Annotated in this window: 46 protein-coding genes and 3 pseudogenes; 29 read left to right on the top strand and 20 right to left on the bottom strand. The window is 68.8% G+C overall.

From position 1 onward, the window contains the following. Positions 1 to 194: 194 nt before the first annotated feature. Entirely contained in the window at positions 195 to 1586 is a 1392-nt protein-coding gene (locus tag ACTHL4_RS17585; protein WP_440284060.1) for a purine-cytosine permease family protein, read from the bottom strand. A gap of 218 nt (positions 1587 to 1804) precedes the next feature. Between ACTHL4_RS17585 and ACTHL4_RS17580 the strand changes: the two genes are divergently transcribed. The 4 genes from ACTHL4_RS17580 to ACTHL4_RS17565 all read left to right on the top strand — a co-directional run bounded on the left by ACTHL4_RS17580 (position 1805) and on the right by ACTHL4_RS17565 (position 8427). Further along, positions 1805 to 4687 carry a GAF domain-containing protein gene (locus ACTHL4_RS17580; protein WP_440284059.1) on the top strand — a complete coding sequence of 961 codons (2883 nt, stop codon included), beginning with the start codon at positions 1805 to 1807 and terminating at the stop codon, positions 4685 to 4687. A gap of 113 nt (positions 4688 to 4800) precedes the next feature. Further along, positions 4801 to 5820 (top strand): hypothetical protein, encoded by a 1020-nt coding sequence (locus tag ACTHL4_RS17575; RefSeq protein WP_440284058.1) that lies wholly within the window; start codon positions 4801 to 4803, stop codon positions 5818 to 5820. A gap of 1 nt (position 5821) precedes the next feature. Next, positions 5822 to 7423 carry an MFS transporter gene (locus tag ACTHL4_RS17570; protein WP_440284057.1) on the top strand — a complete coding sequence of 534 codons (1602 nt, stop codon included), beginning with the start codon at positions 5822 to 5824 and terminating at the stop codon, positions 7421 to 7423. Between the two features lie 11 nt (positions 7424 to 7434). Then, positions 7435 to 8427, top strand: coding sequence for a zinc-dependent alcohol dehydrogenase family protein (locus ACTHL4_RS17565; protein WP_440284065.1), 993 nt, complete (start codon positions 7435 to 7437; stop codon positions 8425 to 8427). 20 nt (positions 8428 to 8447) lie between these two features. Here the strand turns inward: ACTHL4_RS17565 and ACTHL4_RS17560 are convergent, their stop codons facing one another. Continuing rightward, positions 8448 to 9137, bottom strand: a complete 690-nt coding sequence (locus ACTHL4_RS17560; protein WP_440284056.1) for a L,D-transpeptidase family protein — start codon at positions 9135 to 9137, stop codon at positions 8448 to 8450. Positions 9138 to 9310: 173 nt separating this feature from the next. Here ACTHL4_RS17560 and ACTHL4_RS17555 point away from each other — a divergent pair, with 173 nt between their 5' ends. The 4 genes and pseudogenes from ACTHL4_RS17555 (at position 9311) to ACTHL4_RS17540 (ending at position 12789) form a co-directional block, all read left to right on the top strand. Continuing rightward, complete coding sequence (locus tag ACTHL4_RS17555; protein ID WP_440284055.1) at positions 9311 to 9748, top strand: hypothetical protein; 438 nt, start codon at positions 9311 to 9313, stop codon at positions 9746 to 9748. Continuing rightward, positions 9729 to 11066: pseudogene (locus ACTHL4_RS17550) on the top strand (magnesium transporter MgtE N-terminal domain-containing protein). The gene ACTHL4_RS17555 and the pseudogene ACTHL4_RS17550 overlap by 20 nt, the downstream one beginning before the upstream one ends. After that, on the top strand, positions 11066 to 11629 hold the full coding sequence (locus ACTHL4_RS17545; RefSeq protein WP_440284054.1) for a DUF1003 domain-containing protein: 564 nt from the start codon (positions 11066 to 11068) through the stop codon (positions 11627 to 11629). The pseudogene ACTHL4_RS17550 and the gene ACTHL4_RS17545 overlap by 1 nt, the downstream one beginning before the upstream one ends. A gap of 26 nt (positions 11630 to 11655) precedes the next feature. Further along, the gene (locus tag ACTHL4_RS17540; RefSeq protein WP_440284053.1) at positions 11656 to 12789 is read left to right on the top strand and encodes an Mrp/NBP35 family ATP-binding protein; all 1134 of its coding nucleotides are present in this window, start codon (positions 11656 to 11658) and stop codon (positions 12787 to 12789) included. A gap of 61 nt (positions 12790 to 12850) precedes the next feature. On the opposite strand, the gene ACTHL4_RS17535 is transcribed toward ACTHL4_RS17540, so the two are convergent. From ACTHL4_RS17535 to sigE, 3 genes are all read right to left on the bottom strand, one after another. Beyond that, entirely contained in the window at positions 12851 to 13225 is a 375-nt protein-coding gene (locus tag ACTHL4_RS17535; RefSeq protein ID WP_440284052.1) for a preprotein translocase subunit TatA, read from the bottom strand. Between the two features lie 126 nt (positions 13226 to 13351). Then, a complete protein-coding gene (locus ACTHL4_RS17530; RefSeq protein WP_440284064.1) occupies positions 13352 to 13981 on the bottom strand; it encodes a zf-HC2 domain-containing protein in 630 nt (209 codons plus the stop codon). Further along, positions 13981 to 14616 carry an RNA polymerase sigma factor SigE gene (gene sigE / locus ACTHL4_RS17525; RefSeq protein ID WP_440284051.1) on the bottom strand — a complete coding sequence of 212 codons (636 nt, stop codon included), beginning with the start codon at positions 14614 to 14616 and terminating at the stop codon, positions 13981 to 13983. The genes ACTHL4_RS17530 and sigE overlap by 1 nt, the downstream gene beginning before the upstream one ends. A 246-nt stretch (positions 14617 to 14862) precedes the next feature. Between sigE and ACTHL4_RS17520 the strand changes: the two genes are divergently transcribed. Further along, positions 14863 to 15495: an O-methyltransferase gene (locus ACTHL4_RS17520; RefSeq protein WP_440284050.1), complete on the top strand. Its 633-nt coding sequence runs from the start codon at positions 14863 to 14865 to the stop codon at positions 15493 to 15495. Positions 15496 to 15570: 75 nt separating this feature from the next. Here ACTHL4_RS17520 and ACTHL4_RS17515 read toward each other — a convergent pair whose 3' ends face one another. Continuing rightward, a complete protein-coding gene (locus ACTHL4_RS17515) occupies positions 15571 to 15738 on the bottom strand; it encodes a DUF3117 domain-containing protein (RefSeq protein ID WP_440284063.1) in 168 nt (55 codons plus the stop codon). 160 nt (positions 15739 to 15898) lie between these two features. On the opposite strand from ACTHL4_RS17515, the gene ACTHL4_RS17510 reads away from it, so the two are divergent. The 3 genes from ACTHL4_RS17510 (at position 15899) to ACTHL4_RS17500 (ending at position 18984) form a co-directional block, all read left to right on the top strand. After that, positions 15899 to 16762: an enoyl-CoA hydratase/isomerase family protein gene (locus ACTHL4_RS17510; protein ID WP_440284049.1), complete on the top strand. Its 864-nt coding sequence runs from the start codon at positions 15899 to 15901 to the stop codon at positions 16760 to 16762. A 429-nt stretch (positions 16763 to 17191) separates the two neighbouring features. Then, positions 17192 to 17623 carry an NfeD family protein gene (locus ACTHL4_RS17505; protein ID WP_440284048.1) on the top strand — a complete coding sequence of 144 codons (432 nt, stop codon included), beginning with the start codon at positions 17192 to 17194 and terminating at the stop codon, positions 17621 to 17623. Beyond that, positions 17623 to 18984: an SPFH domain-containing protein gene (locus ACTHL4_RS17500; protein WP_440284047.1), complete on the top strand. Its 1362-nt coding sequence runs from the start codon at positions 17623 to 17625 to the stop codon at positions 18982 to 18984. The genes ACTHL4_RS17505 and ACTHL4_RS17500 overlap by 1 nt, the downstream gene beginning before the upstream one ends. A gap of 96 nt (positions 18985 to 19080) precedes the next feature. On the opposite strand, the gene ACTHL4_RS17495 is transcribed toward ACTHL4_RS17500, so the two are convergent. The 6 genes from ACTHL4_RS17495 to dapE form a co-directional block, all read right to left on the bottom strand. Next, positions 19081 to 20352: a hypothetical protein gene (locus ACTHL4_RS17495; RefSeq protein WP_440284046.1), complete on the bottom strand. Its 1272-nt coding sequence runs from the start codon at positions 20350 to 20352 to the stop codon at positions 19081 to 19083. After that, on the bottom strand, positions 20349 to 20936 hold the full coding sequence (locus ACTHL4_RS17490) for a DNA-3-methyladenine glycosylase I (RefSeq protein WP_440284045.1): 588 nt from the start codon (positions 20934 to 20936) through the stop codon (positions 20349 to 20351). Before ACTHL4_RS17490 ends, ACTHL4_RS17495 begins: the two co-directional genes overlap by 4 nt. Beyond that, on the bottom strand, positions 20929 to 21384 hold the full coding sequence (locus tag ACTHL4_RS17485; RefSeq protein ID WP_440284044.1) for an SRPBCC family protein: 456 nt from the start codon (positions 21382 to 21384) through the stop codon (positions 20929 to 20931). Before ACTHL4_RS17485 ends, ACTHL4_RS17490 begins: the two co-directional genes overlap by 8 nt. A 9-nt stretch (positions 21385 to 21393) precedes the next feature. Then, entirely contained in the window at positions 21394 to 21687 is a 294-nt protein-coding gene (locus ACTHL4_RS17480) for a DivIVA domain-containing protein (protein WP_440284043.1), read from the bottom strand. A gap of 100 nt (positions 21688 to 21787) precedes the next feature. Then, a complete protein-coding gene (locus ACTHL4_RS17475) occupies positions 21788 to 22543 on the bottom strand; it encodes a TIGR00730 family Rossman fold protein (protein ID WP_440284042.1) in 756 nt (251 codons plus the stop codon). Between the two features lie 87 nt (positions 22544 to 22630). Next, the gene (gene dapE, locus ACTHL4_RS17470) at positions 22631 to 23695 is read right to left on the bottom strand and encodes a succinyl-diaminopimelate desuccinylase (RefSeq protein ID WP_440284062.1); all 1065 of its coding nucleotides are present in this window, start codon (positions 23693 to 23695) and stop codon (positions 22631 to 22633) included. 93 nt (positions 23696 to 23788) lie between these two features. Between dapE and dapD the strand changes: the two genes are divergently transcribed. From dapD to ACTHL4_RS17455, 3 genes are all read left to right on the top strand, one after another. Beyond that, entirely contained in the window at positions 23789 to 24727 is a 939-nt protein-coding gene (gene dapD, locus ACTHL4_RS17465; RefSeq protein WP_440284041.1) for a 2,3,4,5-tetrahydropyridine-2,6-dicarboxylate N-succinyltransferase, read from the top strand. A 36-nt stretch (positions 24728 to 24763) separates the two neighbouring features. Next, a complete protein-coding gene (locus ACTHL4_RS17460) occupies positions 24764 to 25867 on the top strand; it encodes a hypothetical protein (protein WP_440284040.1) in 1104 nt (367 codons plus the stop codon). A 75-nt stretch (positions 25868 to 25942) separates the two neighbouring features. Next, the gene (locus ACTHL4_RS17455) at positions 25943 to 26872 is read left to right on the top strand and encodes an esterase/lipase family protein (RefSeq protein WP_440284039.1); all 930 of its coding nucleotides are present in this window, start codon (positions 25943 to 25945) and stop codon (positions 26870 to 26872) included. Positions 26873 to 26965: 93 nt separating this feature from the next. Here the strand turns inward: ACTHL4_RS17455 and ACTHL4_RS17450 are convergent, their stop codons facing one another. The 3 genes from ACTHL4_RS17450 to fdxA all read right to left on the bottom strand — a co-directional run bounded on the left by ACTHL4_RS17450 (position 26966) and on the right by fdxA (position 29820). Then, the gene (locus ACTHL4_RS17450) at positions 26966 to 28255 is read right to left on the bottom strand and encodes a citrate synthase (protein WP_440284038.1); all 1290 of its coding nucleotides are present in this window, start codon (positions 28253 to 28255) and stop codon (positions 26966 to 26968) included. A 101-nt stretch (positions 28256 to 28356) separates the two neighbouring features. Continuing rightward, the gene (dapC, locus tag ACTHL4_RS17445) at positions 28357 to 29463 is read right to left on the bottom strand and encodes a succinyldiaminopimelate transaminase (protein WP_440284037.1); all 1107 of its coding nucleotides are present in this window, start codon (positions 29461 to 29463) and stop codon (positions 28357 to 28359) included. Positions 29464 to 29484: 21 nt separating this feature from the next. Then, entirely contained in the window at positions 29485 to 29820 is a 336-nt protein-coding gene (gene fdxA / locus ACTHL4_RS17440) for a ferredoxin (RefSeq protein WP_440284036.1), read from the bottom strand. An 82-nt stretch (positions 29821 to 29902) separates the two neighbouring features. Between fdxA and ACTHL4_RS17435 the strand changes: the two genes are divergently transcribed. From ACTHL4_RS17435 to ACTHL4_RS17425, 3 genes are all read left to right on the top strand, one after another. Further along, positions 29903 to 30931: a GNAT family N-acetyltransferase gene (locus ACTHL4_RS17435; protein ID WP_440284035.1), complete on the top strand. Its 1029-nt coding sequence runs from the start codon at positions 29903 to 29905 to the stop codon at positions 30929 to 30931. Positions 30932 to 31050: 119 nt separating this feature from the next. Continuing rightward, positions 31051 to 31566: a hypothetical protein gene (locus tag ACTHL4_RS17430; RefSeq protein WP_440284034.1), complete on the top strand. Its 516-nt coding sequence runs from the start codon at positions 31051 to 31053 to the stop codon at positions 31564 to 31566. Then, positions 31532 to 31828: a hypothetical protein gene (locus tag ACTHL4_RS17425; protein ID WP_440284033.1), complete on the top strand. Its 297-nt coding sequence runs from the start codon at positions 31532 to 31534 to the stop codon at positions 31826 to 31828. The genes ACTHL4_RS17430 and ACTHL4_RS17425 overlap by 35 nt, the downstream gene beginning before the upstream one ends. A gap of 9 nt (positions 31829 to 31837) precedes the next feature. On the opposite strand, the gene ACTHL4_RS17420 is transcribed toward ACTHL4_RS17425, so the two are convergent. From ACTHL4_RS17420 to typA, 4 genes and pseudogenes are all read right to left on the bottom strand, one after another. Further along, positions 31838 to 33565 carry a VanW family protein gene (locus tag ACTHL4_RS17420; RefSeq protein ID WP_440284032.1) on the bottom strand — a complete coding sequence of 576 codons (1728 nt, stop codon included), beginning with the start codon at positions 33563 to 33565 and terminating at the stop codon, positions 31838 to 31840. Beyond that, positions 33562 to 34083, bottom strand: a complete 522-nt coding sequence (locus tag ACTHL4_RS17415; protein ID WP_440284031.1) for a flavin reductase family protein — start codon at positions 34081 to 34083, stop codon at positions 33562 to 33564. Before ACTHL4_RS17415 ends, ACTHL4_RS17420 begins: the two co-directional genes overlap by 4 nt. After that, a pseudogene (locus tag ACTHL4_RS17410) lies at positions 34080 to 34946 on the bottom strand (PIG-L family deacetylase). Before ACTHL4_RS17410 ends, ACTHL4_RS17415 begins: the two are co-directional and overlap by 4 nt. Before the next feature lie 52 nt (positions 34947 to 34998). Then, a complete protein-coding gene (gene typA, locus ACTHL4_RS17405) occupies positions 34999 to 36900 on the bottom strand; it encodes a translational GTPase TypA (RefSeq protein ID WP_440284061.1) in 1902 nt (633 codons plus the stop codon). 225 nt (positions 36901 to 37125) lie between these two features. On the opposite strand from typA, the gene soxR reads away from it, so the two are divergent. The 6 genes and pseudogenes from soxR (at position 37126) to ACTHL4_RS17375 (ending at position 43634) form a co-directional block, all read left to right on the top strand. Further along, positions 37126 to 37599, top strand: a complete 474-nt coding sequence (soxR, locus tag ACTHL4_RS17400; RefSeq protein WP_440284030.1) for a redox-sensitive transcriptional activator SoxR — start codon at positions 37126 to 37128, stop codon at positions 37597 to 37599. 16 nt (positions 37600 to 37615) lie between these two features. Then, a pseudogene (locus tag ACTHL4_RS17395) lies at positions 37616 to 39376 on the top strand (ABC transporter substrate-binding protein). Between the two features lie 85 nt (positions 39377 to 39461). Next, entirely contained in the window at positions 39462 to 40472 is a 1011-nt protein-coding gene (locus ACTHL4_RS17390; protein ID WP_440284029.1) for an ABC transporter permease, read from the top strand. Positions 40473 to 40477: 5 nt separating this feature from the next. Then, positions 40478 to 41443, top strand: coding sequence for an ABC transporter permease (locus ACTHL4_RS17385; RefSeq protein WP_440284028.1), 966 nt, complete (start codon positions 40478 to 40480; stop codon positions 41441 to 41443). A 5-nt stretch (positions 41444 to 41448) separates the two neighbouring features. Then, the gene (locus ACTHL4_RS17380) at positions 41449 to 42468 is read left to right on the top strand and encodes an ABC transporter ATP-binding protein (RefSeq protein WP_440284027.1); all 1020 of its coding nucleotides are present in this window, start codon (positions 41449 to 41451) and stop codon (positions 42466 to 42468) included. Beyond that, positions 42465 to 43634 (top strand): ABC transporter ATP-binding protein, encoded by a 1170-nt coding sequence (locus ACTHL4_RS17375; RefSeq protein ID WP_440284026.1) that lies wholly within the window; start codon positions 42465 to 42467, stop codon positions 43632 to 43634. The genes ACTHL4_RS17380 and ACTHL4_RS17375 overlap by 4 nt, the downstream gene beginning before the upstream one ends. A gap of 81 nt (positions 43635 to 43715) precedes the next feature. Here the strand turns inward: ACTHL4_RS17375 and ACTHL4_RS17370 are convergent, their stop codons facing one another. Further along, a complete protein-coding gene (locus tag ACTHL4_RS17370) occupies positions 43716 to 45851 on the bottom strand; it encodes an MMPL family transporter (RefSeq protein ID WP_440284025.1) in 2136 nt (711 codons plus the stop codon). A 223-nt stretch (positions 45852 to 46074) separates the two neighbouring features. Here ACTHL4_RS17370 and ACTHL4_RS17365 point away from each other — a divergent pair, with 223 nt between their 5' ends. From ACTHL4_RS17365 to ACTHL4_RS17345, 5 genes are all read left to right on the top strand, one after another. Continuing rightward, the gene (locus tag ACTHL4_RS17365) at positions 46075 to 47310 is read left to right on the top strand and encodes a sensor domain-containing protein (RefSeq protein ID WP_440284024.1); all 1236 of its coding nucleotides are present in this window, start codon (positions 46075 to 46077) and stop codon (positions 47308 to 47310) included. Then, positions 47298 to 47942: a response regulator transcription factor gene (locus ACTHL4_RS17360; protein WP_440284023.1), complete on the top strand. Its 645-nt coding sequence runs from the start codon at positions 47298 to 47300 to the stop codon at positions 47940 to 47942. The genes ACTHL4_RS17365 and ACTHL4_RS17360 overlap by 13 nt, the downstream gene beginning before the upstream one ends. Before the next feature lie 85 nt (positions 47943 to 48027). After that, a complete protein-coding gene (locus tag ACTHL4_RS17355; RefSeq protein WP_440284022.1) occupies positions 48028 to 48336 on the top strand; it encodes a 4a-hydroxytetrahydrobiopterin dehydratase in 309 nt (102 codons plus the stop codon). After that, positions 48333 to 49049: a VIT1/CCC1 transporter family protein gene (locus ACTHL4_RS17350; RefSeq protein ID WP_440284021.1), complete on the top strand. Its 717-nt coding sequence runs from the start codon at positions 48333 to 48335 to the stop codon at positions 49047 to 49049. Before ACTHL4_RS17355 ends, ACTHL4_RS17350 begins: the two co-directional genes overlap by 4 nt. 280 nt (positions 49050 to 49329) lie before the next feature. Next, on the top strand, positions 49330 to 49771 hold a 442-nt coding region (locus ACTHL4_RS17345; protein WP_440284020.1), incomplete at its 3' end, for a hypothetical protein.

Below are 49771 nucleotides of genomic sequence, written 5' to 3'. Positions count from 1 at the left end.
GCGGCCCTACCGTCTGCGCCACGCGCGCAGCCGCGACGGGCTGGGGCCGCCCCTCCGGGTTGGGGCCGCCACCAGCCGTTTCGACCCCCGATGCTCCGGCGCCGATGGCCGGAGGCGAGTCCCCCGTGCTGACACCCGTATGACGGCGCAGCTGCCGATGTCGTTGCGTCGTAGGGCGATACGTGTCCGTTTCGTTATCCGGTCGCCGCGGCTCGGCGTCCGGTCACCCGCAGCGCCGTCACGTAGAACACCACTCCGGCGACTCCCCCGACGATCCAGGACACGTCGACGTGGCCGAGCGCACCGACCAGCGGGCCGGTGAAATACGTCTGGTCGATGAACGGCAGTTGCACCGCCACTGCGAGCAGGTAGGCCACGAGTCCGGGCCAGACGAACCCGGGATAGCTGCGGTGCGGGGTGAAGAACGACTGCACGTCATACCGGCCGTGCCGGATCAGGTAGTAGTCGGTGAGGTTGATGGCACTCCACGGGATGAAGACGTAGAGCAGCACGTTGAGGAAGTTGGACAGGTTGGCGACGAACTCCCGGTAGCCCAGCAGCGCGCACAGCGTGCCGGCCGCCACGAGCAGCACCGACCCCAGGACCCGCAACGCGATCGACCTGCGGACCGTGCGGAAGCAGCTGACGATGCTGACCACGGCGAGCATGCCGGTGTAGGCATTGGCGACGTCGGAGCCGATCAGGCTGAGCGCCATGACCACCAGCATCCACCGGCCGCCGACGTCCGCGATCGCCGCGATCGTCGAATCGGCGCGCGGCAACAGGCTGGTCAGGTAGGCGCCCAGCAGTGCGCAGCCGATCTGTGGGACCGCCGCGCCGGCGAAGACCGCCCAGAAGGTCCTGCTGCGCGAGACCGTCTCCGGCAGATACCGCGAGTAGTCCGAGACGTATGGCGCCCAGCTGACCACGCTGATCACGAACATGCTGGTGCCGGCCATGAAGACGGCCAGGGGCGGCAACCCGGTCGAGGCGGCGGCGCCGGTCGGCGCACCGCGAAGGAGCGCACGCACCCAGAGGATCGCGAACGTCAGCGCGAGCACCACGCTCATCCACCGTTGCCAGCGGTGCAGCCAGTCATGGCCGAAGATCGTGATGACGAGAACGGGTATGGCGATCAGGGCGATCCACACCGGGATGCTGATCGAGCCGATCAGCAGGTTGAGTGCTTCGGCCTGGATGACCAGTTGTGCTGCCAGGAAACCGAAGTCGAGCACGATCGAGGCGGCGAAGACGAGCACGGCGCCGTAGAAGCCGAACTGTGCGCGACTCTGGATCATCTGCGGCACGCCCAGCCGTGGACCCTGGATGGCGTGGAAGCCGACCAGGAGCAGCCCGAGCACCACCCCGACGACGATCGCGATCGCCGCCCAGAGCAGCGACAGGCCCATCACGACGAGGATGCCGCCGAGCACGACCACGAAGATGTTGGCGTTCAGCCCGAACCACATCGTGAACTGGTCGCGGACCCGCCCGTGGCGCTCGTCCGCCGGGATCGGGTCGATCGACAGCACTTCGGGGCCGCCCGCCCGGGCCTCCGTGAGCCGGTCTGCCTCAGCAGCTCTCATGATGTCCTTCTCCGGCGACGATCGAAGTTGTTCAGCAACGACGATCGCCGGGTCGCCGGTCCACGGCCACCCTGCTGGCCGCAGGCCAAAGGTAGTGCCAGCAGGAGGGTGCGTGCCGCCGGGTCCGGGACCGCGCGCTCGTCGCCGCAAAGCCGTTCCGGCGGGCTCGCCGCGCGAGTAATGTATGACGACGCCGGAGAAGCGGAATCGTGGTGCACGTGTCGGCTGAAATGACCCACCGGATGACGTCGGCGCCGCTCCATGTGGAGGCCGCACTGCGGCGTGTCGCCACGCTGGCCGCGCGCGGCGTGAATCCGGCTGCCATCTTCGATGCGATCGACGGTGAAGTCGGCGCGGTGTTCGGCCTCGTCGCACTCACCCTGTCGAGCGTCGATCTGCGCAACCGCACGCTCGCCGGAACACTCGGCACTCACGAGCCTGGCTACTTGCGCGGTACCTGGCAGGAGGAACTCTCCTTCGACCGGCTCTCGTTCCTCCGGGCGCTCATCGATGGCGGTCATCCGCTGCGCGAGGACGGTCGTGACCACACGCTCGCGGGCGGCACCCGCTGTTGCGATGTCGCGAACACGACGTTCGTCGGGTGTCCGGTCTTCACCGATGGCGTGGTATCGGCCGTGCTCCTCGGCCACGGGCGTGGCAACGACCGGCTCGAGCCGGGATGCGAACTGCGACTGGCGCAGTTCGGTGAACTGCTCGGAACTTCGATCATCAATAGTGCACAGCGTGATCGGCTACGCGACTTCGCGGATACGCAGGCGGCGTTGCGCCGGGTGGCCACATTGGTGGCGGCCGGTGTGGAACCGGATGAGGTGTTTCGATCGGTGGCCGCTGAAGCGGCCGGCATTCTGGGTGTCGGAGCGGTCAGCCTGATCCGTTTCGATTACAGGACCCGACTGTTCACCAAGATCTTCGGCACCCACGGCGATCGAGCGGCTGTCCCGGACGGTGGGTCGTGGCCGATCGCCGAGTGCCCCGAAGGTGAGCTGATCCTGCGCACCGGCGGATCGGTGCGGTTGGACGACTGGAGCTCCTTTCCTGGCAAGGTCGCGGCCAAACACCGCGCGGACGGCTTCGGCCAGGCAGTGGCCGCTCCCGTCATACTCGACGGCAAGATCTGGGGGCACCTCGCAGCGTTCGGCGAAGCGGGTGACGTGCTGCCGCCCGCGAGCGAGCGGAAGCTCGCCGACTTCACGTCGCTGATGGCGACCGCGATCGCGAACGCCGAGACCCGGGCCGAGTTGCGTGGACTGGCATCGGCCCAGGGTGCCGCGTTGCGCCGGGTGGCGAGTCTGGTTGCCACTCAAGCCAGTCCGGCCAAGATCTTCCAGGCCGTTGCCAGTGAGGCCGCGAGCGCGCTCCAAGTCGATCACGTCGTCGTAGCACAGCGCCATACCGACGCCACGGTGTCATTGCTCGGATCGGCGTCGCCGCCGGAGGGCGATCACGGCTTTCCATTGCCGGCCCGTCATGTCGCCGAACTCGTCGCGCGTACCGGCCAATCGGTCCGCGTCGACGACTGGACCACTGCCCCCACCGAAGTCGCGACGGCGGCCGGACACGCCTCCCTCGTCTCGGTCATCGGTGCACCGATCGTCGTCGACGAGGATCCGTGGGGTGTGATCGTCGTGCTCGCCACGGATCCGCTGCCGGCCGATGCCACCACGAGGCTGACCGACTTCACGCATCTGGTGGCCAGCTCGATCGCGACTGTGCGAACACGCAACGAACTCATCGCCTCGAGGGCGCGGATCGTTTCGGCGAGTGATGAGGCGCGTCGCCGCATCGAGCGAGACCTGCACGACGGCATACAGCAGCGGGTCGTCTCCCTCAGCCTGGACCTGCAATCGGCGCGCCGCCGGCTGACGATGTCCTCGGACACCGCCGCGCAGCTCGATGCGGTCGGGCACGGCCTCGATCAACTCATCACCGAGATCCAAGCCTTCTCCCAGGGCCTGCACCCCGGCCTGCTGACCCGCTCCGGGCTGCCCGCCGCACTGCACGCCATGGCGAGACGATCACCTTTGCCGGTCGATCTCGAGGTGACCGTCGGGCGCTTGCCCACACCGGTGGAGACGGCCATCTACTACGCGGTGTGCGAGGGGCTCGCGAACACCACCAAGCATGCCGGACCGGCGTCGATCTCGATCGGCGTCAGCTGCGACGGAGATGTCCTGCACGCGACCATCGCCGACGACGGTTGCGGCGGGGCGACGTTGGGCGGCGGCAGCGGACTCATCGGCCTGGTCGACCGGATCGAGGCGCTCGGTGGCCGCCTCACCGTGCTCAGTCCTCCGGGGGTCGGGACACGCATCGACATCGCTCTCGGGCTGGAGCCGGTTGCCGCCACCGAACTCGCGGTGCAACCGGAGACGAACAAGAGCATCAGGTCACCCCAACCAACCACGGATGCTGCTCGAGGCTGCTCGGTGGTGGTTGCCGACGATGACGTCCTGCTGCGCGAAGGGATTTCGCACGTGCTCGCCGACGCGGGTTTCGCCGTCCTCGGGCAGGCAGGGGACGCTCGCACCCTGCTGGAGCTGATCCGGAGCGCGCGCCCCGACCTTGCTGTCGTCGACGTCCGGATGCCCCCGACCAACACCCGCGAGGGCATCGAAGCAGCACGGATGATCCGGGCGGAGTTCCCGGATGTCGGGATTCTCCTGCTGTCGGCGCACATTGAGCTCGAGACAGCAATCGGCCTGCTCAGCGACGGCCATCGCTTCGGTTACCTGCTGAAGAGCCGGGTCGCGCACATCAGCGACCTGCTTGACGCGCTCGAGCGCATCACTGCCGGAGACACTGTCATCGACCCTGCGCTGGTCGGGGAACTGTTCGGCCGGCAGGCCCGACGCGACCCGCTGGCTCCGCTGACGGCCCGCGAACGCGAAGTGCTCACCCTGATCGCGGAGGGCCGATCCAACGCCGGCATCGCGCACCGGATGTGGATCACCGAAGGAGCTGTGGAGAAGCACGTGCGGAGCATCCTCGCCAAGCTCGATCTGCCGTCCGGCTCGGAGGACCACCGTCGCGTCCTCGCGGTGCTCACGTTCCTCGACAACAACGAGGGCCGGTACCGCTAGCACTACCTCCGACTCACCCGGCACCCCTACCGGACTCGGGCGGTCAGCGGCAGAGACACCAGTCGCATGACAGACGAATGCTGTTTCTCGTCATATCGATTCGAGGAGCCAGCATGTCATCACTCAGGGAGCGCACCGTCGACATTCCTGCGGCAACGCCGCACGAGCCGACCGACCCACCGGCCGTGCGGATCTCGCCGAACCTCTTCGGTGTCTCGTTCGGGGTCGCCGGCCTCGCCGAGGCGTGGTCTGCCGCGGCCGACCTGGCCGACACACCCGCCTTCGTTGCCGACCTCTTGTGGGCGGTCGTGGCCGTCACCTGGGCGGCCACGGCGGTGCGGTACGCCGCCTACGTCATACGTGGTCGGCGCGTCGTGGCCGAGCTGGTAGATCCGGTGACCGCGCCATTCATCGCGCTGGCGCTGATCGTTCCGATGCTGCTGGGCGCAGCTCTGGCCGATCACAACCGACCCGCCGGAGTGACCATCTGGGCGGTGGCGCTATCGCTGACCATCGTCTTCGGCGGTTGGATCAGCGGCCAGTGGATCATCTCCGACCTCCGCCTGGCGCAATGGCATCCGGGCTACTTCCTGCCCACCGTCGCCGGCGGCCTGCTCGCGGCAGCGACGAGCGCCCAACTGCACTACACCGGATTCGCGAAGGTGATGTTCGGCTACGGCGTGATCTGCTGGATCGTTCTCGGCTCCATCCTGCTGCAGCGGTTGTTCACCGGGCCCATGCTGGCGGTGCCGCTGCGACCGACGATGGCCATCGAGGTGGCGCCACCCGTGGTCGCGGGCATCGCCTGGTTCGGCATCGACGGCCAGCGGATCGACCTGCTCTCCTACGGTCTCGCCGGGTACGCAGCCCTCATGGTGCTGGTCCAGGTGCGCCTCATCCCGGTCTACCGCACGGTGCCGTTCGGGCCCGGGTGGTGGGCGTTCTCGTTCTCCTACGCTGCGGTGTTCGTCGACGGCATCCGGTGGCTGGCCGCGGAGCACGTCCCCCACCGACTCGGCTGGACCTACGTGCTGCTCGCCATCATCTCGGCAGCCATGGCGGCGCTGGCAGCCCGGACGGCGTACGCCCTGGGCAAGCGCACGTTCCTGCCCACTCCCACGGCGGTGCGCTGACATGGCCGGCTTCGCCACGACGCGGTTGCCCCGCACCACCGTCGACCGATCCGCAGCCCAAACCAGCTGGCGCAACACGGCTCTCCCGCTCGTCGCAATGCTGCTCGCCGTTTCGATGACGTTCATCGATCAGACGATCGTCGCCATCGCGGCACCGACCATCGCATCGGAGCTGTCTCTCGGCAGAGCCGGAACCCAATGGGTCATCAACGCCTACCTGCTCGCGCTCGCGGCTGCGTTCGCCTTCGGCGGCCGGCTCGCGGACGTCATCGGATCCCGTCGCATGGTGCTGATCGGGATCGTCGGTTTCGCAGGTTCGTCGGCGCTGTGTGGCGCCACGCCGACGGGACGATTCGCCGAAGGATGGATAGTGGCCTTCCGGGCGCTGCAAGGGGTGTTCGGCGCGATCATGATCCCGGCCGCGCTCGCAGTCGTCGTCGCGGCGTTCCCCCTCCACCGCCGCGGCCGGGCACTGGCCGTCTTCTTCGCGGTGAGTGGCGGCATGACGTCGATCGGCCCCATCGCAGGCGGCTACCTCACGAGTTGGACGTGGCGAGCGATCTTCTGGATCAATGTGCCGGTCGCGGTGCTCGCGCTCATCGCGACGACGTTCGCCCACATACCTCGGGTATGTCGCAAGGAGGCCATCGACTTCCGGGGCGCCGCGCTCGTAGCGCTCGGGATGTTGCTGTCGATTCTCGGTTTCCAGCAGGCTCAGGCATGGGGCTGGCGCAGCGTCGCGACTTGGGCGTGCCTTGTCGGCGGGTTGGTCGTCCTCGCGTCGTTCGTGATGATCGAGGCACACACGCGCAGCCCGCTGGTGCGGGTGGACATCTTCCGCGAACTCGCGTTCTTCGTGGACAACGGGGTGCTCTTCTGCTCGATGGTCGCATTCGTTCCCGTCTTCTTCTTCGCCAGCGTCTATTCACAGTTGTCGCTCGGCTATGACGCAGGCCGAGCGGGCCTCTATCTGCTGGTCTTCTTCGTAGGTTTCGCCCCTGCCGCGCAGGTCGGCGGCCGGCTCCTCGACCGGACCGGCGCACGCCGGCCAATGGTGCTCGGAAGCGCCATGGCCGCAACCGGATTCGCCCTATGGGCTGGTCGTCTGCACCACCTGGGCCTCGGCGCGCAGTGGCCCTTCATCGTGCTCACCGGTGCGGGGTTCGGCCTGCTGCTCGGGCCGGCCAGCACCGACGCGGTCAATCGGGCGCGCGCGGCGTCATACGGTGAGGTCACCGGTGTCACCCAGACGGTGCGGAACTACGCGTCTTCGCTCGGGCTGGCGATCTTCGGAACGGTGTTCACGACGGTGCTGGCGATGCGAGTGAAGGACTCGCTGATCGCTTCCGGCGTGCCGGGTCACACGGCGCAAGCGATCGCCGGAAAGGTGTCGCACGGTGGGCCGGACTCCGGCACCGTCCCGGGCGCCCGACTGCATGCGATGGTCGCCGCCGACGTCGCCGACGCGACGACCTGGGTGTTCTTCGGCATGGCGATCGCTCTTGGCGCCTGCTTCCTCGTCGCACTGCGTTATCCCCGACACGTGGACCCGGCCGAAGCGCGCACCGATGGTCCTCACCCGCCCAGTGGGAAGGCGAGTTGATCGTGTCCACCATGAAGGCGCTGGTCCTGGAGTCGTTCGGCGGTGACCTGGTCCTGCGACAGGTGCCCACACCCGTACCCGGCCCGGGCCAGGTGCTGGTCCGGGTCGCCGCGAGCGGAGTGAATCCGCTGGACACCAAGATCCGCGTGGGTGCTGCCGCGCACGCTCGGGTCAGCACACCCGCCGTGCTGGGCATCGACTTGGCCGGTGAGGTCGTCGAGGTCGGGCCGGGCTCGGACGCCGGCTTCCGCCGCGGTGACGAGGTCTACGGGATGACCGGAGGCATCGGCGGGCATCAGGGGTCGCTCGCGGAGTTCGTCGCCGTCGACGCCGACCTCGTGGCCGTCAAGCCGGCGAAGCTGACGATGCGTCAGGCGGCCGCCCTGCCGCTGTCGATCATCACCGCCTGGGAGGGACTGGTGGACCGTGCCGGCGTCGGCCCCGGTCAACGGGTGCTGGTCCACGGAGGAGCCGGCGGCGTCGGACACGTCGCCGTCCAGTTGGCACTGGCGCGCGGAGCGTCGGTCTGGGCCACCGACCCCGGGCGAGGGCTGGCGTTCATCGGTCAGCTGGGCGCCGAACCCATCGACATCCGCACGTCCACGCCGACGGCCTACGTCAATGCGGCCACCGGTGGCGAGGGCTTCGACGTCATCTTCGACACCATCGGCGGCAAGACTCTCGACGAATCCTTCACGGCCGTCCGGCTCTACACCGGTCACGTGGTGAGCACGCTCGGCTGGGGTAGCCATTCCCTGGCACCGCTGAGCTTCCGCGGTGCGACATACTCCGGCATCTTCACCTTGCTGCCGTTGCTGACCGGTGTCGGACGGGCACGCCATGGCCGGATCCTGCGTGCGGCCGCGGAGCTCGTCGACGCCGGCCGGTTGTCCCCTCTCGTGGCGCCCGAGACCTACGACTGGCGTTCGGTGATGGCGGCGCATCGCGCCGTCGAGACCGGCGCATCGTCCGGCAAGGTCGTTGTCACGTTGAGCGAGGTCTGAACCGGTGCCGACACAAGAAGTCAATAGACGTAGATCTGACGGCCGTTGACGAGGATGCCGGAGCGGATGAGCATGTCCTGGGCGGCGATCGAGAGCCGGCAGCATCCGTGCGAGGCGTTGTAGGCGGGCACGCTGGTCGAGCCGTGGATGGCGATCCCGCCGTTGAAGTAGTAGGGCTTGTACATCGAGCCGAGGGCGCCGGTCTGCCAGCCGTTGACGTGGCTGCGGACGGTGAACTTCCCGCTCGGCGTGCGGCCGTCATACCAACGACCCCATGCGTAGAACCGCCGGTTGGCGCCGGTGCTGGTGTTCAGCGTGTAGCGCACGGTCGAGCCCCAGACGACGAGCGCCAGCTGCCGCGACTTGTCGATCTCGACGCGGTATCCCGCGCCGTACCGGGCAGGCCGGCGCGTGTTGGAACCCACTCTGGCCCAGGTGGCGGGCCCGACGACGCCGTCACGAGCCAGCCCCCAGGCCTTCTGCAGGGCGAGGACCGCCTGCTGCGTCTGGGCCCCGAAGGCGCCGTCCGCGGTGCCGCACCAGTAGCCGACGGCGTCGAGCCGCTGCTGCAGGTAGGTCACACTCGACCCCCTGCTGCCGTACTTGACCGTCGGTCGGGTCGCGGCGTCGGCCGAGCCGGCGGCCGCCAGTCCGATCATGCCTAGCGTGCCGGTCGCCAGCGCCGCACCGAGTGCCTGGCGTCGAGCCATTGCGTGATTCATCTGTGCCCCCAAAATCCCCCGAGTCACTCGGTCGAGCGACTCTGCGAACCCCCTTGACGCAGATTGTCGTCCGGGTTCATCAGGTATGACGCTTTAATGCCCCGTCCGGTTGGCCACCTGTCCAGTCCGGTTGCGGCCGGCGCTGCGGCTACGCTCCGGGTGTGTCGGAAGTGACTACTGCGCTCGCGAAGTCGAAGGTCGGGTGGCTCCTGCTGCCACCCGACGTCACCGTCCCCTGCTGGTATGCCGCCTCGGGCGAGACGGCATACGTGGTCGGCGGCGACGGCGAGCAGTCCATCCCTCCGCTGCCGGACGAACTGCGAATCATCTTGCGGGAGAAGGAGACCCGGCGAGCCATCGGACCGGTGCCGGTGCGCGCGCGAAGGGTGGACCCGGACTCCGGGGAATGGGAACCGGTCACGTCGGCGCTGTTGGGTGCCCGGCAGAACAACCCGCCCGAAGGTCTGCGCGAGCACTGGGCCGCGCACTGCACCGTCTGGGCGCTGGACACCGCGCCGGCCGGCCCGGCGGACGCCGGGCCGGACCCGGTTGCCGGCCACGCCGAACCGCCGCAGCCGGATGCCGGCACGGCTGACTAACCTTTCGGTGGTGAGCAGCCGTGTCTTCGTAGCCCGGATCGCCGGACTCACCGTGCTGGACCCCCTGGGGGACCGCGTGGGGAGGGTCCGCGATGTCGTCATGACCTTCGGCGGCTCCGAGCCGCGGGCCATCGGCCTGGTCATCGAGGTGCCCGGCAAGCGGCGGGTCTTCGTGCCGATGACCAGGGTGACCAGCGTGGACGCCGGCGCCGTCATCACCACGGGCCTGGTGAACATGCGCCGGTTCGAGCAACGAGCGGGCGAAACCCTCGTGCTGGCAGAGCTTTTCGATCGGCGGGTGCAGGTGCGCCACGACGGGGAGACCGTCGTCGGGCTCGTCGAGGACATCGCGATCTAGCAGAACCTGCGTCGTGACTGGGTGCTGGTGAAGGTGTTCGTCCGGCAGGTCGACGGCATCTCGTCGGCGTCCAAGGCGATGTCACGTCTCACCCGGCGCCGCAGCGGCCGCACCATGCTCGTCGACACCCGTGACGTCACCGGTCTGCACCAGCAGGCCAGCGCACAGAGCGCCGAACGCCTGCTGGAGGAATACGAAGACCTGCGGGTGGCCGATCTCGCGGAGGTCATCCACGACCTCAATCCCAAACGGCGTGCCGAGGTCGCTGCCGCCATGGACGACCACAAACTGGCCGACGTCCTGGAGGAGCTGCCGGAGGACGACCAGATCGAGATCATCGCCGGCCTCGATACCGAACGTGCCGCCGACGTGCTGGAGGCCATGGAGCCCGACGACGCCGCGGACCTGCTGTCCGACCTGCCGTCGGACCAGGCCGAGCAGTTGCTGCAGCTGATGGAGCCCGACGACGCGGCACCGCTGCGCCGGTTGCTGTCGTATGACGAGAACACCGCCGGCGGCCTGATGACCACCGAACCGGTCGTGCTCGGTCCGGAAGCCACGATCGCCGAAGCCCTCGCCGTGGTGCGCCGGGAGGAGCTCGCCCCCGCGCTCGCATCGGCGGTCTTCGTCAGCCGTCCGCCGCTGGAGACCCCGACCGGCCGGTTCATCGGGTTGGTGCACACCCAGAAGCTGCTGCGCGAGCCGCCGCAGACCGCGCTCGGGACGATCGTGGACAAGACGATCGAGCCGGTCGGCGTCGAGGCACCGCTGGGTGAGGTGACGCGGCAACTCGCGACATACAACCTGGTGAGTATGCCGGTGGTGGACGAGGCCGGCCGGCTGCTCGGCGCGGTCACCGTGGACGATGTGCTGGACCACATCCTGCCCGAGGACTGGCGCGAGGCCCGCCACGATCCGCGGCCGTCCGATGCCCCGGCAACCGACGAGGAGGTCATCTGATGGCGGACCGCGACGACGAGCGCCGCAGGGGCCGCCGCCGGCGGGAATCCGCCCGACTGGACCAGCCACGCGAGGCCGAGCGCCGGTGGCTGCCGCGGGCCCCGTTGGACTCCGACACATTCGGGCGCTTCGCCGAGGACTTCGCGCGCTACATGGGCACCGCGCAGTTCCTGGTCTGGATGACGGCGTTCGTGATCGTGTGGATTCTGCTCAACCTGATCGGGTTGTTCGGGCTGAAGTGGGACCCCTACCCCTTCATTTTGCTCAACCTGTTCTTCTCCACCCAGGCGTCGTATGCGGCGCCGCTGATCCTGCTGGCGCAGAACCGGCAGGATGACCGGGACCGGGTCGCCCTCGAGGCCGACCGCGCGCGCGACGAACGCAACCTGGCCGACACCGAGTTCCTCACCCGCGAGGTCGCGTCGCTGCGCCTGGCGATGCGTGACACCGCGACCCGCGACTTCGTCCGCTCGGAGTTGCGGTCGCTGCTGGAGGAGATGGAGGAACGCGGCTACCTGCGCTCGCCCGCCACCGCCGAGGGCGACGAGGCGACACCGGAGTGACCTGAGCCACGACCTACCATGGGGGTATGCCCACCCCTTCGCTGGACGCCATTCGCGCTGCACTGGCCGATGTGCAGGATCCCGAGATCCATCGGCCCATCACCGAGCTCAACATGGTCGAGTCGGTCGACGTCGCCGACGACGGCAAGGTGACCGTCACCGTGCTGCTCACCATCGCCGGCTGTCCGATGAAGACGCGCCTGCAGACCGACGTCACCGACGCAGTCGGCAAGGTCGAGGGCGTCACCGCCGTCGACGTGCGCCTGGGTGTCATGTCCGACGAGCAGCGGGCGGCCCTGAAGGACCAGTTGCGCGGCGGCCAGGCGGAGCGGGAGATCCCCTTCGCCAAGCCTGGTTCGCTGACCCGCGTCTATGCGGTCGCGTCCGGCAAGGGCGGTGTCGGCAAGTCGTCCGTCACCGTCAATCTCGCTGCCGCGCTCGCGGATTCGGGCCTGCGGGTCGGCGTCGTCGACGCCGACATCTACGGCTTCTCGGTGCCGCGCATGCTCGGTGTCGAGAACCGCCCGACCCAGGTCGACGACATGATCCTGCCGCCGGAGAGCCAGGGCGTGAAGGTCATCTCCATCGGCATGTTCGTGCCCGGCAACCAGCCGGTCGTATGGCGCGGCCCGATGCTGCACCGCGCGCTGCAGCAGTTCCTGGCGGACGTGTTCTGGGGCGACCTGGACGTGCTGCTGCTGGACCTGCCGCCCGGCACCGGAGACATCGCGATCTCCGTTGCGCAGCTGATCCCGAACGCCGAGGTGCTGGTCGTGACGACGCCGCAACAGGCCGCCGCGGAGGTCGCCGAGCGTGCCGGTGCGATCGCGCTGCAGACCAAGCAGCGGGTTGCCGGCGTCATCGAGAACATGTCCTGGATGGAGCTGCCGGACGGCACTCGCCAGGAGGTCTTCGGCAGCGGCGGCGGCCGGCAGGTCGCCGAATCGTTGACCAAGTCGATCGGCGCACCGGTGGAGTTGCTGGGTCAGATCCCGCTGGACGTCACATTGCGCGAGGGCGCCGACGCGGGCACGCCCGTGGTGCTCGGCACGCCCGACTCCCCCGCCGCCGTCGCGCTGCGCGGCATCGCCAAGGGTCTGGCCACCCGGTCCCGGGGGCTGGCCGGCCGGTCGCTGGGCCTCACCCCCGCCGGCCGCTGACGGCCGCGAAGTAGCGACAGTCGCCGGTCAGGAACGCGACGGCTGCGGGGACGGCGGCTGCTTACGTCGCGTCGAAGTCGAAGGGCGTAGCGCGGTCCGGGTCGAACCGGTGCGGGTCGTATGACGGGCCGGCGGCCAGTTGCGGCACCTCGTCGCCGTCCTGGGCGTCGTCCGGTGCGGGGTCCGGTTCGAAGAGGGCGTCCCGGACGATCTTGCGCGGGTCGTACTGCCGCGGGTCGTAGGCGCGCCAGTTGATGTCCTCGAACTCCGGCCCCATCTGGTCCTTCAGCTGCGACTTGGCACCTTCGGCCATGTCGCGCACCTGCTTGATGTAGCCGCGCAGTTTGCCGACATACTCCGGCAGCCGGTCGGGACCGATGAGGGCAGCGGCGAGCGCGATGAGGATCAGGAACTCCCACCCGCTGATGCCAAACATGTCGCGTCGATACCTTCCCGCTGAAGTGCCGCCGAGGTCACGCCGAAGCCTCGGCCGCCTGATTGTCGCACCCGACGCGCGGCCCGGTGGCGGCGACCGGCCGTCCCAGTGCCGGGAACGTTGCGCTCAGGGGGTTCGGGTGGCGGCCACCTGCGCGAACATCGGCATCTCGTGGGTCAGCGTGCCGCTGACCTTGCTGCGTCGTGCGGTGACCTCGGCGACCTGAGGAGTCTGCACATTGCGCACCAGCGCTGCCCGGCCGGGCAGCTCGTGCTGCGGATGCTCCGGGCTCTGCGCGACGCCCGTCGCGGTCGACGCGACGAGCGCCACGCCGACACAGCCGGCGACGGCGAACAGCGCGCAGGCCATCGACTTGCGCGCCGACTGGTACTGCGGGGGCGCGCTGCAGGTCACCACGGCAGGCGCCGGTCGCGGCGCCGCGAGCGGTTTGTGCGCCGCGGGAGTCGGCCCTCCCAGCGGGCCGTCCGGTTCGGTGGCCGCGAGCGACAGGAGCCCGGCCATCATCCGCTGATGGCCACCGGAGTCGAAGCGGACGGAGCGCAACTGCTCCAGGATGGAGCGCTCCTGCTGGACCGCGAAGCGGCAGTGCTCGCACACGGTCAGATGCAGATCGGCGCGGTATTGGTCCTCGGCGGACAGCATGTCGTCGACGTAGTCGGCGACCCGGTCGCCCAAGTGGCCCTGCACCCCGCGAGGTTTCTCCCCGGTGGTGAACTGGTCGCGCGAGAAGAGCATCACCGCGTTGCTCCGGCGGGCGACAACGTCGGCAGTCCGACCCGGGTGCGCGCGGCGGGGCGGTTCTCGGGTGCACGGTGGGCCAGCGCCTCACGCAGCTGGGCACGACCGCGGTGGATCCGCGAGCGCACCGTGCCCAGCTTGATGCCGAGCGTGGCGGCGATCTCCTCGTAGGACAGACCCTCGATGTCGCACAGCACGACGGCCGCGCGGAAGTCCGGTGCCAGCGCGTCGAGCGCCCGCTGGATGTCGTCGTCGAAGTGCGCATCGGCATACAGCTGCTCGGGGCTGCCCTCCCGACTGGGCAGCCGGGCGGCGGCCTCATCGGCCAGCGCATCGAAACGGATGCGCTGCTTGCGCCGCATCTTGTCCAGGAAGACGTTGGTGGTGATCCGGTGCAGCCACCCCTCGAACGTGCCCGGGCGGTAGGAATGCAGCGAGCGGAAGACGCGCACGAAGACGTCGTGGGTCAGGTCCTCGGCGTCGTGGACGTTGCCGGTCAGCCGGTAGGCCAGTCGGTAGACGCGCGCCGAGTGCTCGGTGACGATCTCCTCCCAGGTCGGTGGCTCCCACCCCGGTGGCGCCACATCGGGCACCTCGGTCTTGACTGCACCCCGCAGCAGTTGGTCGGTCATCGCTTCCAGCATCCATCTCGTGTCGTCGACCTTGCTTCTGAGCCCCGATTCTTGCGCATCAACCTGTGGCACTGCTGTGGCATTTCTGTCACGCCATACACCTGACCGGAAGATCGGATCGGCTCTCGAGGTGCTCAACGCACGACGTGCGGCAATCGTTACCGCGGTCGGCGCATGTGCTGGATGTGCCGGACATCTCCGGCTCCCGGTTCGGCGCGGGGACCGCGCAAGCATTAGGTTCGGGGCATGTCATCACAGCGCGCCGCCAGCTGGGGGTATGCCGAGGAGTTCGTGCCCGAACCCGAGGTCGTCGAACGCGCCCGGGTGCGCGGCGAACAACTCGGCTGCACCCCCGTCGGCGCCGGCACCGGGCCGGCGCTGCGGCTGCTCACGGCGGCGACCCGCGCCAAAGCGGTCGTGGAGATCGGCACCGGCGCCGGGTCCTCCGGACTGTGGTTGCTGGCCGGTATGCCGTCCGACGGCGTACTCACCACCATCGACATCAAGGCCGAGCACCAGAGCGCGGCCCGGCAGGCCTATGCCGACGCCGGCATCCCGCCGGCGCGGACCCGCATCATCACCGGCAACGCGCTGCAGGTCACCGGTCGCCTGGCGGACAACGGTTACGACGTGGTGTTCGTCGACGCGCACAAGCCCGACTACCCGGCGTATGTCGAAGCGGCGGCGCGGCTGCTGCGTCCCGGCGGCCTGCTGCTGATCGACAACATGCTGTGGCACGACCGGGTCGCCGACCCGGCGGTGCGCGACGAGACCACGGTGCTGCTGCGCAACCTGGGCAAGCAGCTGCGCGACGACCCGGCCTGGACGACTGCGATGCTGCCGGTCGGCGATGGCCTGTTCACCGCCGTGAAGCGGTGAGTCCCTCGCGTCATACACAGGAAACGGCCGCCCACCACAAGACGTGGGCGGCCGTTCGCGTGCAGTGAGTCGGCGTCAGCCGATGCAGCCCTGAATGGCCTCGCCGAGTGCTTCGGCCTCCTCGGCGTTCATCTCGACGACCAAGCGGCCACCGCCTTCGAGCGGCATACGCAGGAGAATGCTGCGGCCTTCCTTGGTGACCTCGAGAGGACCGTCTCCGGTCCTCGGCTTCATTGCCGCCATCGGCTTTCCCCTTCCGTCCGCGTGGCTCAAATCCTCGGCCGCACCAATGCCACGCGGTGCTTTCGACGCCGGGTGTCCGGCGGGTGCGACCAACAGTCGCGCTCATTATTTCAGTTTCCGCCGCGCAGAGGGAAATCCTCGCCCCGGATAGCCTGTGCTCATGAGCTCCTCCGACGCCGGCCCTGCCGATGCCACACCAGCCGCAACTTCCGACGCCGGCCCTGCGGACACCGCCGCCGGCGCCCCGGTCGTCGTGGAGCGGACGGCGGGCGTCGCCACGGTCCGGCTGAACCGCCCGGAGGCGATGAACTCCCTCGACATCGCGACCAAGGAGGCGCTGCTCGCGGCGCTGCAGGACGTCGCCGACGACGAGACGGTCCGCTGCGTCGTGCTCACCGGCACCGGCCGCGCGTTCTGCGTCGGGCAGGACCTCAAGGAGCACGTGGGCCTGCTGGCCGACGGCTCCGACGCGCTCTTCACGACCGTGCCCGAGCACTACAACCCGATCGTCACCCTGTTGTCGACGATGGACAAGCCGGTCGTGGCGGCGGTCAACGGCGTCGCGGCCGGGGCCGGTGCGGCCTTCGCGTTCGCCGCCGACCTGCGCATCCTGTCCGACGCGGCCGGTTTCAACCTGGCGTTCACCGGGATCGCGCTGTCCAGCGACTCCGGCTCGTCCTTCTGGTTGCCGCGCCTGGTCGGGGTGGCCAAGGCCAAGGAGCTGCTGCTGATGCCGCGCACGGTCCGCGCCGACGAGGCGCTGCAGCTGGGCCTGGCCACTCAGGTGGTGCCGGCCGACGACTTCGCCGCGACGGTGCAAGAGTTGGCCGCCCGCCTGGCCGCCGGCCCCACCAAGGCGTATGGCGCCATACGACGGGCCGTGGAGTTCTCCGCGACGCACACACTGGCCGATTCGCTGGCACACGAGGCCGAGCTGATGTCGCTGACCGGTTCGACCGCGGACCACAAGGCCGCCGTCGACGCGTTCCTCGCCAAGGAGAAGCCGGCCTTCGAGGGCCGCTGACCGGGTCGCCGCTGTTCGATCGGACCGCACACAATTAGCAACAGTCGCCGGTTCCTCACCGGAAACCGGCCGACACCCGTGCACAACCGGCAACGGTCGCCGATTCCTCACCGGAAACCGGCCGACACCCGTGCACAACCGGCAACGGTCGCCGGTTCCTCACCGGAAACCGGCCCAGCCTGCACACAACCGGCAACAGTCGCCGGTTCCTCACCGGAAACCGGCCCAGCCTGCACACAACCAGCAACAGTCGCCGGTTCCTCACCGGAAACCGGCCCAGCCTGCACACAACCAGCAACGGTCGCCGGTTCCTCACCGGAAACCGGCCCAGCCTGCACACAACCAGCAACAGTCGCCGGTTCGATCACAACCCGGCATCCTTGTGACGGCGCTCACGTCGGCCCACGGCATACATGACACAATCCGGGCATGGCGGCGTTGATCTGGTTCGCGGGCGGGGTGTTGCTGGCCGCCGCCGAGGCGCTCAGCGGCGACTTCGTGCTGCTGATGATCGGCGGCGGAGCGATCGCCGCGGCAGTCGCCTCCTTCCTCGGCGCACCCTTGTGGCTGGCGACCATCGTCTTCGCGGTCGTCTCGATCGGGCTGGTCTTCGGCCTGCGGCCGGTGCTCAAGCGCCACTTGCTGAGCTCACCGACGGTCCCGACCGGGATCGACGCCCTGCGCGGTCAGGAGGCGACGGTGCTCAAGGCCTTCGGCAACGACGGCGGTCAGGTGCGCATCGGCGGCGACGTCTGGACCGCGCGGCCGGCCGACGACAACGACACGTTCCGCACCGGCGAGAGCGTGGTCGTCCAAGACATCGACGGCGCAACGGCCGTGGTGAGAAGGGGAGATGACTGATGGCAGTCCTGATAGTTGTCGCGGTGATCGTGATCCTGGTGATCGCGGTCGTCGCGAAGTCCGTGGCATTGATCCCGCAGGCGGAGGCTGCGGTGATCGAGCGACTCGGCCGTTACACCAAGACCGTGTCCGGTCAGCTGACGCTGCTGATGCCGTTCATCGACCGGGTGCGCGCGCGGGTCGACCTGCGTGAGCGGGTGGTTTCCTTCCCGCCGCAGCCGGTCATCACCGAGGACAACCTGACGGTCAACATCGACACCGTCGTCTACTTCCAGGTGACCGACCCGCGGTCTGCGGTCTACGAGATCAACGACTACATCGTCGGCGTCGAGCAGCTGACGACCACCACTCTGCGCAACGTCGTCGGCGGTATGACGCTCGAGGAGACGCTGACGTCGCGCGAGACCATCAACGCCCAGCTGCGCGGTGTGCTGGACGAGGCGACCGGCCGCTGGGGGCTGCGGGTCGCCCGGGTGGAGCTGAAGTCGATCTTCCCGCCGCCGTCGATCCAGGAGTCGATGGAGAAGCAGATGAAGGCCGACCGCGAGAAGCGCGCGACCATCCTGGCGGCCGAGGGCCACCGGGAGGCGGCGATCAAGTCGGCCGAGGGTGACAAGCAGGGCCAGATCCTGGCGGCCGAGGGTGCCAAACAGGCCGCGATCCTCGCCGCCGAGGCCGACCGCAAGTCGCAGGTGTTGCGTGCCGAGGGTGAACGCGCCGCCCGCTACCTGCACGCGCAGGGTGAGGCCAAAGCCATCGAGAAGACCTTCAACGCGATCCGGTCCAGCAACCCGACCCCCGAGCTGCTCGCCTACGAATATCTGCGGATGATCCCCGAGATGGCCAAGGGCGAGGCCAGCAAGGTCTGGGTGGTGCCCAGCGACTTCGGTTCGGCGTTGCAGGGTTTCGCCAAGTCGTTCGGCGCGCAGGGCGACGACGGCACCTTCCGATACGAGATGCCGCCGGCCGAGGAACGCGCACCCGTCGAGGACGAGGACGTCGCCGACTGGTTCACGCTCGAGCGTGACCCGGCAGTCGCGGAGGCGGTCGCCGCCGCCGAGGCCGTCGCCCGGCAGACCACCGACCTGGACGACGTGCGGCCGCCGCGGCCCGGCCGGTCCAACCACCCGTCCGCCCCCGCGACGCCGCCGGCACCGTCCACGTCGGCGGACCCGGCGGAGGACGACGCGCAGTCGGCGGAGCAGACACAGGCCCACGCACAGCTGCCGGGTCAGGGCGAGCACCAGCAGATCTCCGGGCCGCCGCCCGGTTACCCGCCGCAGGGTGTGCAGTTGCCGGCACACCAGCCGCAGCCTCCGCAGCAGGGGCAGCAGCCGGGTCCGAACGGTCCGCAGCAGTAGCGCCGGGCGGTATGGCGAGAGGGCGTGGATCCACCGGATCCGCGCCCTCTTCCCGTTGCCCGCGCGTCGCGCCGGGCGTCATACGGCCCACCGGCGTCAGATGGGGTCGCCGCTGACGTGCCGCAGCACCAGCAGCGTCCAGCACCACCACACCTGCCAGCCCAGCCCGAGGCCGACCCAGATGACGGTGCGCCAGCCGACCAGCAGCCGTTGCGCCCTGTCCTTCCATCCGGCGCCGACGAAGACGATCAGGATCGGGAACATGAACAGCAGGTAGCGGTAGGTGCTGGTCCACGCGTCCAGCACTGCGAGCAGGTAGAACGCATAGGCGAACAGCCAGGTGCGCATGATCGGTCCCATGGCGTCCGCCCAGGGGCCGATCGTGATCAGCACGAAGCCCAGCACCAGCACCGCGAGCAACAGCACGGCGGCGAAACCGTTGCCGAGGATCTGGTCGAAGTTGGCCACCCACGGCTGGAAGTAGACGATCGTGTGGTCGCTCCGCCAGGCCGCCATGGTGTCGGTGTATGCCGACGGGACGCCGGTGCGCCACCAGGCGATCGCCGGCCAGATCGCACCGGCGATGCCGCAGCCCACCAGCGTGGAGGCCATCGCGGCCCACTCCCGCCGGGCGATCGGGCGTTCCTCGCGATCGCGCCAGCGCAACCACAGCGCCACCAGCGCCACCACCGCGAGCGGCACCGCGACCGGCCGGGCCAGCCCGGTCGCCAGCGCGGCGGCGCCGGCCCACCACCACTTCTGGCGTTGCAGCGCGAGCAGGGCACCGATGAGCAACACCAGCGCGAGCGACTCGGTGTAGGTCATCTGCAGCACCGGCGACGGCGGTGAGGCGGCGAAGACGCACACCACGCAGAACGCCGCCACCGGCCCGACCTTGTCGCGGACCAGCACCGCCATCATGCCGACGGCGACCGCGCCCAGCACCAGCGACAGCAGCGATCCGACGACGGCGAACGACCCACCGGTGAGCGTCATGAGCGCTCGCACCAGCTCCGGGTACATCGGGTAGAAGGCCCACTGGTTCTGCTGCACGACGCCACCGTCCGTCGGCAGCTGCGCGGGATAGCCCTGCTCGACGATCGTCTGGTACCACCGACCGTCCCAGACGTGGGTCATCAGCCAGTAGTCCTGCTGACCGTGGGAGAAGAAGATGAAACCCGGGTCCTGCTGGGCGGCCACCAGTTGCATGACGACCGCCGAGAACACCCGCAGCAGCAGGTATGCCGCCACGACGCACACCAGCAGCCGGCGGTGCAGCAGGTCGACGGCGCGCCCGCGCCATACCTGCAGCCGGGACGGGACGCCGACGTCGGCGCGGTCCCGGGCGCGTGCCGTGGTCGTCGTCACGGGGCCGTCCCGCGGAAGCAACCGGCCACGTGGTCGTCGACCAGACCGCACGCCTGCATGGCGGCATACATGGTGGTCGGGCCGACGTGCGCGAAACCGGCCTTCTTCAAGGCCTTTGCCAGTGCTACGGATTCGGGTGTCTGCGCCGGGGTCTCGCTGAGATCTGCGGGCCGGCGGTGCGTGGCCGGCACATGCGACCAGATCAGCGCGTCGAGACCACCGGCGTCCCGCAGCCGCAGCACCGCATGCGCGTTGGTGACAGCGGCATCGATCTTGCGGCGGTTGCGCACGATGCCGGTGTCCTGCATCAGGCGCGCGACATCGGCGGGGCCGTATGCCGCCACGACCTCCGCGTCGAAGTCGGCGAAGGCGGCCCGGAACGCCGGGCGTTTGCGCAGGATGGTGATCCAGGCCAACCCGGACTGGAACGCCTCGAGGGTGATGCGCTCGTAGAGGGCTCGCTCGCCGCGCACCGGCACACCCCACTCGGCGTCGTGGTAGGCGCGGTAGTCGTCGCTGCCGTCGGCCCACCCGCAGCGCGTCATACCGTCCGGGCCGATGACCAGGGAGGGGCGCTCAGCCATCTTCGGCCTCCCGCACCATGCCCCGCACCACGTGCCGATAAAGGGGTATGGCGGTCAGTCGCGCCACGGGCGCGACCAGCCGGCGCAGCCGCTCCGGCGCCGGGCCGACGTCCGTGGTCCAGCGCAGCCGCGAGCCGGTCTCGGTGGGTTCGACCGCCAGGATGGTGCGGCCGCCCAGCAACCGGCCGACCTTGCGCAACTCGCAGCGGCCGCTCTCCCCCGGCGGATCCCAGCGGGTCACGACCATCGGGTCGTGAAGCTGTAACGGCCCGACGCGGGTCGTCGCGTCCAGGCGCAAGCCGACGCCGTTCGTCCCGGTGTGCTCGCCGGGTGCGACCCGCACCGTCGTCAACGGGAAGAACCGGCCGTGACCGGGCCAGTCGGTCACCACCTGCCAGAGTCGGCTCACCGGCGCGGAGCAGTCCCGCGTCACCACGACATCAGCCATCCGCGTTGCTCAGTCGCGCACCGGCCGGGCGGTGCCGCGCAGCATCGCGATCTCGTCGTCGCGGGCCTGCAGCTCCGCACGCAGCCGGTCGAGCACCTCGTCGACCTGGCCCATGCGGTAGCCGCGCAGCGTCTGGTCGAAGCGCACCTGATCGATGTCCTCGGCGGTGACCACGCCGCGTGGCAGCGACTCGAACGGCGAGGTGCCGGTGGGATCCTCCAGCTGCGCCCCGAAGTGCCCGAGGACCGCGAAGACGACCAGGCCGATGACGACGACCAGGAGCGCGATGAGGAAGACGATCACTGGCCCAGAGTAACTGTCAGAGCCGACACCGGACCGGCACAACCAGCGACCGCTGCCGGTTCTGCACGCTCCCGGCCGGCTCGCCGCCCGGACCCGACCGTCATTCCGGCCGGGTCGCGCCGTTGGTGTCGCCGTCGGTGGTGATGATGCGCACCGCCTCGGCGGGGTCGTCGACCACCTGCAACCGGTCGATGTCCTTCTCCCCGACCATGCCCTCGGCATACAACGTGTCCCGGATGAAGTCGATCATCGGTGTCCAGAACCTCGTGCCGAGGAGCACGATCGGGAAGCTGGTCACCTTCTGCGTCTGCGCCAGGGTGACCGCTTCGAAGAGTTCGTCCAGGGTGCCGAACCCGCCGGGGAGCACGACATACCCCTGCGCGTACTTCACGAACATCGTCTTGCGCGCGAAGAAGTAGCGGAAGTTGACGCCGAGGTCGACATACGGGTTGAGGCCGGACTCGAAGGGCAGCTCGATGCCCAGGCCGACGCTGGTGCCGCCGGCCTCGAAGGCTCCCTTGTTGGCGGCCTCCATCGCGCCCGGCCCGCCGCCGGTGATGACCGCGTAACCCGCCTCGGCGAGGAGGCGGCCCAGCTCCACACCCTTGGCGTAGTAGTCACTGTCCGGTTTGATCCGCGCCGATCCGAACACGCTGACCGCCGGGCCGACCTCGGCGAGGGTGCCGAACCCTTCGACGAACTCCGCCTGGATGCGCATCACGCGCCAGGGGTCGGTGTGCACCCAGTTGGTGTCCTGCGACTGGTCGAGCAGCCGCTGGTCGGTCGTGGTCGCGGGGACGTGGCGGCCGCGCAACGTGGTCGCGCCCTTCCGGTATGCCTCGGTTTCCTTGGTCACGGCCCCAATCTCTCACGCGGATCGCGCGAGACGACGACCAGTTCGGCGGGCAAGAGTCGCCACCCGGGCTGCGAGGAGTCGAGCAATTCAACCCAACCAGCGGCACAAGGCGTCATACGCGTCGGTGATCTGCTGCTCCGGGCACCGCTCGTCGTCGGTGTGCGCGAGGTTGGGGTCGCCGGGTCCGAAGTTGACCGCCGGGACACCCAGTGCGGAGAAGCGCGCGACGTCGGTCCAGCCCTCCTTGGCGGTGACCGGCAGGCCGCGGGTGGTGACGAACGACCGGGCCGCGGGCGTGTCGAGACCGGGCCGCGCACCGGCAGCACAATCCCCGACCTCGACGTCATACCCGGCGAAAACGGTGCGCACGTGCGCCACGGCCTCCTCGGCCGACTTGTCGGGCGCGAAACGGTAGTTGACGGTCACCGTGCACCGGTCGGGTATGACGTTGCCGGCGATGCCGCCGCTGATGCCGACCGCGTTGAGCGCCTCGTGGTAGTCCAGGCCGTCGACGGTCACGGTCGCCGGTTCGTATGCCGCCAGCCGCGCCAGCACCTCGCCGGCGTCGTGGATCGCGTTGTGGCCGTTCCACGGCCGCGCGGAGTGGGCGCTGATCCCCTTGGTGGTGACGTCGACCCGCAGCGTGCCCTTGCAACCGCCCTCGATGCCGCCGTCGGTCGGCTCCAGCAGCACCGCGAAGTCGGCAGCGAGCCAGTCGGGGTGCTGGGCGGCGACGCGGCGCAACCCGTTGAACTCCTCCTCGATCTCCTCGCAGTCGTAGAAGACGAAGGTCACGTCGCGGGTGGGCTCGGTCACCGCCCGGGCGATGGCCAGCTGGACGGCGACGCCCCCCTTCATGTCCGTGGTGCCGCGGCCCACCAGCAGGCCGTCGACCCGGCGGCTCGGCAGGTTCGGCGGGTCGGTGAGCGGCACGGTGTCCAGGTGCCCGGCCAGCACGACGCGTTCGGCCCGGCCGAGGCCGGTCCGGGCGACGATGGTGTTGCCGTCCCGGTCCACCCGCAGGTGCGGCAGCGCGCGCAGTGCCTGCTCGACGGCGTCGGCGATCTGCTGCTCGTCACGGCTCACCGACGGGATGTCGACCAGGTCGGCTGTGAGATCGACGACGTCGCGGGTCAGGTCCAATTGCGCCATACCGGCAATCCTGGCGTATGGCGCGCGCCCGATGCGACGCACGTCCACCACCAGGTCACAGGTTCATCACATCCCGTCGCCTACCCTTGCCCCATGACCGACTCCCCGCGCGCCGCCTGGGGCTACGGCCTCGCCACCGAGACGTATTCGGGGGACCTGCTGGACACCTGGTTCCCGTACCCGCAGCTGGGCGAGGCCCCCGCCGCCGACCCGTACGCCGAGCCGGCCGACCTGGCGGCCCTGGTGCGTGACCACCCGCGCCGGCAGGTGCGCACCCGGTTGGTGCGGGTGGCGATCGACCTGGACGCCGCGCCCGTCGACGTCCCGGACGCCTATCTGCGGTTGCACCTGCTCAGCCATCGACTGGTGCTGCCCAACACGGTCGACCTGGACGGCCTGTTCGGGGTGCTCACCAATGTCGTGTGGACCAACTACGGCCCGTGTGCGGTGGACGACTTCGAGCAGACCCGGCTGCGGCTGCGCCTGGACGGCCCGGTGCAGGTCTTCGGCATCGACAAGTTCCCGCGGATGACCGACTACGTCGTGCCGTCCGGGGTGCGCATCGCCGACGCCGATCGCGTGCGCCTGGGCGCCCATCTGGCCGAGGGCACCACCGTGATGCACGAGGGCTTCTGCAACTACAACGCCGGCACGCTGGGCACCTCGATGGTCGAGGGCCGCATCGTCCAGGGCGTCGTCGTCGGCGACGGCTCGGACATCGGTGGCGGGGCGTCGATCATGGGCACGCTGTCCGGGGGCGGCACCGACCGCGTGTCGATCGGCAAGCGCTGCCTGGTCGGCGCCGAGGCCGGCATCGGCATCTCGCTCGGCGACGACTGCGTGGTCGAGGCCGGCCTCTACGTCACCGCCGGCACCAAGGTGACCCTGCCCGACGGCGCGGTCGTCAAGGCCCGTGCACTCTCCGGCCGCGACGGACTGCTCTTCCTGCGCAACTCCACCACCGGCGTGGTCGAATGCCGTCCGCGCCAGGGCCACGGCATCGCCCTCAACGACGCGCTGCACGCCAACTGAGCCCCGCCCCCGAGAGAAGCTGCGATCCCCACACCGATGCCCTTCCGCCGCAATCGCGACAACAATCCCGGTGACCGCGAGGTCCATCGGCTGTATGACGCAGGCACCGACCACGACGCGCAACCGGCGCGTTACGTTCAGCACGGGGAGCGTTACGCGCACGACCCGGAGGAGTACGAAGACGGCCCGGTCGACGGCTTCGACCGCGACCCGGAGGACACCCCGTGGTCGGCGTTCGGCCATGACGGGTTGGACGACGACTTCTTCGAGGAGGAGCACCGGCCGCGTGGGCCGATCCGCCGCACCCTCGGCTGCTTGATCCCGGTCGCCCTGGTCGCCGGCATCGCCGGCGGCGGGTACCTGGCCTACCAGCACCTGATGGACAACTGGGGTTCACCGTCGTGCAAGTTCGTGGCCAAAGGCTATGAATACCAGTGGGATCCGGACCAGGCACAGTCGGCGTCGACGATCGTCGACGTCGGCGTCTTCAAGAAGGGCGTGCCGACGCGGGCCGCGACGGTGGCGGCCACGACCGCCATACAGGAGTCCAAGCTGCGCAACCTGGCCTACGGCGACCTGGACTCGCTCGGGCTCTTCCAGCAGCGCAAGAGCCAGGGCTGGGGCACCGCCGAGCAGATCCAGGACCCGGTCTTCTCCAGCGGCTCGTTCTACAACGCGCTGCTGAAGGTGCCCGGCTGGGAGACCATGCCGATCGGCCAAGCGGCCCAGGAGGTGCAGAAGAGCGGCTTTCCGGACGCGTATGCCCAACACGAGTCGCAGGGCGAGGTCATCACCGCGGTCATGACCGGCGGCGCGCACGAGGGCATCGGCTGCCGGCTCGACCCGACGACCAAGAACGGCTCCCCCGCCCAGGTCGTCCAGCAATTGAGCAACGAGAGCGGGCTGACCGCGACCGCCGGGCACAGCGCTGTGGACTACCGCGCCAGGTCGGCCGACGGCGCCTACGCGGTCGCGGCATGGGCGATCGCGCACGCCGACGCCGACAACATCACGGCAGTGACCGTCGGCGACCGGGCGTGGGTGCGGCACCGCGGCCGTGACGGCTGGACCTGGCACGCCGCGCCGCAACCGACGAGCGGGCCGACCCAGGTGCGCATCGACGTGGAGACCAGCAAATAGACGGGCGCGAGACACCCTTACCTACCGAAACGTAGGTAGCGTTGAGTGACCCAGTTCACTCCGATGGAGGTCCTCATGCGTCTCACCCGGTCGACGTCCCTGTCCCTCGCCTGCGCCGGCACCGCAGCGGTCCTGTTCGCCACCGCCGCCGCACCCGCGGCACGAGCGGACACGCGTCTGCCCGTCGGCGGCCTGCCGCAGGCGGCAGCGGGTTATGCCTTCCACCCCGGCTCGGTCGCCGGCGCCAACGACTGGAATTGCCGGCCGAGCGCTGCGCATCCGGATCCGGTCGTCCTGCTGCCGGGCACCTTCGCCAATATCGGGGCCAACTTCGTCGCCCTGTCGCCGATGCTCAAGAACGCCGGCTACTGCGTCTTCGCCACCAACTTCGGCATGACCTGGCTGTCGGCCGGCCGTGTCGGCGGACTGGACACCGAGACCGACTCGGGCAATCAGGTCGCGGCGTTCATCGACCGGGTGCTGGCGGCCACCGGCGCCGACAAGGTCGACATCGTGGGACACAGCCAGGGCGGCTCGATGGGGATCAACTACGTCAAGCTGCACGACGGCGGCAACAAGGTCGGGACGTATGTCGGCTGGGGGCAGAGCTCGAACGGGACCACGCTGTCCGGCATCACGACCGCCGCTACGGCGCTCGGTGTGCTGGGCATCGCCAACGTGGGCCTCGCAGCGTGGGGGGCGCCGGGGCTGCGCGACCAGCAGGTCGGTTCGGGATACAACCAACGCACGGGCGCCATACCGCTGCCGAACGGGCCGAAGTACGTCACGATCCAGACGAAGTATGACGCAGTCGTCACGCCCTACACGACCCAGTCGTTGCCCGGTGCGGAGAACCTCGTGGTGCAGGATCTGTGTCCGACCGACACGGTCGGTCACGTCGGGTTCTTCCTGGACGGCCCGACGCTGCAGCTGACGATGAACGCGCTCGGCGGCGGCCCGGCCGACTTCGAGCCGTCCTGCACGGATTTCGGCCCGGCGCTGTAACTCCGGCTTCGACTCCTCGCAATACAAGGGCCGGGCTACACGAACGAGTTCGTGCAGCCCGGCCTGTGCCGTGCGAGGAGTCGAGCAGAAAGTTCAGCCCTTGGCCGGGTAGTCGCGAGCGCCCTCGCCGACGTAGATCTGCCGCGGACGGCCGATCTTGGTGGCCGGGTCCTCCATCATCTCGCGCCACTGGGCGATCCAGCCCGGCAGGCGGCCGATGGCGAAGAGCACGGTGAACATCTCGGTCGGGAAGCCCATGGCCTTGTAGATGAGGCCGGTGTAGAAGTCGACGTTCGGGTAGAGCTTGCGCGAGACGAAGTAGTCGTCCTGGAGCGCGATGTCCTCCAGCCGCATCGCCATCTCCAGCTGCGGGTCGTCGACACCCATCTTCGTGAGGATCTCGTCGGCGGACTTCTTGACGATGGCCGCGCGCGGGTCGTAGTTCTTGTAGACGCGGTGCCCGAAGCCCATGAGCTTCACACCGGTCTCCTTGTTCTTGACCTTCTCGACGAACTTGTCGACGTCGCCGCCGAATTCGCTCTCGATGCTGTCCAGCATCTCCAGCACGGCCGCGTTGGCGCCGCCGTGCAGCGGGCCGGACAGGGCGTGGATGCCGGCCGAGATCGAACCGAAGAGGTTGGCGTGGCCGGAGCCGACGAGGCGCACCGTCGAGGTCGAGCAGTTCTGCTCGTGGTCGGCGTGCAGGATGAACAGCTGGTCCAAAGCCTTGGCGACGACCGGGTCGACGTCGTAGTCCTCGGACGGGAAGCCGAAGGTCATCCGCAGGAAGTTCTCGACCAGGCTCAGCTTGTTGTCCGGGTAGAGCGTCGGCTGGCCCTGGCTCTTCTTGTGGGCGTATGCCGCGATCGTCGGCAGCTTGGCCATCAGCCGGACGGTCGACAGCTCGATCTGGTCGCGGTCGGTGATGGACAGCGAGTCCTGGTAGAAGGTGCCCAGTGCGGAGACCGCGGCAGACAGCACCGACATGGGGTGGGCGTCGCGCGGGAACGCGGCGAGCAGGTCCTTGAGGTCCTCGTGCAGCATCGTGTGACGCCGAATGCGCTCGGTGAACTCCTCCAGCTGGGCCGTGGTCGGCAGCTCACCGTAGATCAGCAGGTAGGAGACCTCGAGGAAGGTCGACTTCTCCGCGAGCTGCTCGATCGGGTAGCCGCGGTAGCGCAGGATGCCGGCGCCGCCGTCGATGTAGGTGATCGCCGACTTGCAGGAGGCGGTGTTGACGAAGCCGACGTCGAGAGTGACGTTGCCGGTCTCGCCGAGCAGCTTCGAGATGTCGTAACCGTCGTTACCCTCGGTCGCGGGAACGATCCCGAACTCGAGCGTCTTGTCCCCTGCCTGGAATGTGGCAGGTGCCTGGTCAGTCATATTCGCTTTCCGTCCTTATACGTCAACCGGCGACATTGCCGGGGAAGTCAGCGAAATCGACGGTACCTCAGGGTCTTGACAGGACAGCGTGCGACCCCATGTCAAGAAACCAATCTCTTCGCCGCAGCGGAAATTCGCTCGTCGGTCGCGGTGAGCGCGATGCGCACGTGCTGCGCGCCCGCGGCACCATAGAAATCGCCGGGTGCCGCGAGGATTCCCAGCGCGGCCAGTTCGTCGACGCTCTGCCGGCACGGTTTGCCCTGGGTGGCCCACAGGTAGAGCCCCGCCTCGGAGTGGTCGATGCGCCAATCCGCCTGCAGCAGAGCGGCTTTCAGCTCCTCGCGGCGCGCGGCGTAGATCTGCTTCTGCGCGGCGACGTGCGCGTCGTCCTGCACGGCCGCCAGGACGACGCGTTGCACCGGCCACGGCACGATCATCCCGGCGTGCTTGCGGACCTGCACGAGTCGCTGCACCAGCTCGGTGTCACCGGCCACGAAACCGGCGCGGTAGCCGGCCAGGTTGCTCTGCTTGGACAGCGAGTAGACCGACAGCAGCCCTTCATGACTTCCGTCACAGATCCGGTCGTCCAGGATGCTCGGAGTGGTCGGACCATCCGCGTCCGCACGCCAGTCGAGCTCGGCGTAGCACTCGTCGCTGGCCACGATCACCCCGCGTTGGCGCGCCCACGCGACGACCTTCTTGAGGTGGTCGACCGGCAGCACCTGGCCGTGCGGGTTGGCCGGAGTGTTGATCCACAGCAGTTGCGGGGCCATCGGGCCGAACTGCAGCAGACTGGCAGCTGCCCGCGGCGTGGCGCCGGCGAGGCGGGCGCCCACGTCATACGTCGGATAACCCAGCTCGGGGATGCCGACCGAGCTGCCGGCGCCGAGGCCCAGCAGCGTGGGCAGCCACGCCACCAACTCCTTGGTGCCGATGACCGGCATGACCGAGTCGGGGTCGACCGCGGAGGCGTTACGGCGGCGGGCGAACCAGACGGCGACCGCCTTCCGCAGGTCGGGTGTCCCCCACACCTGCGGATATCCCGGCGCGTCGGCGGCCGCGGTCAGCGCCTCCTGCAGCACCGCGGGTGTCGGGTCGACGGGCGTGCCGACCGAGAGGTCGACGATGCCGTCGGGGTGGGCCGCCGCGGTGGCCTTGGCGCCGGCCAGGGAGTCCCAGGGGAAGTCGGGCAGGTCAGCGACGGGCATGGCACACGGGACCCGCGAGGGTCACTCCGCCGCTTCCGCGGCGTTCTGCGGCGGGAGCGCGGCGATGATCGGGTGGTCCTTGTCGATCATGCCCATCTTGGCGGCGCCGCCCGGGCTGCCGATGTCGTCGAAGAACTCGACGTTGGCCTTGTAGTAGTCGGCCCACTGCTCGGGGGTGTCGTCCTCGTAGTAGATCGCCTCGACCGGGCACACCGGCTCACACGCGCCGCAGTCCACGCACTCGTCGGGCTGGATGTAGAGGCTGCGCTTGCCTTCGTAGATGCAGTCGACCGGACATTCCTCGATGCACGCCTTGTCCTTCACATCGACGCACGGCTGTGCAATGACGTAGGTCATACGAAAGGTCCTCCTGCTACGAAGCATGCGTGGCCGCGCGACGACGGCCGACGGGTCGTTATTCGCCTCCTAGTATGCCGTCGTGCCTTCGGACCCGGTCAGTCAGTCTCACCTCAGCAACCTGCTGGTCGCCGGGACGCGCGTCGTGCTGCGCTTCCGGCTGGCCGGAAGCGGGCTCGAGCCGGGCGGTCCGACGCTGACCGACGCCGTGGGTGAGGTCGCGTCGGTCAGCGACGAGGCTGTCGTCGTGACCACCCGTCGCGGACCCGTCACGGTGCCGCGCGCGAGCATCGTGCTGGCCAAGCGCGTCCCGCCGGCGCCGGCCCGCAAGCACCAGCGGGCAGCCGTCGACGACGCGGAGTCGATCGGTATCGACACACTGCAGGTCCTGATGACGGCCGGTATGCCGCCGCTGGTCTCGACATACGTCGGTGACTGGCTGGTGCGATCTGCGGAGGGTTACACGGGACGGGCCAATTCTTCTCTGCCAGTGGGCGATCCGGGCATGCCGCTGGATCACGCGGTGGACCGGGTGGCGGCCTGGTACGACGATCACGATCAACCGGCGCTGATCCAACTTCCGCACCCGGAGAACGTCGCACCGTCGGCGATCCCGCTGGGTACCGTTCTGGCACAACGGGGTTGGCGCTTCTTCCTGCGCACGCTGGTCATGACCAGGACGACGACCGCCCGGCGAGCCGTCGCCCCCGGCGTGCGGGTCGAGACGTCCCCCAGCGCACCGACCGACGACTGGTGGGCCGCCGCGTCACCCCGTGCCCTGGACCATCGCGAGACGCTCGCCCGGATCCTGGGTCTCGTTCCCGAGTCGGCATACCTCACGGCATACGTCGGCGACCGGCCGGTCGGCCACGCTCGCCTGGCGTTCCACGGCGGCTGGAGCGGCATCTTCGACGTGCACACCGATCCCGGCGCACGCCGCACCGGCGTGGCTCGCGCGATCATGGCAACGGCCGCCGGCGTCGCGGCCGACCGGCGCATCCCGATGCAATATCTGCAGGTTGCCGCCGACAACGTCGCCGCGGTCGGCCTCTACGAGTCACTCGGCTGGCGGGTGCACCATGAGTACCACTACGCCACACCGGAAGACTGACGGCTTCTTGCACCAGTGACGCCCGTTGACGGCCGCCCCTCGTGCACACGACCGTCACAGTGGAGTCGGCCCGTGGATGATCTCTGCGCCGGTCGGACGGAGTTTGCCAGGGTATGCCGATGCCCGACCAACCGCTCGATCCGCGCGAGATCATGTCCAACGCGCATTTCGCCCGCCGCGGCATCAGACCCGCATCGTTCATCGGCACGCGCGACCGACCGGCTCGGCTCGTCCGTGTCCGCACCGGCGACTATCTGCCGGCCGAGCGCTGGGCCACGCTGGCCGCGGATGAGCGGCATCGCGCGCTGATTCACACCACGACCGCGCGGATGCGGTGTCCGCTGCCGATGCTGGGTCTGGTGTCGGCCGCCGCCATGGTGCGTATGCCGGTGCTCGGCGGTTACCCGGGCCGGATCGATGTGCTCGTCGATGCCGGGGCGGCAGGGTCCAGCACCATGGTGTGCCGCCATCGGGTGACCTACCTGCCCGAGCCGGTCATGGTCGCCGGACTGCAGGTCACTCCCCCGGCGCGGACGGTGATCGACCTGGCCCGCACCAGGTCGCTGGCCCGCGGACTGGTCGCCGGCGACTGGGCGCTCCGTGACAACGTGTGCACGATCACTCGGCCGGGGTGATCTCGGCTGGGCCGGGCTGATCGGAGAGTTCGACGGCCTGCGCAAGTACCGAGCGACCGGGGATGCCGGCGACGTGGCCAGCGAGAACATCGTCATCAGGGAGAAGCGCCGCGAGGATCGGGCCCGTCGGTCCGGGGTCGGGTTCGCGCGCTGGACGTGGCAGGACGCATTCCACGCGCAAGGTCTGATCCAGGTCCTGTCGGCGGCCGGGCTGGAGCGATCGCCATCCCCGCCCTGGGGCCGGGACATCGGTGCACCGTGACGCAGACGGTCAGTTGCAGGTGACGCGCACCGCGGGGATGTAGTGGGTGGTGAGGCTCTCGTCCTTGACGACCTTGCCGGACAGGTCCTTCACCAGCCGGGTGACGGTCACCTTGAAACCGTCCTGGGGCGGCTGTGGGATGCACTTGGCGCCGGTCAGGTGCTTGGTCGGCCCGGGCTGCTGGATGTCGAATTTGCCGCTCGTGGTGGTCGACACGGTGAACGTCTTGACGCCATACAGCCGTATGACGGAGGCGTGGCCCTCTATGCCGGCCTGGATCCGGATCGGGTGACCGGTGTCATTGGTCCACTTGTTGTCGATCGTGGGGTCGAGCATGGTGGCTTCCCGGCCCATCGGGTAACGCGGGATCCAGTAGGCGTGGGCGGTGTGCTCGACCAGTTTCACACCGGCGAAGAAGGTGGCGTTGTAGAGCGTGGTCGACACCTGCGAGATGCCGCCGCCCATGCCCGGCACGTCGATGCCGCCGACGAGGATCGGCGCGTTGACGTATCCGTGTGCTGCGTCGAACGGCCGCAGCACGTTCAGCAGCGAGAACGTCTCGCCCGGCTGCACCACGATGCCGTTGATCTTCGCCAGGCCGACCCGGATGTTCTCCGTGCGGGCGGCGTTCTCCGGCCCGGTCGGGAAGACCGACACGAACTCGGAGATCTGTTGGTCACCGACCTTGGTCTGCTTCAGCTGCGCCGCGGTGACCGTCGGCTTCAGCGCTGTGGTCGGCAGCGACATGGTGCGGTCGGGAGCGGTGAGCGCCGCGATGAGCAGCTTGCCGGCGCCCTTGGTGTCCGGCGCGGTCCCGTTCTTTCCGGGTATGACACTGCTCGTGTCGCCCTGGAGCCGGAGCTTGGCGTTGACGGCCGGGGTCGTCAGGTCGCTGGCGCGGTGATCCAGCAACGTGGCCAGCGCCTTCTCGTCGACCCGGGGCTGGAGCGACGTGCCGTCGAAGGTGCTGCTCAGCACGCCGGAGATGTCGTTGGCCTGAAGTGTCGCCTGCTTGCCGCCGGCCTTCACGGTGACCGGCCCGGACATCGCCGGATCCGCGAACTTCTTCACGAAGCGCTGCAGTTCGGCGTCGGTCAGGGCCGCAGGCTGCTCGGCGATCGCAGCGGTGTAGTGCTTGGTGCCGGGCCAGCCGGCGGCGATCTGCTTCGTCATCGCCTTGACGTCGACGCCCTTGCCCGGGGTCGACGCGGTCGTGACGACCTTGCCGTCGACGAACTTCACCGAACCGTTCTTCGGCGCGCCCTCGAGCTGCTCGGCCTGGGAGGAGATCGCCCGGTAGAGCTGCTGCTGGTCCACCCGCGGCGTCACGTCGCGGCTCGGGCCGTCACCGGTCAGCCGATGCCACACGGTCGAGGGGTTCAGCGAGAAACCGGTCAGCCCGTCGACGGTGCCCTGGGTGTCGATGGACAGGCCCGACGACGCGGGCTGCAGGGTGAGCGTCTTGCTGCCGGAGGAGATCGTGACCGGCGTCTTGAGCTGTCGCGCGGCCGCCGCCGCGATCCGCGCCTTCGCGTCGGCGGCCCTCATTCCGCCGACATACTGCCCGGCCACCCTGGTGCCACCCTGGATCTTGCCGGACTGCCAGGCCGCGAGCCCGACATACGCACCCGCGAGCACGACCACCGCAGTCGGGCCGCCGATCAACAGGCCCTTGCGCCACCGATCGTTGCGTCCACCACCGCGTGCGCGGCCCCCGCCCGATGCGTTCGTGCTCAACGTTGTACTCCAAATGCGCCCCGGTAATAGATCAGGGCATCCCCTGGCCTGTCTGTGATCGAGACCGAGCGTACGTCGCCGATCACCAGCGTGTGGTCACCTGCGGGAACCGTGTCGTAGGTGTGACATTCGAGGGTGCCGAGCGCGTTGTCGAGCAGTGCCATACCGGTCTGCGGGCCGCGGTGGAACTCCACCCGGTCGAGCTGGCCGTGCAGCGGACGGCCGCGGGTGGACAACCACGCGGCGGTCTTGCGTTCGGACTCCGGCAGCAGGCTGACCCCGAAGGCACCGGCCTCGATCACCGCATCATGGAAGCGCGCCTCCCGTTCCACGCTGATCACCATCAGCACCGGCTCCAGCGACACCGACATGATCGCGTTGGCGGTCATCGCGTGATCGATGTCGCCCAGCCGGGTGGTGACCACCGAGACGCCGGTGGCGAACCGGCCCATCACCTGGCGGTACGCGTCCGGATCGACGGACTCCGGCGGCCGACCAGCGGCCAACTCCTCGGTCATGCCATCAATCCCGTATGCCGCAAGCCGTCCGTCACGACGGGCATCACATCACCGGTGACCGGGTCCAGCCGCTGGAACGCCTCCCGCGCGGCCAGCCGGGTCGCGACGTCGTTGGACAGGGTGTAGTAGCCGTCGAAGACCGACACCTGGGTGCGGTGCCGGCGCAGCGCGGCGATCTGCCGGCCCAGGGCCGCGTCGTCAACGACGGTGTGCGTGACCTCGGTGTCCTGCACGACGCTGGGTAGGAAGGTCTCCTCCGGGGCGGGCACGATCACGCCGGGCCGGGTGGCGTGCTCGGCCAGCCAGGCGCGGTCCTCGATCGCCCAGCTGCGCGGCGTCACCACGGCATACAGCGCCGGTGGCTGCGGCAGGCCGGCCACCGCGGCACGCGTCGCCTCGTGGGTCCGGATGTGGTCGGGGTGGCCGTAGCCGCCGTGCGCGTCATAGGTGACGACGACGTGCGTCCGCACCGCCTGCAGGTATGCCGCGATGGCGCCGCTGGCCTCATCGGTCGGGGCACCGGTGAACGCCCGCGGATGGGCCGCCGACGGCATCCCGGCCATGCCGGAGTCGCGGAACCGGCCGTCCGCCAGCACGGTGACCGTGCTGGCGCCGAGTTAATTGATCGCCGCGTGTAGCGCGTCCCGGCGCAGGTCCCCCAGCGGATCGGGGCTGTCGGCGGCACGTGGCTGGTCGGCGGGCAGCTGCAGGTGCTGCAGTTCGGCCGGGATGACCTCCCCCTCCTCACCGAGGGTGCAGGTGAGCACGTGCACGTCATCGCCGCGCGCGGCGTGGTGCGCGATCGCGAGCCCGGTCCACAACGACTCGTCGTCGGGGTGGGCGTGGACGAAGACCAGTCTCATGCTCAGTGCTCTTTCGGAATACCCGTCACTCGAGGGGAGGAGAACGTCGGGATCAGCTCTTGGCGGCGCTCCGGGCGCGGGCCGCGGTGCGGGCGCGCTCACCGGCGTTGAGCACGACCTTGCGGATGCGCACCGTCTCCGGGGTCACCTCCACGCACTCGTCCTCCCGGCAGAACTCCAGGCTCTGCTCCAGCGACAGCTTGCGCGGCGGGAAGATCTTCTCGAAGTTGTCCGCGCTGGAGGCGCGCACGTTGGTGAGCTTCTTCTCCTTGGTGATGTTGACGTCCATGTCGTCGGCGCGGGAGTTCTCGCCGACGATCATGCCCTCGTACACCTCGGTCGACGGCTCAACGAAGAGCACGCCGCGCTCCTGCAGGTTGACCATGGCGTATGACGTCACCGCGCCCGAGCGGTCCGCGACGAGCGAGCCGGACAGACGTGTGGTGATGGTGCCGTGCCACGGCTCGTACCCGGAGAAGACGTGGTTGGCGATGCCCGTGCCGCGGGTCTCGGTCAGGAACTCGGTGCGGAATCCGATGAGGCCGCGGGAGGGTACGACGAATTCCATGCGCACCCAACCGGTTCCGTGGTTGGTCATCTGCTCCATGCGCGCCTTGCGGGCGGCCATGATCTGAGTGATCGTGCCGAGGTATTCCTCGGGGGTGTCGATCGTCAGGTGCTCGACCGGCTCGTGCAGCTTGCCGTCGACCTCCTTGGTGACGACCTGCGGCTTGCCGACGGTCAACTCGTAGCCCTCGCGGCGCATCTGCTCCACCAGGATGGCCAGCGCCAGTTCACCGCGGCCCTGCACCTCCCAGGCGTCCGGACGCTCGGTCGGCAGCACCCGCAGCGACACGTTGCCGATCAGCTCCCGGTCGAGGCGGTCCTTGACCATGCGGGCGGTGACCTTCGAACCGCGCACCCGGCCCACCATCGGCGAGGTGTTGGTGCCGATGGTCATCGAGATGGCAGGTTCGTCGACGGTGATCAGCGGCAGCGGCACGGGGTTCTCGGGGTCGGCAAGCGTCTCGCCGATGGTGATGTCCGGGATGCCGGCGACGGCGATGATGTCACCGGGACCGGCACTGTCGGCCGGCTCGCGGTCCAGGCCTCGGGTCATCAGCAGCTCGGTGATCTTCACCGTCTGCTGCGATCCGTCGTGGCGGCACCAGGCAACCTGCTGGCCCTTCTTGATCTCGCCGTTGTGCACGCGCAGCAGGGCGAGTCGGCCGAGGAAGTTGCTGGAGTCCAGGTTGGTGACGTGGGCCTGCAGCGGCGCTTGGTCGTCATACACCGGCGCCGGGATGGTCTCCAGGATCGTCTTGAACAGCGGCTCGAGGTCTGCGCCGTCGGGCAGCCCACCGTTGTCGGGACGGGTGGTGGAGGCGACGCCGGCCTTGGCCGAGGCATAGACCACCGGGAAGTCGAGCTGATCGGCGTCCGCGTCGGCGTCCTCGAGCAGGTCCATGAACAGCTCGTAGGTCTCCTCCTCGACCTCCGCGATGCGGGAGTCGGGCCGGTCGACCTTGTTGATGCACAGGATGACCGGCATCTTGGCGGCCAGCGCCTTGCGCAGCACGAAGCGGGTCTGCGGCAGCGGCCCCTCGCTGGCGTCCACCAGCAGCACCACGCCGTCGACCATCGACAGGCCGCGCTCGACCTCGCCGCCGAAGTCGGCGTGACCGGGGGTGTCGATGATGTTGATGGTGATCGACTGGCCGTCGGCGGACGGCCCGTCATACGAGATCGCGGTGTTCTTGGCCAGGATCGTGATGCCCTTCTCGCGCTCCAGGTCACCGGAGTCCATGACGCGCTCGCCGGTGGTCTCGACGGTCTGGCGTTCGCTGAAGGCACCCGTCTGCCAGAGCATCTTGTCGACCAACGTGGTCTTGCCGTGGTCGACGTGGGCAACGATGGCGACGTTGCGGACGTCGCTGCGGGACTTCATGGCCATGGAGTTGTCAGATCTGCTGCGCACGCGGCACCGGTGCGGCGGCAGTCTTCGTCCTTTCTACGCGGATGGGATCCCCATCAGTGTCTCAGGGTTTTGCCGTGCTACTGACCACGGGCCGTCCGGCTCCGTCGCCCCGGCTCACCGGATCGCTCATGTGATCCTCTACGTTGAAGTCAACTTGAAGTCAATCTCCGGTTCGCCGACCGCGGAATGAAGGAGCCGTCCATGGACACCCACGACCTGCTGCCGGTCGGCACCGTCGCCAGCCGCAGCGGCTTCGCCGCATCCGCTCTGCGCTACTACGAGGCGCAGGGGCTCATTCGTGCCGAGCGCAACTCCGGTGGCCAGCGGCGGTTCGAACGCAGCGTGTTGCGACGGCTGGCGTTCATCCGGGCGGCAGCCCACGTCGGGCTGACCCTGCAGGAGATCCGGGACGAGTTGAACCGGTTGCCCGACGGCCGCACTCCGACGAAGGCGGACTGGCAGCGCATCACCACCCACTGGCGAGGCCGACTGGACGAGCAGATCGCCGCGCTGGAGAAGCTGCGCGACGGGCTCGACTCGTGCATCGGCTGCGGGTGCCTGTCCTTGCGAGGATGTGCCATCTCCAATCCGCAGGACGCGGCAGCCGACGGCAACGAAACACCCGGCGCGGCCTTCCTGCCGCCGTTGCTGCGGCGGCCGCACCAGCCGTCCTGACGGTTCACATCTCGAGATGATGACGGTGTGCGCGAAACCCGGCGAGAGCAGCGGCGACTCGGTAACGTTCGCAAAACCCTCTTCTCCACCGGAAGGTCCCATCATCATGGCCGTCACCAAGACCACAGCCGCCGTCGCGCTGTTGGCCGCCTCCACGCTCGCGCTCAGCTCGTGCGCGAGTTCCAAGCGAGATGACTCCAAGAAGTCCGGCAACGGCGCCAGCAACAGCAACGCCACGCTCAACTTCGGAGCGGCGGGTGCACCCGCCACCCTCGACCCCTTCTACGCCAGCGACGGCGAGACGTTCCGCGTCAGCCGGCAGATCTTCGAGGGCCTGGTCGGCTTCAAGCCCGGCACGGCCGAGGTGGCACCGCGCCTGGCCACCAGCTGGAAGCCGTCGGCCGACGGCAAGACCTGGACGTTCAAGCTCAAGACCGGCGTGAAGTTCACCGACGGCACGCCGTTCAACGCCGACGCGGTCTGCAAGAACTTCACCCGGATGGACAGCCAGAACAAGGCCGGGCAGACAGCCTCGGAGTACTGGCTGACGAACATGGGCGGCTACAACGGCGCCAAGGACGAGCTCTACCAGGGCTGCACCGTCAAGGACGCCTCGACCGTCGTGATCAAGATCGCCCGGCCCACCTCGAAGTTCCCCGCACTGCTCGGCCTGCCGGCGTTCTCCATGCAGTCGCCCACGGCGATGAAGAAGTATGACGCCAACGGCATCAAGGCGCAGGGCCAGGGCTTCGTCTACCCGGCATACGCCAATGCGCACCCGACCGGCACCGGTCCGATGAAGTTCGAGTCCTACGACAAGACGAACAAGACCGTCACCCTGGTCCGCAACGACGACTACGCGGGTGACGACAAGGCCACCGTCAAGAAGATCGTCTTCTCGATCATCCCCGACGAGACCGCCCGCAAGCAGGCGTTGGCCTCCGGTCAGATCGACGGTTACGACCTGCCCAACCCGGTCGACTGGCCGTCGCTGAAGAAGGACGACAACCTCGAGATCCGCCCGGCGTTCAACATCCTCTACCTGGGCCTCAACGCCAAGGTCGACCCCGACCTGAAGGACATCCGGGTCCGTCAGGCGCTCTACTACGCGATCAACCGGGACCAGCTGGTCAAGTCGCAGCTGCCGGACGGCGCCTCGGTCGCGACGCAGTTCATGCCCGACACGGTCGCGGGCTACAACAAGTCGCTCAAGCCCTACAAGTACGACCCGGCCAAGGCGAAGGCACTGCTGAAGGCCGCCGGCAAGTCCAACCTCAGCATCACCTTCTGGTACCCCACCGAGGTCACCCGGCCCTACATGCCGGCACCGGACAAGATCTTCAACGCGATCTAGTCAGACTGGGCGGCGGTCGGCGTCAAGGTCACCCCGAAGCCGATGCCGTGGGCCGGCGGTTACGTCACCGGCACCCAGAACGGCAACGCCGCGGCATACCTGATGGGTTGGACGGGTGACTACAACACCCCGGACAACTTCCTGGGCAGCTTCTTCTCCGACCCGAAGGGTCAGATGAGCGTCGGCGTCTACCCGTGGGGCGACGCGTTCCACAAGGCGCTGGCCGACGACGACTCGATCGTCGACGAGTCGCAGCGTGCGGCCGCCTACGAGAAGCTCAACAAGCAGATCATGGAGGACTACCTCCCGGGTCTGCCGATCTCGAGCTCGCCGCCCGCGATCGTCTTCAGCAAGAAGGTCACCGGCGTCACTCCGAGCCCGTTGACCGACGAGCACCTGTGGACCGCCAAGGTCAGCAAGTAGCCCTCGTCCGCCCGGTGGCCGGTGCCGTGGTCAGTCCTCGGTGCCGGCCACCGGCGCACGTAATCTCTTCGTAGGAGCCATCCCCGTGCTCAGATTCATCGTGCGACGACTGCTGCAGGCCGTCCTGGTCATGTTCATCGTCTCCGTCCTGCTCTTCGCCTGGCTGCGGTCGCTGCCCGGCGGCCCGGTCGACTCGATCCTCGGCGAGCGCGCGACGCCCGCCACCCGTGCGGCGCTGCGCAAGACGCTCGGTCTCGACCAGCCGCTGCCGGTGCAGTACCTGCACTTCCTGGACAACGCGGTGCACGGCAACTTCGGCACCTCCATCCAGGTGCAGGCCGGCACCGATGCCATGCAGTTGTTCCTGCAGCGCCTGCCGGCCACGATCGAGTTGTCCTTTTTCGCGATCGTCCTGGCGCTGATCACCGCCATCCCCCTCGGCTACTTCGCCGCCAAGCGGCACGGTGGCCTGTTGGACACCAGCTCCGTCGTGTTGTCGCTGGTCGGCGTCGCGGTGCCGGTCTTCTTCCTGGCCTTCGTGCTGAAGTACGTCTTCGCCATCGAGCTCAACTGGCTGCCGGTCGCCGGCCGGCAGAGCCCGGACCTGGACGCGACCCGCGTCACCAACTTCTATGTGCTGGACGGGCTGCTGACCCGCGAGTTCGATGCCTCGTGGGATGCGATCAAGCACCTGATCCTGCCCGCGATCGCGCTCGCGTCCATCCCGTTCGCGGTGATCTTCCGGATCACCCGTGCCTCGGTGCTGGAGGTGATGAACGAGGACTACGTGCGCACCGCCGAGTCCAAGGGCCTGTCGGCGCGGATCATCCGCGGCCGGCACATCCTGCGCAACGCCCTGTTGCCGGTGGTCACCACCATCGGCCTGCAGGTCGGCGGACTGCTCACCGGTGCGGTGCTGACCGAGACCGTCTTCGGCTACCCCGGTGTCGGTGACGCGCTCGCGCAGGCGTTCAGCCAGCGCGACTACGCCGTGCTGCAAGTGCTGATCACGATGGCGGCGATCGGCTATGTGCTGGTCAACCTGCTCGTCGACATCGCGTATGCCGTCATCGATCCCCGCATCCGGACGAGGTGAGTGCGATGAACCCCATGCAACGCAAGAAGGACCGCATCGACGCGCTGGCCGCGACGGCCGGTGACACGGACATCCCGGACGCCGGGCACGTCAGCGAGTCCGGCGGACTCAGCCTGATCGGCAGTGCCTGGCTGCGGCTGCGGCGCAACCCCGTCTTCCTCGTCGGCGCCGCGGTCACGATCCTGTTCGTGCTGGTCGCGATCTTCGCGCCGTTGATCGCACCGCACAACGGCACGACCAAGTACCTGATCGGCCAGGTCACTCCGGCCACGCCGATCCCGCCCTCGCAGAACGGCTTCCCGCTGGGCGGCGACGACCAGGGCCGCGACTTCTTGTCCCGGCTGATCCTCGGCTCCCGCCAGACCCTCATCGTCGGGGTGCTGGCCACGCTGGCCGGCTTGTTCGGCGGCCTGGTGCTGGGCACCATCGCGGGGGCGTTCGGTGGCTGGGTCGACTCGGTCGTCATGCGCATCGTCGATGTCATGCTGTCGTTGCCCTCGCTGGTGCTGGCGCTCGCCGTCGCGACCCTCTTCGGCAAGCCGTCGCAGTGGACGCTGATCATTGCGATCTCGATCGTCCAGGTGCCGATCTTCGCGCGTCTGTTGCGCGGGTCGATGCTGACCCAACGGGCCAGCGATCACGTGCTCGCCGCCCGGGCGCTGGGGGTGAAGCGATCGTCGATCACCTTCCGGCACATGCTGCCCAACTCCCTCGGTCCGGTGCTCGTCCAGGCGACGCTGGTGCTGGCGACCGCCATCATCGAAGCTGCAGCACTGAGCTTCCTCGGCCTGGGCAACCCGGACGATTCCACCCCCGAGTGGGGCCAGATGCTCGGCAGGGCCCAGCAACTGTTCGACATCTCACCGCACGTGGCCTTCTGGCCGGCCGGCTGCATCGTCGTGGTGGCGTTCGGCTTCACGCTGATGGGTGAGTCGCTGCGTGAGGCACTCGATCCCCGGAACCGGAGGTGAGCGGCATGACCGCTCCAGCACCAGCAAAGACCGACACCTTGCTGTCGGTGCGCGACCTCGTCGTGGAGTTCGGCACCAAGGGGCAGCGGCCGTTCCGTGCCGTCGACGGCGTGTCCTTCGACGTGCGACCGGGTCAGACCGTCGGCCTGGTCGGCGAGTCCGGCTGCGGCAAGTCGGTGACGTCGCTGGCCATCATGGGCCTGCTGCCGCAGCGCGGCAACAAGGTGTCCGGGTCGGCGACCTACGACGGCACCGACCTGCTGACGCTGGACGACCGGGAGATGCGCGACCGGCGCGGCCGCGACATCGCGATGATCTTCCAGGACCCGTTGTCGTCGCTGAATCCGGTCGTCTCGATCGGCGTCCAAGTGGCGGAGGTGCTGCAACGGCACCGCGGGATGAAGAAGTCCGCGGCGATGGCCGAGTCGCGCGACCTGCTCGACAAGGTCGGCATCCCGGACCCGTCACGACGGCTGAAGGAATATCCGCACCAGTTGTCCGGCGGCATGCGGCAACGCGCCCTGATCGCCATGGCGCTGGCCTGCAAGCCACGCCTGCTCATCGCGGACGAGCCCACCACAGCCCTGGACGTCACGATCCAGGCGCAGATCCTCAACCTGCTCAAGGAGCTGGTCGTCGACTCCGGCACCGCCCTGATCATGATCACCCACGACCTCGGGGTCGTGGCCGGGCTGTGCGACGAGGTCAACGTCCTGTATGGCGGACGGATCGTCGAAACCGCTTCTCGTCACGAGATGTTCGCCCGGCCGCGGCACCCCTACACCAATGGCTTGCTGGGCTCCATCCCGCGGCTGGACGGTTCGCGCAGCGAGCAGCTGGCCGCCATACCCGGATCGGTTGCCGACAACATCCCGTGGACGTCGGGTTGTGCTTTCGCGCCGCGCTGTTCGCGGGCGATCGAGGTGTGCCGGGAGCAGACGCCCGCGCTCGACCAGGACTCCACGTCGGTCGAGGAGCACACGCTGCGGTGCCACAATCCGTGGCCGACGGGAGGAGAGGCATGAGCGAGCAGACCGTGACGCTGGACAAGGGTGCCGCCACGGACGGCGGCGACGTCCTGCTGGACGCGCAGGGCGTGGAGGTCCACTTCCCCATCAAGCGCGGTGTCATCTTCGACAAGACCGTCGGCTACGTCTACGCCGTGGACGGTATGTCGCTGCAGATCCGCAAGGGCGAGACCTATGGCCTGGTCGGTGAATCCGGTTGTGGAAAGTCGACTTTCGGCCGCGCACTGCTGCGCCTGGAGGAGCCGACGGGTGGCTCGGTGACCTTCGCCGGCACCGACCTGTCGACGCTGCAGGGCGAGGAGTTGCGCACCAAGCGGCGCGACATGCAGATGGTCTTCCAGGACCCCTTGTCGAGTCTGGACCCGCGCCAGACCGTCGAGTCCTTGCTGTTGGAGGGCATGCACGCCCACGGGCTGACCAAGGACAAGGCGGCCGCCGGCGCGAGACTGCGCGAGCTGTTGCAGGCGGTCGGGCTGCCCGCGGCCGCACTGCGCAAGTACCCGCACGAGTTCTCCGGTGGCCAGCGTCAGCGCATCGGCATCGCGCGGGCGCTGTCGGTCGACCCCCAGTTGATCGTCGCCGACGAACCGGTGAGTGCGCTGGACGTGTCGGTGCAGGCTCAGGTGATCAACCTGTTGGAGGACGTGCAGGAGCAGTTCGGGCTGACCTACCTGGTCATCGCGCACGATCTGGCGGTGGTCCGGCACATCAGCGACCGGGTCGGCGTCATGTATCTGGGATCCCTTGTGGAGGAAGCGGATTCGGACGGGCTCTACGCCACACCGCTGCATCCCTACACTCGCGCGCTGATGTCCGCGGTGCCGATCCCAGACCCGTTGGTCGAGGACCGCCGCGAGCAGATCATCCTGGCCGGCGACCTGCCCTCCCCCGCCAACCCGCCGAGCGGCTGCCGCTTCCACACCCGCTGCCCGTGGCGGCAGGAGGAGCGCTGCGACACCGAACGCCCGCAGCTGCGGGTGGTGCAGATCGACGGCGTGCCGGCCTCGCACCGGGTGGCCTGCCACTACGCGGAACAGATCCATTCCGGCGAGATCCAGCGCCACGAGGTGGACGCCTCGGCGACGGATCCCGCCGCGCTCGAGGACGCCCCGACGGTCAACACCCAGGAGAACGCCGGCGGTCAGCCGTTCTCCACCCAGTAATCCTGCGGTGACATCACGCGCGAGCCGCCGAACCGGTCCCCCGAGGGGCCTGTTCGGCGGCTCGCGTCCTGTGTGCCGACCTCAGCCCATTCGCACCGGCTCACGCTCGGTGTATGGCGCGGGCGGCACCTGCCGGCCGGCGATCCGGCGCGTGCCGCGTGACGGCCACCAGGCGCGGTGACCGAGCAACGACAGCGCCGCCGGTAGCACGACCAGCCGGACCACCGTGGCGTCCAGCGCGATCGCGATGCCGAGGCCGACGCCGATCTCCTTCATCTCGACCATCGACAACGTGGCGAAGAGTGCGAAGACCGAGATCATCACCACGGCCGCACTGGTGACCACACCGGCCGTCTCCTGCACGCCCTGGCGCACCGCGAGTTTCGGCGGCAGGCCCGCGTCGACCTTCTCCTTGACCCGGCTGAGCACGAAGACGTGGTAGTCCATCGACAGTCCCATCAACACCACGAAGAGGAAGATCGGGATCCACGAGATCACGCCGCCGGTGGAATGGAAGTGCAGGATGGATTCGGCCCAGCCGTGCTGGAAGACCAGTGTCAGCACACCGAAGGCGGCACCCACCGACAGCAGGTTGAGGGCGGTCGTCAGTAGTGCGACGACCAGACTGCGGAATGTCGCCGCCATCATCACCAGCGTCAACCCGAGCACCACGACGAGGACCTTCGGCAGCCCCTCCGACTGGTGCTGCATCTGGTCGTAGCTCTCCGCCACGCTGCCGCCGACCGCCCACTGCGTGCCGGACGGAACGGTCGCAGGCAGCACGTGGTCGCGCAGTGCGCGCACCGCGTCGCCCGCAGCGAACGACCCTTCGCCGGCCTTGCTGCCCACGGTCAGCACCACCGTGTGGCCGTCGGCGGAGACCTTGACCGGGTCCGCGACCGCCTTCCAGTGACCGGTCGAAATCGCCTTGGCCGCAATGGAGCTGGCCTCGCTGCGCAGCTGTGCCGTGTTGTCACCCTGTAGCACGATGGCGGCGGTCGGGCCGTCGCCGGGGAACGCATCGCCGATCTGCTGGAGAGCATGGACGGCGGGGATGTCTCGCGGCAGTGACTCCAGACTGCTGGTCTGCTGCTTCATGCCCAGCGCCGGCACCGCCAGGCCGAGCAGCAACACACCGCCGACGAGCAGCACGGCCAGCGGCCGGCGCAGCACCGGGCCGAGCACCCGCCCGCTGACCGCACCGGGCGTCATACGCGCCGACAGCCGCCAGAGCAACGGGATCCGGGGCCGGTCGACCTTGCCGCCGAACAGCGTCAACAACGCCGGCAGCACCGTGAGCGAACCGAACACGGCGAACGCGACCACCAGGATGGAGCCGGTGGCGATCGAGGCGAAGGTGACGTCGCCCACGACGTAGAGGCCGGCCATGCTGACCAGCACGGCGACACCCGAGACGACGATCGAGTGACCGGACGTCTCCGCCGCGATCTCCACCGCGTCCGCGGTGCGCAGACCGCGCTGGCGTTCCTGTCGTTCGCGCTTGAGATAGAACAGCGAGTAGTCGACGCCCACCGCCATCCCGATGAGCAGGATGACGCTGGTCACCGTCGGTTCCATCGGCAGCAACAACGACACCGGACCCATCAGGCCCATGGTCGCGAAAACGCTGGTGATCGCCAGGAACACCGGGATGCCCGCCGCGATCAGCGCGGCGAAGACGAGCAGCATCAAGCCGATGGTGATCGGCAGACTGGTCAGCTCGGCCGAGCCGAGGTCGTTGCCGACACGGGTGTTGATGGCGTCGTTCAGCGAGGTGTCACCTGTCTGGACGATGTCCAGACCGGGTGCCCGCGGTTGCGCGTCGCCGACGGCTCGGGTGATGCCGCTGATGTCCGGGTCCTTACCGTCCGCAACGGTTTTCATCGTGATCGGGACGATCATCAGCTTCCGGTCCGGTGACACCGCAGGTTGCCCGACGCGCAGCACGTGGCTGTCGCCGCGGATGTCCGCTGCGATCCGGTCGGCGGCAGTGCGCACCTGGGGACCGACGGCCGCCCCGGTGGTGCGGGACAGCACGACGAATTCGCTGTCCGGGGCGTCGAGGCCGGCGCGTTCGATCTGCGCTGCGGCGGCTCCCGACTGGCCGACGCGGTAGTCGCCGGCGGTGGTGGTGTGCATGGAGATCGCCGCGCCGCAGGCGACGGCCGCAACCACCAGGAGTATCCAGGTGCCGAGGGCGCGCCATGGGTGGCGCACGCTCCAGCGGGCGATTTTCAGTGTGGCCCCAGCCCTTTTCACGGTGGCGACCCCTCCCTGTTGTGACTTCCGGCCGGGTGAATCCCGACCGTGGTCAACACTTGTCGCACCAGAGGGAGAAGTCAGTGCCGGCAGCACCACACTTGAGGTGGGGCCAGCACCACCTCCACCGGTGGAGCTCGCCCGCCTGCGCGGCCGGTTCCGGCAGGGAAGGATGGGTCTCGTGAAACGCACTGCCGACCGTCCGCAGATCATGCTGGCCCACTTCGTCGCCATACTCCTGGCCGCCCCGGGGCTCGCCATGCTGGTGCTCACCCTGGTCGGCACGGTCACGGCTCCGCTGGGCGTCGGACTGCTGCTGCTGTATGTCGCTGTCCCCGCCTCTCGGCTGCTCGCGATCGGCCAGCGCGGCCTGGCGCGGGTCGTGCTGCGAGAGCCCGTGGTGCAGGAATATCGCGACACCCGCGGCCTCGGAGTCATCAGCCGCGTGCAGCGGTGGGCCGGTGACCCGGCCCGTTGGCGTGACCTGCTCTGGGAGATGGTGTCCAGCACGCTGGGCTTCACCTTGTCGGTGCTGACCATCGCGCTGTTCTGCTACCCGATCTGGTCCATCGTCTGGTTCGGCCTGTGGAAGGGACTGCCGGACGTCTTCGACACCCCGTACGGCGACTCGCTACGTGTGACGGAAACCTCTGCTGCGGTTGCGGTTTCGGCGTCCGGGTTCGTCATCGGTGCACTGCTCTGGTGGTTCACCGTCAAACCGATCGCGCGGTGGCGCTTCGGCCTGGACGCCTACCTGCTCGGGCTCTCCCGGCAGGCAGTGCTGGCCCGACGGGTCGAGCAGGTGACCTCGTCACGTGCGCAGGGCGCAGACGCGGCCGCCGCCGAACTGCGTCGGGTCGAGCGGGATCTGCACGACGGCGCCCAGGCCCGGCTGGTGGCGCTCGGGATGAATCTCGGTCTGGCTGCCGAACTCATTGAGAAGGACCCGGAGGCCGCCCGACGACTGTTGGTGGAGGCCCGCGACAACTCCGGTGACGCACTGCAGGACATCCGGTCGGTCGTGCGCGGCATACACCCGCCGGTGCTCGCCGATCGAGGGCTGGCCGATGCAGTGCGAGCCGTCGCCCTCGACCTGCCCATCGACTTCGAGCTCGACCTGCATCCGCCGAAGCAGCTGCCGCCGCCGCTGGAGTCGGCACTGTACTTCAGCGTCGCCGAGTGCCTGGCGAACATCGGCAAACACGCCCACGCCACCGCGGGCTGGATCAGCATCACCTGTCCGGAGGAGGTCATTCACCTCGTCGTGGGCGACGACGGTGTCGGCGGCGCCGACCGCCGCGGCAGCGGGATGCAAGGGGTCGCGGGACGGCTCGCGGTGTTCGACGGCACGATGGTGGTGTCGAGCCCGCCGGGCGGCCCGACCATCGTGACCATGGAGGTGCCGTGCGGGCAGTGATCGGTGAGGACCACGCGCTGCTGCGCGATGGTCTGCAGCGCATTCTCGCCGCGCACGACATCGACGTCGTCGCGACCGCGGACAACGCGCCGAGCCTGGTGCGTGCGCTGCGGGAGCACTCCCCCGATATTGCCATCGTCGACGTGCGGATGCCGCCGACGCTGACCGACGAGGGTTTGCGCGTCGCCATCAATGCCCGCCGAGAACAACCCGGTTTGCCCGTACTCGTGCTGTCGCAGTATGTCGAGAATCTCTACGCCCGGGAGCTTCTGGAGGACGGTGACGGCGGCGTGGGCTATCTGCTCAAGGACCGTGTCTCCGACGTCGGCGCCTTCATCGAAGCCGTCCGCCAGGTCGCCGACGGTGGCACGGTGCTCGATCCGACGGTGGTCCGCCACCTCATCGCCGGCCGTCCGAAGGGCAGCAAGATGGACCGGCTCACCGACCGCGAGCGCGAGGTGCTCGGTCTGATGGCGGAGGGCCGGTCCAACGTCGCCATCGCGGCGAGCCTCTTCGTGACGGAGAAGGCGATCAGCAAGCACACCAACGCGATCTTCAGCAAGCTGGACCTGCCCGTCTCCAGCGACGACAACCGGCGCGTGCTGGCGGTCCTCGCCTACCTCAACGGTTGACCCGCCCACTTCGCGCGCCCAGCCGCCGGTCATCGAAGCCTTTCCTGCGTGGACAACGCGTCCCGGACAGGGCAGGCTCGAAGACATGTCCAGACTACTCACCGAAGAAGAAGTCACCCGACAGTTGGCCGCATTGGACGGCTGGTCGCGCGACGGCGACGCCATCCGGTCGGAGTACCAGGCGCCGTCGTTCGCCGCGGGGATCGAGTTCGTCCGGTTGGTGGCAGCCGACGCCGAGGACATGGACCACCACCCGGACATCGAGATCTCCTACACGACCATTCGCTGGACGTTGTCGACGCACAGCGAAGGCGGCATCACCCAGCTCGACATCGAGCTGGCCCACCGGATCACCGAAGCGGCCGGCGGAACCGGTGCGCAGGTGAGTTCGTGACCGCATCCGTGGAGCCGCACGAGGGCGAGCTGCAGGACGACTCGCTCAGCAGCCGCCTCAACTGGTTGCGTGCCGGGGTGCTCGGCGCCAACGACGGCATCGTCAGCGTCGCCGGCATCGTGGCGGGCGTGGCCGGCGCCACGACCCACCGCAGCAACATCGCGATCGCGGGCATCGCCGGCCTCGTGGCCGGTGCGTTGTCAATGGCCGCAGGCGAATACGTCTCGGTGAGCACACAGCGCGACAGCGAGCGCGCGATGCTGCGCAAGGAGAAGCAGGAGCTGCACGAGCTGCCCGAGGAGGAGCTCGAGGAGCTCACCCAGATCTACCAGGCCAAGGGGCTGCGCCGCGAGCTCGCCGCGCAGGTCGCCCATGAACTCACCGAGCACGACGCACTCGGCGCGCACGCCGAGGCAGAGCTCGGCATCGCTCCGGACGAGCTGACCAACCCATGGCACGCGGCCGGGGCGTCATTCGTCGCGTTCACCATCGGTGCGCTGATCCCGCTGATCGCGATCCTGCTGCCGATGCCCGACTGGCGGGTGCCGATCTGCTTCCTCGCGGTGGCCGTCGCGCTGGTGCTGACCGGCGCCACGAGTGCCCGGCTCGGTGAGGCACCGACCCGGCCGGCGGTGTTGCGCAACGTGATCGGCGGACTGCTGGCCATGGCGATCACGTATGGCGTGGGCAGTCTTGTCGGGACTGCCATCTGACCGATCTGTCGCCGGTGGTATGTCGGGACGGCAGGAACTTCCGGTTAGCGACAGCAAACGACGCGACTGTCCCATCCGATGGAGTGCGGAAGCCACGCCAGCGTCTCGGCAGAGGGGCGGCGCTTCTTGAACCCGCCCTCTCTCCAGACACCGTCTCCCATCCAGCGCACATCGATACGTTTCACCGAAAACGTGTTCGATGATTCTCTAGGTTTCCCCACGCCCCCTGCAGTAGAATAGAAGTACGTCGAAAGCATTGCTCGGTAAGGAGGTTCGCGATATGGATGTCGATCCACAGCTGCCCGGCGAACCTCTCACGCCCTCCCACCTGGGCACCGGTTCTGAAGACGTTGTCACACCTGCGGCGCCCGGTCGCGGACCGGAGTTGTTGGCCGCGCTGCACACCATGGCGGACCTGTTGGACGAGGTACCGGGCGCGGTGCATCAACTCGGCACCGAGCAGGAAGATGAACTGGTCTCGGTCCTGCTGCGGTTGCACGGGCGGTCCGCGCAAGTGGTGACCCTGGTGGCCGCGGACGTGGTCGACCGGGGTGTCGTCTCACCCTCGGATGCGGCCACCACCAGCCAATGGATCACCGGACACCTCACCGCACAGGCCGCGCACGGACAGGGCGGTGGGGTGCCGGTCGAACCGCGCACGATCCGGGCGATGGCGGCCGTGGCCGACGCCTGCCAGCACCGCAAGAACACCGTCATCACGC

Origin of the sequence: Flexivirga sp. (assembly GCF_051955415.1) — a bacterium.
Classification (GTDB): Bacteria; Actinomycetota; Actinomycetes; order Actinomycetales; family Dermatophilaceae; genus Flexivirga.
Note: the sequence above shows the minus strand (reverse complement) of the source record. Positions and strands in the feature narration are given on the sequence as shown.

Coding starts and splice junctions, on each gene's coding strand:
- ACTHL4_RS17585 (WP_440284060.1), bottom strand. CDS start 1,586: ATGAGAGCTGCTGAGGCAGACCGGCTCACGGAGGCCCGGGCGGGCGGC.
- ACTHL4_RS17575 (WP_440284058.1), top strand. CDS start 4,801: ATGTCATCACTCAGGGAGCGCACCGTCGACATTCCTGCGGCAACGCCG.
- ACTHL4_RS17570 (WP_440284057.1), top strand. CDS start 5,822: ATGGCCGGCTTCGCCACGACGCGGTTGCCCCGCACCACCGTCGACCGA.
- ACTHL4_RS17565 (WP_440284065.1), top strand. CDS start 7,435: ATGAAGGCGCTGGTCCTGGAGTCGTTCGGCGGTGACCTGGTCCTGCGA.
- ACTHL4_RS17560 (WP_440284056.1), bottom strand. CDS start 9,137: ATGGCTCGACGCCAGGCACTCGGTGCGGCGCTGGCGACCGGCACGCTA.
- ACTHL4_RS17545 (WP_440284054.1), top strand. CDS start 11,066: ATGGCGGACCGCGACGACGAGCGCCGCAGGGGCCGCCGCCGGCGGGAA.
- ACTHL4_RS17540 (WP_440284053.1), top strand. CDS start 11,656: ATGCCCACCCCTTCGCTGGACGCCATTCGCGCTGCACTGGCCGATGTG.
- ACTHL4_RS17535 (WP_440284052.1), bottom strand. CDS start 13,225: ATGTTTGGCATCAGCGGGTGGGAGTTCCTGATCCTCATCGCGCTCGCC.
- ACTHL4_RS17530 (WP_440284064.1), bottom strand. CDS start 13,981: ATGCTCTTCTCGCGCGACCAGTTCACCACCGGGGAGAAACCTCGCGGG.
- sigE (WP_440284051.1), bottom strand. CDS start 14,616: ATGACCGACCAACTGCTGCGGGGTGCAGTCAAGACCGAGGTGCCCGAT.
- ACTHL4_RS17520 (WP_440284050.1), top strand. CDS start 14,863: ATGTCATCACAGCGCGCCGCCAGCTGGGGGTATGCCGAGGAGTTCGTG.
- ACTHL4_RS17515 (WP_440284063.1), bottom strand. CDS start 15,738: ATGGCGGCAATGAAGCCGAGGACCGGAGACGGTCCTCTCGAGGTCACC.
- ACTHL4_RS17510 (WP_440284049.1), top strand. CDS start 15,899: ATGAGCTCCTCCGACGCCGGCCCTGCCGATGCCACACCAGCCGCAACT.
- ACTHL4_RS17505 (WP_440284048.1), top strand. CDS start 17,192: ATGGCGGCGTTGATCTGGTTCGCGGGCGGGGTGTTGCTGGCCGCCGCC.
- ACTHL4_RS17500 (WP_440284047.1), top strand. CDS start 17,623: ATGGCAGTCCTGATAGTTGTCGCGGTGATCGTGATCCTGGTGATCGCG.
- ACTHL4_RS17490 (WP_440284045.1), bottom strand. CDS start 20,936: ATGGCTGAGCGCCCCTCCCTGGTCATCGGCCCGGACGGTATGACGCGC.
- ACTHL4_RS17485 (WP_440284044.1), bottom strand. CDS start 21,384: ATGGCTGATGTCGTGGTGACGCGGGACTGCTCCGCGCCGGTGAGCCGA.
- dapE (WP_440284062.1), bottom strand. CDS start 23,695: ATGGCGCAATTGGACCTGACCCGCGACGTCGTCGATCTCACAGCCGAC.
- dapD (WP_440284041.1), top strand. CDS start 23,789: ATGACCGACTCCCCGCGCGCCGCCTGGGGCTACGGCCTCGCCACCGAG.
- ACTHL4_RS17460 (WP_440284040.1), top strand. CDS start 24,764: ATGCCCTTCCGCCGCAATCGCGACAACAATCCCGGTGACCGCGAGGTC.
- ACTHL4_RS17455 (WP_440284039.1), top strand. CDS start 25,943: ATGCGTCTCACCCGGTCGACGTCCCTGTCCCTCGCCTGCGCCGGCACC.
- ACTHL4_RS17450 (WP_440284038.1), bottom strand. CDS start 28,255: ATGACTGACCAGGCACCTGCCACATTCCAGGCAGGGGACAAGACGCTC.
- dapC (WP_440284037.1), bottom strand. CDS start 29,463: ATGCCCGTCGCTGACCTGCCCGACTTCCCCTGGGACTCCCTGGCCGGC.
- fdxA (WP_440284036.1), bottom strand. CDS start 29,820: ATGACCTACGTCATTGCACAGCCGTGCGTCGATGTGAAGGACAAGGCG.
- ACTHL4_RS17430 (WP_440284034.1), top strand. CDS start 31,051: ATGCCCGACCAACCGCTCGATCCGCGCGAGATCATGTCCAACGCGCAT.
- ACTHL4_RS17415 (WP_440284031.1), bottom strand. CDS start 34,083: ATGACCGAGGAGTTGGCCGCTGGTCGGCCGCCGGAGTCCGTCGATCCG.
- typA (WP_440284061.1), bottom strand. CDS start 36,900: ATGGCCATGAAGTCCCGCAGCGACGTCCGCAACGTCGCCATCGTTGCC.
- soxR (WP_440284030.1), top strand. CDS start 37,126: ATGGACACCCACGACCTGCTGCCGGTCGGCACCGTCGCCAGCCGCAGC.
- ACTHL4_RS17385 (WP_440284028.1), top strand. CDS start 40,478: ATGAACCCCATGCAACGCAAGAAGGACCGCATCGACGCGCTGGCCGCG.
- ACTHL4_RS17380 (WP_440284027.1), top strand. CDS start 41,449: ATGACCGCTCCAGCACCAGCAAAGACCGACACCTTGCTGTCGGTGCGC.
- ACTHL4_RS17375 (WP_440284026.1), top strand. CDS start 42,465: ATGAGCGAGCAGACCGTGACGCTGGACAAGGGTGCCGCCACGGACGGC.
- ACTHL4_RS17355 (WP_440284022.1), top strand. CDS start 48,028: ATGTCCAGACTACTCACCGAAGAAGAAGTCACCCGACAGTTGGCCGCA.